Below are 55,198 nucleotides of genomic sequence, written 5' to 3'. Positions count from 1 at the left end.
GCGCCCGCTGTGCACCGACGCCCCGCCGGTAGAATCGTCGGGTGTCAGTGAACCCAGAGCTGCAGGGGCGGGAATTCCCGCCGACCGCGCCGTACCTCGTGGGACGTGAGAAGGTCCGTGAGTTCGCACGGGCCGTCTTCGCGACCTCCCCGCTCAGCTTCGACGTCGACGCCGCGCGCGCCGCGGGTCACGCGGACCTCGTGGCGCCCCCGACCTTCCCTGTGGTGGTGCAGGAGGCGACACTCGCACAGCTGCTCGCCGAGCCGGACGCGGGAATCGACTTCACGCGCGTGGTGCACGGCGATCAGCGGTTCACTTTCAGTCGCCCCGTGGTCGCCGGCGACGAGCTCACGGCGACGCTGCGCGTCACCTCCGTGAAGTCGCTCGGCGCCCACTCGATGGTGACCGCCGAGTCGACGATCGTCGATGCAGACGGCGAGCACGTGGTGACCGCCACATCCACCCTGGTTGTTCGAGGAGACGAGTGATGGCAGCCCCGGACTTCGACAGCCTGACCGTCGGCGACGTGGTCGCCGAGCGCACGATCGAACTGAGCCGCGACTCGTTGGTCCGCTACGCGGGCGCCTCCGGCGACTTCAACCCGATCCACTACCGGGACGACGTCGCCACCTCGGTCGGTCTCCCGGGCGTGATCGCCCACGGGATGCTCACCATGGGCTTCTCGGTGCAGCCCGTCGTCGACTGGGTCGGCGATCCCTCACTCGTCGAGGACTATCAGGTGCGCTTCACCCGTCCCGTGGTCGTCGACCCGTCGACCGGGGCCACCGTGACCGTGTCGGCCAAGGTGGGCCAGCTGGACGCGGAGGCCCGCGTCGCCCGCATCGACCTCACCACGACGTTCGACGGCGCGACGGTCCTGGGCAAGGCTCAGGTCCGCGTGCGGCTGGCATGACGGTGACCACCCCGGCGCTCGCCGACCTCACCACGATCCGCGTGGGCGGAGTGCCTGACCGCCTGGTCGCCGTCGACGACCGGGATGCGCTCGTCGCCGCCGTGCTCGAGGCCCGCGACAGCGGCGAGGACCGGCTCCTGCTCGGCGGCGGTTCCAACACGGTGGCGTCCGATGACGGCTTCGAGGGCACGGTCATCCACATCCGCAGCCGGGGAGTCGACCGGCTCCCCGCACCGGAGGGCCGGGTCCGGCTACGGGTGCAGGCGGGCGAGCCGTGGGACGACCTGGTCGCCCTCACGGTGGGCAACGGCTGGTCGGGGATCGAGGCACTCTCGGGCATCCCCGGCTCGACCGGCGCAGCACCCGTACAGAACATCGGTGCGTACGGCCAGGAGATCGAGTCCGCTCTCGTCGGCGTCGAATTCCTGGACGACATCACCGGCGAGGAGGAGTACCTCTCGCGCGCGGAGCTGGGCTTGGGGTACCGCACCTCCACCCTGAAACGGGGACGGTCCGGGGTCGTGCTCTCCGTGGACCTGGAACTCACCGACGGAACTGTGCCCGGGGCACTGGGCGCGCCGTTGAGCGCCCCGGTCGCGTACGCTCAGCTCGCCGACGCCCTCGGCGTCCCCTTGGGCTCGCGCGTCCCGGTGGCTGAACTGCGTCGGGCGGTGCTCGCGCTCCGCTCGTCCAAGGGCATGGTCTTGGACCCCGCCGATCCCGACTCCGTCAGCTCCGGCTCCTTCTTCACCAACCCGATCGTCTCGGAGCAGTTCGCGCGGTCGCTGCCCGCCCAGGCTCCGCGCTGGCCCCAGGACCCGCTCGAACCCGACACCGTGTTGACCATCCCGCTGGATGGCGTCCATCCCATGGACGTGCCGCCGCTCGCCGCAGCGGAGTACACGGTGAAGCTCAGCGCTGCATGGCTCATCGAGAACGCCGGCATCCGGAGGGGCTTCGCCCTGCCCGGCTCAAGCGCAGGGATCTCCTCGAAGCACACCCTCGCGATCGTCAACCGCGGGGGAGCGACGGGTGCGGATGTCGCCCAGTTGGCGTCCTTCATCCAGGCTCGCGTCCAGGCGGAGTTCGGCGTCGTACTGCAGCCCGAGCCCGTACTGGTGGGGCTCGAACTCTGACGGTGGGTTCCCACCGACCCGGGGGCGGACGCACGAGTAACTCTGTGAGTATTCTCACGTCGTAATCCGTAGGCTGGATGCGTCGCAGCGCGCTCGCGCTCAGACGAATCGGAGGGGACGATATGGGATTCCTGGACCGCCTTCTCGGACGCGAAGAACCGCGCCCGAACGGCTCGCAGACGCAGAATGCGGCGTACCCGCCGAACGGAAGCGGTGCAGGCCCGGCGACCGGTCCGGCCGCCGGTCAGAATCGCAGCGAGGACGAGATCGCGGTGGAGCGCTACCGCTACCTGCTGAGGACTGCGCCGCCGGAGACCATCGAGCAGGTCCACGAGGAGGCTTTCGCGAAACTGACGCCGGAGCAGCGTCGCCTCGTGTTCCAGCAACTCAGCGAGAACGCGCCGGCCGGAGACCAGCCCCGAGGCGACGACCCGCGCTCGCTCGCGCAGTCCGCCACGCGCTCGGAGCTCCGCCAGCCGGGGACGCTCGAGCGCACGCTGGGCGGCGGCCGTGGCTACGGCTACGGTGGACCGGGCCTTGGCGGGATGTTCGCCAGCTCGCTCCTCGGAAGCGTCGCCGGCTACGTGATCGGTTCCGCCCTCGTCAGTGCCTTCCTGCCGTCGCCCGGGGACAACCAGGCGGACGGTGGCAACGGCGACCAGAGCAATGACCAGAGCGGCAACGACCAGAACAGCAACGATCAGAACGGAGACAGTGGTTCGGGCGACCAGGGCGGCGACGGCGGCTCTGGTGGTGACGGCGGTTCTGGCGGCGACGGCGGTTCGGGCGGCGACGGCTCGGTGGATGCGGCCGGCTGGAACGGCGGCGGTGACACCTCCGGCGGCGACGGCTGGGGCGGCGGCGACTTCGGCGGCAGTGGTGGCGACTTCGGCGGCGGTGGCGGCGACTGGGGCGGCTTCGGCGGGGGCGACTTCGGCGGGGGCGACTTCGGCGGAGGCGGCGACTTCATCTGAGTCGATGACGCGTACGCGTGCTCGCGCATGCAAAGCGGTGCTGCCTACGCCCCCGTGAGGGTGCAGTGGGGAGTCCCGCTGCGACAGAACACGTCGGCGACCGATCAACTGCGGATGGCGGCCGCGAACGGCAGCACGGCGCTCGCACCCGCGTGCAGCAGCTCCTGACCGGCGACGGTCACGGTCCAGCGGCTGTCGACGAGGTCGTCCACTAGAAGGACCGGGACACCGGTCGGCAGGTCGAGGCCATCGGCTGAGAAGCGGTCCCACACCGACGCAAGGCGGAAGGCGCTATTGCCGCCGGGTGCACCCGTCGGCGGGCCGCCCCGCCACGCCAGCGTGCCGGCGAACGGCAGACGGCCGACCCCGGCGAGCCCACGCGCCAGCGACTCCACGAACAACGGGCGTCGGCGGGAGGGCATCGCTGCGACGGCTCCGGGCCGTGCAGCCCAATCCCAATCGGCCAGGACGCGGATGCACGCGTCGAGCACAGCGGCCGGTACCGCCGCGTCCGGCGCATCGTCGGCGAGGAGTTCCCGAAGGCGGCCGCCCCAACCGAGATCGGTGAGCCGCGCGAGTGCCCGACCGGGTTGCAGCTGCTGCTCGGGACGCAGCTTGCCGCGCACGGACACCCCGAGTCGATCGGCACCCGTCGGCCACAGCTTGCGGGGTTCGATCTCCACCCCCACACGGTCGAGCATGGATCCGACCTCGCCCGCGGTGCTGTCGTCCACCTCGGCCGGGTACCAGACGCCTGCGCAGTTGTCGCACCGGCCGCAGGGTCCGGCGTCGGGGTCGTCGAGGGCTCGCTGCAGGAACTCCATGCGGCACCCACTCGTCGACTCGTACTCGAGCATCGACTCCTGCTCGGATTCACGGGCCGCGGCGATGCGCGCGTAGCGCTCCTCGTCGTACCGCCAGGGCGTACCCGTCGTGACCCACCCGCCGCTGACCCGCCGGACCGCTCCGTCGACGTCGAGCACTTTGAGAAGCAGCTCGAGTGTCGAGGCGCGCAGGTCGACCCGGCTCTCGAGCACGCGCGTCGACAGCGGCTCCGTTCCCAGCGCCTCCAGAACGGCGGCGGCCTTCTCGCGGGAGGGCATGGAAGCAGTCGCGAAGTAGCGCCAGATCGCCTGGTCCTCCGGGCCTGGAAGAAGCAGGACGTCCGCGTTGTCGGTCGCGCGGCCCGCGCGCCCGACCTGCTGGTAGTACCCGACGGGAGATGACGGCGCCCCGAGGTGGACGACGAAGCCGAGGTCGGGCTTGTCGAACCCCATCCCGAGCGCGCTGGTCGCGACCAGCACTTTGACCTCGTTCCGTTTGAGCCGTCCTTCGAGGTCTTCCCGCTCGGCCGTGTCGGTCTGGCCGGTGTAGGCGTGCGCCTCGTGTCCGGCCCGCCGGAGGACGCGGGCGGTGTCCTCCGCCGCGGAGACGGTGAGGGTGTAGACGATCCCGCTGCCGGGAAGGTCTCCGAGATGACCGGCGAGCCATGCCAGCCGGCTGGTGGCGTCCGGGAGCGGCAGTACACCGAGCCGCAACGACCGTCGCGCCAGCGGACCGCGGATAGTGAGGACCTCCGCCTCCCGGCCCGACCCGAGCTGCTCGACGACGTCTTCGACGACGCGTTCGTTCGCCGTCGCGGTGGTGGCGAGCACCGGCACGCCGTCGGGCAGGAGGGCGATCAGGTCGCGCAGCCGCCGGTAGTCGGGCCGGAAGTCGTGGCCCCAGTCGGAGATGCAGTGCGCCTCGTCGACCACGAGCAATCCGCTGCGGTCCACCAGCGCCGGCAGCTGCGTGTCGCGGAACTCGGGGTTGTTGAGCCGCTCGGGGGAGACGAGGAGGACGTCGACCGAGTCCTCCCGCAAGCGGGCGGCCACGTCGTCCCACTCGTGCCGGTTCGCGGAGTTGATGGTGACCGCCCGCACGCCGGCCCGTTCCGCCGCCGCGACCTGGTCCCGCATGAGCGCGAGCAGCGGCGACACGAGGATGGTCGGCCCCGCGCCCCTCGCTCGGAGCAGCATCGTCGCGACGAAGTAGACGGCCGACTTGCCCCACCCCGTCCGCTGCACGACGAGCGCCCGGCGGTGGTCGTCGACGAGGGCGCCGATCGCCTCGAACTGCCCATCGTGGAATTCGGCGTCCGGTCGCCCGACGAGGGCGCGGAGGCTGGTGAGGGCATCGGTCGCTGTGGTCATGAAGCCATCGTCTCAGGGACGCCTGACGCCCGCTCCGGGGGAGCGGGCATCTGGGGAGAGACGGCTTCCGGTCCGTGCTGTGGGGGGATTCGCTAGAACCGGGCGGGAATCCGGCGCCGCTGCGAGGCGCGGATGCCGCCGAGCAGGGCCGAGACCACGATGATCAGCCCCACGGCGGCAGCCCCGAGGGCCCAGGCCGAACCGGGGGTGAGCGCCGTGATCCACCCACCGACCGCGTCAGCGCGATCCGCCGACGACAAGACGTACAGGGTGCCTGCGGCGAACAGCGTGAGCAGCACGCCCCAGACGACGCCACCCCAGCGCACCGGCGCAGGGCGGCCGGAGGGCGTGACAGTAGGGGGGTAGGCGGTGGTCGGGTTCTGGTGGTCGGTCATGGTGCGGTCTCCTGCTCGAAATCGAAGGCTCAGTGCTGGAAGAGGACCGGGAGGCCCTCGGTCGTGATGCGGATCCCGGCCACGCCGTCGCCGGTCAGGATGAGCGCGGCCACCGTCAGGACGGCGAGGACGATCCCCAGGAAGATGAGGAAGCCGCTGCGGCGCCGGGCGAGCCCCGCGATGAAGACGGCCACGCCCACCACCAGGGTCGCCGCCGCAAGCCCGGCCGCTGTCGTGAAGCGGGCGACATCGGGCAGCTGGGGCCAGACGATCGCCACGAGCGAGCCCGCGACGAGCGCCAGACCGACGGTCAGCCAGCCGACGGCGGCACCGACGCGAGGGTTGGCCGCGCGGTAGGCCTCCCGCCGCGCGGCGGCCTCCGCTGTGGCCGCAGCGACCTGTGTCCGCAATTCGGCCGAGCGCTGGGCCTTCACCGCGCGCATGTCCGCAGCAAGGCGCTGCTTCCACGCCGCGTGCTCTGCCCGCCACTGCGCCTGGCGCTGCTGCCAGTCGGCGACGTCGTCCGGCGAGGCGCCGAGGGGCGGCGCGGGCGGCGCCGTCGGCTCTGCGGCGATGTCGAGCTGCACCGTGTCATCCAGGCGCTCCGCTGGAGCAGTCGTACCCTCCGCCACCGGCAGTTCCACCGTTCCATCGGCCGTCGTGGCGGATGCAGCCGTCGTGGCGGATGCAGCCATCGTCGCGGAAGCCGCCGCCGCACCCTGCGGCGCGGCCCCCGACGGCGACGCAGCAGGTGCATCAGGCCTAGCACCAGCAGCACCCGTCGCGGTGCTCGGAGCCCACGCCGCCCCCGCGGCGCGGGCGTCCGAATTCCGCACCGCGACGACGATCAACGCGACGACCGCGCCGATCACGACCAGCGTCCAGATGACGCGGCCGATCACGTCACCCCACGCCGGGAGCCCCCAGAACGGTCCGTCGGCCCACCATCCGCCGCTCGTCCACGGCAGCAGCGACAGCAGGACCATCACGCCGATCGCGACGATCGGCGGCTCGAAGTCGCCCTCGAACAGCTGCTGCAGGTGGATGCGGCCCTCCCGGTCCGGGAGCAGCGCCCAGGCCGCCGCGTACAGCAGCAGGACGGGGGCGCCGAGGATGCCGGCGACCACGATGATGCCGCGCACGATCAGCGGGTCGATGCCGAGGCGGTAGGCGATGCCGGCGGAGACGCCGCCGAGCCAGCCGTCGGCGCGCACGACGCCGAGCCCGCGCATCCAATCGAAGAACCGGGTCCCGCGACCGGAGAATCCGCTCCGCGGCCCTCCGTACGGGTTCGCGGGCGTTCCCACCGGGGGAGTCGAATCGTTCTGTGACATGCTCCCATCCTGGCGGGGGCCATGTGGGCGGGGTATCCGGTGAACCCCTGAGCGGACCCTGATCAATTCCCTCTTCGGGTGCGGGGGGCACCGGGGTCTGCTTGGATCGTGGCTATGTCGCCGACAGCACCCGCCGGTCCTCGGGCCGGAGTCCAGCGCCCGCCGCTGGCCCGTCCGCGCTCGTGCGCGGTCAGCGGGGTGAGCGTCGCGCTCGCCGATCACCTGGGCTGGCCGGTGGCCGCGGTGCGCTGGGCGTTCGTCGGCGCCACGTTCCTGGGCGGAGCCGGCATCCTGCTCTACCTCTGGCTGTGGGCACTGACGCCGCTGCGCGGCCCTGGGGACTTCGATCCGACCGACGGCGTGCGCCGCCGGGTGAACGTCCCGTGGGTGCTCGCCGGTGCGGGAGCCGCCTCCGGGATCGCCGCCGTCGTATTGGCCGCCGGCGGTGCGCTCGCACCCGCGTTCGGCGCACTCGCCGCCTGTGCGGCGCTGCTGGTGGTCGCGGTGGCCTGGGAGCAGCTCGCCGACGAGGAACCGGTCGCATTCGCACCCCTCTCGCCGACCGCCTTCCGGATCTCATGCGGCGCCTTCCTCGTCGTCGTGGCGCTGGCGATCGCCTTCACCCAGAACGTCGGCGGCTCCGGGATGCTGTGGCTGGGCATCCTCATCACGACCTTCGCCGGCGCCGCGGTACTGGTGGCGCCGTGGGGTCTGCGGCTGTGGCGGGAGCTGATCTCCGAGCGCACGGCCCGCATCAAGGAGGAGCAGCGCGCGGAGATGGCTGCGCACCTCCATGACTCCGTCCTGCAGACGCTCGCGCTCATCCAGAACCGCGCGGGCGCGTCGAGCGAGGTGGGCCGCATCGCGCGGGCGCAGGAGCGCGAGCTGCGGGACTGGCTGTACACCGACGGACGGGCCGCGAGCGCTGCTGAGGAGCGCGACCTCGCCGCGGAGCTGCGGGATGTCGCGGCAGCGCTCGAGGTGGAGCATGCCGTGCACTTCGACGTCGTCTCGGTGGGAGAACCGGTACGCCGCGCGCCCTCCGAACTCGGCGCCGCGGCCCGGGAGGCCATGCTCAACGCCGCGCGCCACGCCGGAGGCGAGGTGTCCGTGTACGTCGAGCATGCGGCGGGGCGGGTGGATGTGTTCGTGCGGGACCGCGGACCCGGCTTCGATCTGGGCGCCCTTCCCGAGGGACGCCTCGGTGTCAGAGAATCGATCATCGGCCGGATGCGCCGCGCAGGCGGGCAGGCGGCCGTCGTGGCGCGGGGGACCGGCACCGAGATCCAGCTGACCATCGACATCCCGAGCGAGACGACATGAGCGAATCCGACGACGCAGGCCGACCCGTGACGGTGGTGATCGTGGACGACCACTCGATCTTCCGCTCCGGCCTCCGCGCCGACCTGGACGAGCGGCTGCAGGTCCTCGGAGAAGCTGCAGACGTGGACGCCGCGGTCGCGATCGTGCTGCAGACGCGACCGGAGGTGGTGCTGCTGGATGTGCACCTCCCCGGCGGATCAGGCGGCGGGGGAGCGGAGGTGGTGCGACGGACCACCGCCGAGGCGCCGTCGACGCGCTTCCTGGCTCTCAGCGTCTCCGACGCGGCCGAGGACGTCGTCGGGGTGATCCGGGCCGGCGCGCGCGGCTACCTCACCAAGGGCAGTTCGGGTCAGCAGGTCAGCGATGCGGTCGTCGCCGTGGCGGGAGGAGACGCCGTGTTCTCCCCGCGGTTGGCGGGTTTCGTCCTCGACGCCTTCGGCGCCGCTTCGGGTGAACAGGCGGAGACGAGCGATGAGCTCGACCGCCTGTCGGCGCGCGAGCGGGAAGTGATGCGGCTCATCGCGCGCGGCTACGCCTATAAAGAGGTCGCCGCGGAGCTGTTCATCTCGATCAAGACCGTCGAGACGCACGTGTCGGCGGTGCTCCGCAAGCTGCAGCTGTCGTCCCGGCATGAGCTGACGGCATGGGCGCTCGAGCGCAAACTGCTGTGACCGTCCGACCGCTTTGCGGCCGACCTGGTGCGTCCCGTACACTTGACGCGGTGGTTGAATCTGCCAAGCTTTTCTGCGCCCTTTTTCCGGTGTGGCGACGGCAGCACTGCCTCGCTCCGGTCGGCATCCGCAGCACGTTCGGATGCTCGATCGGTTAGCCTAGAGGAGCCAGCGCAGGAAGTCGGTAATTCGCTTCCATAGGGCGGTAGCTCAATTGGCAGAGCAGCGGTCTCCAAAACCGCAGGTTGCAGGTTCGATTCCTGTCCGCCCTGCAAGTCGGTACCCAGGTGCCGATCCACGAAAGGTGTAACGAGGTGGCCCGAAAGGTAATCGACGAGCCGAGCGAGGAGATCGTCGCCAACGCGAAGAAGGACCGCGCCGCACGGCGCAACCCCTTCGCGCGGATCGCCCTGTTCATCCGGCAGGTCATCGGCGAACTCAAGAAGGTCGTCACGCCGACCCGCAAAGAGCTGTTCAGCTACACCGGCGTCGTACTCGTCTTCGTGGTGATCATGATGGCTCTCGTGTCACTCCTTGACTGGGTGTTCGGCATGGGTGTCGTCTGGGTGTTCGGAAACCCGAAGTAGACGACGTCGAACGGGCCGCACCGGCCTCCCCGACAAGAAATGGAATGAATTCAGTGTCTGAGACGAATCGCGACGACGTGGACTGGGCGCCCGCTGCTGAGCAGTCCTCCGAGGACGACGAGGCGCAGACCGGTAACGTCCTCGCCAGCGAGGACGAAGCATCCGACTCCGCCGAGCACGAGGCGCTGCACGTCGTCGCCGACGATGGAACCGAGATCGACCTCGACGCGGTGCTCGACGCCATGGCCGAGGCCGTCGACCCCGAGGCCGACCGTGCCGTCGACGAGGCCCTCGAGGTCGACGACGAGGACGAGGCGGAGGCCGCTCTGAAGGCGGTCGTCGACGAGGAGGAAACGTCCACCGATCCCTACGAGGAGTTCCGCGCGGAGCTGCGCTCCAAGCTGGGCAAGTGGTACGTCATCCACTCGTACGCGGGCTTCGAGCGCCGCGTGAAGTCCAACATCGAGAACCGCATGGTCTCGATGAACATGGAGGACTACATCTACGAGGTGCAGGTCCCCATGGAGGATGTCGTCGAGATCAAGAACGGCCAGCGCAAGATGGTCAACCGCGTGCGCATCCCCGGCTACGTGCTGGTGCGCATGGACCTCAACGAGGACAGCTGGTCGGTCGTCCGCCACACGCCGGGTGTCACCGGCTTCGTCGGCAACGCGCACAACCCCACGCCGCTTCGCTTCGAAGAGGCCTTCTCGATGCTGAAGAGCCTCGTGCAGGTCGAGGCCGCTCCGGCGAAGGGTGCAGCGAAGGGCCAGAAGACCGCCGCGCGCGTCATCCCGGCCGAGGTCGACTTCGAGATCGGCGAGACCATCACCATCAAGGAAGGCTCGTTCGCGGGCCTGCCCGGCTCCATCAGCGAGATCAAGCCGGAGAGCGGCAAGCTCACGGTTCTCGTCTCCCTGTTCGAGCGCGAGACCCCGGTCGAGCTCAGCTTCGACCAGGTCACGAAGCTCTAGGGAACATAAAGAGCCTCCCCACTGTTTTTCAGAACACCGGGTCTCGGAAGGGCCGAGAAACCGGGAGAGCGACGAGGGCTGCCGCCTGAGCCGCTCGAATACACAAAGAAGGAAGAGACATGGCACCGAAGAAGAAGGTCACCGGTCTGATCAAGCTTCAGATCAACGCCGGCGCCGCTAACCCGGCCCCGCCCATCGGCCCGGCCCTGGGTCAGCACGGCGTGAACATCATGGAGTTCTGCAAGGCGTACAACGCGGCGACCGAGTCGCAGCGCGGCAACGTCATCCCCGTCGAGATCACCGTCTACGAGGACCGTTCGTTCACGTTCGTCCTGAAGACCCCGCCGGCCGCCGAGCTGATCAAGAAGGCTGCAGGCGTCCCCAAGGGCTCCGGCGTGCCGCACACCAACAAGGTCGGCAAGCTGACCCAGGAGCAGGTGCGCCAGATCGCCGAGCAGAAGATGGTCGACCTCAACGCGAACGACATCGACGCTGCGTCGAAGATCATCGCCGGCACCGCCCGCTCGATGGGCATCACGGTCGAGGCGTAAGCCCGACCCCCTCAGGACATCTCGTGGAAGAGCCGGCCAGGCTCGCACCACATTCTCGTTAGGAGAAATCACATGGCACAGAAGTCAAAGGCCTACCGGGCCGCGGCCGAGAAGATCGAGGCCGGAAAGTTCTACACCCCCGAAGAGGCCGTCGCCCTGGCGAAGGAGACCGGCTCCGCGAAGTTCAACTCGACCGTCGAGGTCGCGCTGAAGCTGGGCGTCGACCCCCGCAAGGCGGACCAGATGGTCCGCGGTACCGTCATTCTTCCTCACGGTACGGGCAAGACCGCCCGCGTCATCGTCTTCGCGACCGGTCCGGCCGCTGAGGCGGCCATCGCGGCCGGAGCGGACGAGGTCGGCGGCGCCGAGCTGATCGAGAAGGTCGCCGGCGGCTACACCGATTTCGACTCGGCCGTCTCCACCCCGGAGCTCATGGGCCAGGTCGGTCGCCTCGGTAAGGTGCTCGGTCCGCGCGGTCTCATGCCGAACCCGAAGACCGGAACGGTCACCCCGGATGTGGCCAAGGCCGTCTCCGACATCAAGGGCGGAAAGATCGAGTTCCGCGTCGACAAGCACGCCAACGTGCACTTCGTCGTCGGCAAGGCCGGCTTCACCGCCGAGCAGCTGAACGACAACATCTCGACCGCTCTCGAAGAGGTCGTCCGCCTCAAGCCGTCCGCGGCGAAGGGCCGTTACATCCAGAAGGGCGCCGTGTCGACCACGTTCGGCCCGGGCATCCCGTTGGACGTCAACGCCATCTGAGTTCGTTCTGCGAACACTTCCGACGGGGTCGGAGCCGCTTGTCGGCTCCGGCCCCGTCTGTTTTCGTTCATCCGCAGCAAATTGCCCAACGAAAGGTTCTACCCCCTCTTGCGGCTGGTGAATGCCGCGGTCTAGGGTCGCCATTACCGCGCGCCGCGCGATGACTCGCAGTCGAGTCCGTTCGAGCTAAGGATGACATTCATGGCACTTCGAACCACGAGATCTCTCCACAAGAGGGCGCTCGGAATCATCGCCACCACGTCTGCCGTGGTGGCGATGTCATTGGCAGGGGCGTCGGCGGCCAACGCGGCCGACCGTGTGACCTATGCAGGCTCCGTACCATCCTGGGCGACCGCGGCGAACGACGCCGGTGCGGCCGCTGCCGACACCACCGTTCAGGGCGAGATCTATCTCCCGCTGCGCGACCAGAAGGGCGCAGAGGCGCTCGCCAAGGCGGTCTCGAACCCGCTCGACCGCGGATACCGCAAGGCCCTCGCGCCTCAGCAGTGGATCAATCGCTTCTCGCCGACGAAGGCGGATTTCCAATCGATCCTCAGCTTCCTCAAGGCAGCGGGTCTGACCATCCAGGGCGTGCCGGACAGCCGCCAGTACGTGGTCTTCCGCGGAACGGCCGAGCAGCTCGGGTCCATCTTCGGCACGTCGCTGCACGCGTACAACCACGCAGACCGCAAGCTCATCGCCCCGGCCTCCGCGCCGTCGGTGCCCGCATCCCTCGCCGGCAAGGTGTCCGCGATCAGCATCGAGCAGTCGCGTACGACGACGCGCCCCGACTCGATCAAGCAGGGCGACCTGGGACCCACCGGTGACCCGCAGGTCTCGCGCAAGCTTGCCGCCGCGGCCCCCGTCATCGACGCTCCCTGCTCGCACTACATCGGCGAGCACGTCGTGACCGTCCCGCCGGCGTACAACGGCCAGACGACGTACAGCACCAACAACTGCGGGTACACCCCGCAGCAGCTGCGCAGCGCGTACGGCCTGTCCGACCTGGGCAAGAAGGGCATCAACGGCACCGGCCAGACGGTCGCGATCATCGACGCCTACGCCAGCCCGAGCATCCTGAAGGACGTCAACAGCTACTCGCAGCAGAACGGCGAGCCGGGTCTGACGAACTCCAGCTACCAGCAGCTCGTGCCGAAGGCCAGCGAGTTCACCGACAAGGACCTGTGCCAGCAGCCGAGTGGATGGCAGGGCGAGCAGACGCTCGACGTCGAGTCGGTGCACGCCATCGCACCGGGTGCGCGCATCCTGTACGTCGGCGGCACGGACTGCGGCGGCGGCCTCGACATCGCCATGTCGAAGATCCTGGACAACAAGCTCGCGAACATCGTCAGCAACAGCTACGGCAACGTGGGCGAGGCTGTTCCGGCCGACGTCATCCAGGGTGAGGTGAACCTGCAGCTCCAGGCTGCGGGCGAGGGCATCGGCCTGTACTTCTCCAGCGGTGACAACGGTGACGAGGTGGCCAACCTCGGCTTCCCGTCGCCGGACTTCCCGGCCTCCTCCCCGTGGGTGACCTCGGTGGGCGGCACGAGCACGGCGATCGACAAGAACGGCAAGATCGCGTGGGAGACGGGCTGGGGCGACGCGTTCGACCAGATCGTGAAGAACACGGACGGCACGCTCAGCTACGCCCAGCCGCTTCCGGGTACCCGGTTCGTCGGCGGAGCGGGTGGAGGCGTCAGCGGCGTCTTCGCACAGCCGGACTACCAGCGCGGCATCGTGCCGGCGGCCCTCGCGAACGGCAAGCGGGTCTCGCCGGACGTGGCCGCCCTGGCCGACCCGTACACCGGGTTCCTGATCGGCATCCGCCCGATCGTCGACGACACCACGCTGGCCACCGGCGACTACATCAACGAGACCTACGGCGGAACGTCGCTGGCCTCGCCGATCGTCGCAGCCCAGATCGCGATCGTGCAGCAGGCGACGCACTCCACCATCGGGTTCGCGAACCCGACGCTGTACGGAGTGAAGCGCATCGTGCCGAACGCCTTCCGTGACGTGCTGCCGCAGAACCCGACCCAGGCGCTGGTGTACACGAGCAAGATCAGCGGCAACACCTACCTGGTGTCGATGGATCAGGACACCTCGCTGAAGACGGCGAAGGGTTACGACGACGTCACCGGCCTCGGCGGCGTCTCGTTCGACCTGCTCAGCTGGGTGGCGCAGGGGCGGCACTAGCCGCACCGCGTCCCGGCGACACGAACCGGCCGTCTCCCGCAGGGGAGGCGGCCGGTCCGCTGTGTGCGGCCCGGCCGGGGCGGGCTGGCTAGGCTGGGAGGGTGACCGTCACCATCCGCACAGCCGTCCCGGACGATGCCGCAGCACTCGCCGCCGTCGCCGCGGCGACCTTCCCGCTCGCCTGTCCGCCGCACACGACCGACGAGGCGAAAGCCGCGTTCATCGCGTCCGTGCTCTCGGAGGAGCGCTTCGCCGAGTACCTGACCGACGACTCCCGACGGCTGCTCATCGCAGAGGACGCTGACGGGTTCGCCGTGGGCTACACGATGGTCAACCTGGGCGAGCCCGCCGACGGCGATGTGAGCGGCAGCATCCGCATCCGTCCCACGGCCGAGCTCAGCAAGTGCTACGTGCTGCCGGGCCATCACGGAGAGGGAGTCGCGGGCCGGCTCCTGACGGAGAGCCTGCGGGTGGGAACCGACGCCGGAGCCGAGGGGATGTGGCTCGGCGTCAACGAGGAGAACGCCCGCGCTCAGCGCTTCTACGGCAAGCACGGCTTCGAGCGGGTCGGGACGAAGCATTTCCTCGTCGGTGACCGCTACGAGGACGACTGGGTGATGGAGCGGGCGCTGACGGTCCGTTAGGGCCGCTAGGTCCGCCGGATCCGCCGGTCGCTCAGCCTTCGGCGACCTTGATCACGAGCTTGCCGCGCGTGTGACCGCTCTCGATGGCACGGTGCGCGTCCGCGATCTCGTCGAGCGCGAAGATCTGGTCGACGTGCACGCGGACGTTGCCGGACTCCAGCAGCCGGGCGATGACGGCGAGCGTGCTGCCGTCGGGCGCGACCTTGTAGTCGGTGCCGCGGACGCCCGCGGCCGCGACCTCCTCCGCGAAGGTGGGCCAGCTTCCGGTCGGAACGTTGACGATCAGGCCGCCGGGGCGCAGCACGGAGAGCGACCGGGTGCCGGTGTCGTCGTGCACGTTGCCGACCAGGTCGATCACCACGTCGGCGTCGTGGACGACGTCCTCGAACCGCGTCGTCGTGTGGTCGATGACCTCCGCGGCTCCGAGCGAGCGGAGCCACGACGCTTTCCCTCCCGACGCCGTCGCGATCACGTGGGCGCCGAAGTACGACGCGAACTGCACCGCGAAGTGCCCGACGCCTCCGCTGCCCGCGTGGATGAGCATCCGCTGGCCGTCGTGGGCCTTCGCCACCTCCACCACCATGCCCCACGCCGTCAGCGCGGCGAGGGGGACACCGGCCGCCTCGATGTGGCTGAGGGTCGACGGCTTCCGCACCAGGCTGAGCGACGGCACCGAGACGTACTCGGCATAGCTGCCCCCGAGGCGCGGGACCATCACCATCCCGAACACCTCGTCCCCGGGCCGGATGGGATGCGCGCTGAACGGCGACTCCACGACGACGCCGCTGAAGTCGTGCCCGAGCACCGCAGGGAAGTCGTGCACAGCGCCGAAGACGCCGCGCCCCGCCCGGGTCTTCGCATCGATCGGGTTGACGCTCGACGCGACGACCTTCACCAGGAACTCCGCGTTGACGCGGTCGGGATACGCGGTCTCCCCGATCCGGAGGGCGTCCGGCCCTCCGGCGGCATCCAGAAGCGCGGCCCGCATCGTCTTCGGCATCGATCGTCCCCTCGTCGGTGGGCCGGCACCGGCAGCGCGGCCGATCTTCAGTCAATCCTGCCCGCGATTCCGCGGTGTTACGGCAGCGTCACCGCATGTGAACAGTCTGTTTCGGATACCCCCAGGTCGTTCTCAGTAGGGGGTCGGATAGGATGCTTCGACCTGCGCCCGGCCCGAGGCGTGGTGACTGTACGACGGCGAGCTGACCGAGGAGCGACAGGTGCGACGACTGCTGCGGATCGCCCGCGATCCGTTCGGCGTCCCGCTGGTCGCCCGAGGCTGGCAGCGTGCCGTGCCCATCCTGCTCGCGATCGGGACGATCTGCGTGCTCGGCGGCTTGACCGTCATCTGGGCGGCACGGCTCACCGTGCCGTACCCGGTGTACGTGAGCGAGCTCGGTGCGCGCGGCGCCCCCACGGCGGGTCCGTTCGCCGTCGCACTGCTGCTGATCGCGGCGGGCGGGTTCGCCATCGCCCTGGCCAGCGGGCATGTGAGGTCCTCGGTCCCCGTGCTCGGCCGGTGGGCCCCCGCCCTCACCCTGGGCTTCGCAGCGCTGTGCTTCGTGCTCGCGTCGCAGGTGACGTGCACGGCGTACTGTCCGGTTCCGCTCGTCGACCCGAAGTCGACCATCCAGGATCTGGTGCACACCGTCTCCGCGGTGCTCGGCTTCGCCGCGGCGTGCGTCGCGATGCTTCAGGTGGGGTTCAGCCGCGGGCTTCCGCGCCTGTCACGGCTCTCCCGGCTCAGCTGCGGCGCGGTCGCGGTCATCACGATCATCGGCGGCCTGCTGGCGATCGTCCGCGTCAGGGCCGACGTCGGCGCGTGGCTGGAACTGATCGGAACGACAGTCGCCGTCGCGTGGATCGCGGTCTACGCGGTGGCGCTGACGCGCATCCCGGTGGCGATGGCCGACAGCGGGATGAGCGCGGGCGCGGCCTCCGCAGGTACGGATGCGGGAGCAGGTGCGGGTGTCGGTGCCGCTTTGGGCATCATCGCCGTCGGCGAGCCGGATGCCGGCGCGACCCCTGCCGAAGTGGCCTGACGCAGCAGCTCGATCAGATCGGCGGCGAGAGAGACCAGCTTCGCGATCTCGGCGTCGTCGCGATCCACCCAGCGGCACTCGGGCTCGTCGCGCAGCGGGACGAAACCGTCGTGCTGCTCCCACACGAACAGGGTGCGCTCGGCGCCGAGCACGTACTGCTGCCACCAGATCTGGCGGAGGTAGGGGCGCGGGATGCTGCGGAACGGCTTGTTCGTGGTCTTGATCTCGGCCAGCTCGATGCGGCCGCCCGAGCGGGCGATCAGGCCGTCCGGTGTGGCGAGGTGCCGACGGTCGCGCTCGGCGTGGAAAAGGTAGTCGGAAGGTTCGATTCCGTGCGTCGCGGCCACCCAGGCGGCGATCTCCGGTTCGCGGGAGCGGCCGTGCTGGGTGTAGCTGTTGCCGGTGAAACCGGTGCCGTGGAGCTTGTCGTAGACGGCGGCGCGAAGCGAACGCGAACTCGTGAGCTTCGCGACGTCGGTCGCGGTGATCCCCCGGCTGCGGGCACGCAGCCAGCCGACACGGTCGCTCGACCGCGCGACGACACGTGCAAGGTGCCCGGTCTGCCCGGGAACCGCCGGCACGACGGGAACGGGCGCCGGGCGGGCCGGGCTCAGATCCGCGAGGACGCCCGGCCGGTACAGGTCGGCGTTGCGGTACGGAGCGGAGTCGAGCACCTCTCCATTGTGCCGCGTCCCGCCGACCGTCGCTGTCACTCCACGCGGGTCGCGCCGACTTGCCTGCGGGCTTCGTCGAGGGTCGCCAGCGTGTCGACGGCCTCCGCGAGGGAGTGCAGCGGGGACTCCGTCCGTCCTTCGGCGATGTAGCGCGCCACCGCGGCGGCTTCGTAGGCCATCCCGTCCCGGTGCGGCCGTCCGTACGGGTCGCGCCACTCGGCGGCGAGCGTCCCGTCGGCGCGGAACACGCGGAGGCCGCTCGGTCCCCAGAACGGACTGTCGGTCTCGACCCGGCCCTCGCTGCCGCTGATGGTGGCGAGGGAGGGGGTAGTCGCACGCAGGGTGGTGCTGAGCAGCGCCTGGGCCCCGTCCGCCGAGGAGAGGACGAGCGACACCTGGTCGTCGACGCCGGTGGGCGCGAGAGTCCCCGCCGCGATGATCCCCGCGGGGGCGCCGAGCGCGAACGACGCCCAGGAGACGGTGTAGACGCCCAGGTCGAGCAGAGCGCCGCCGGCGAGATCCGGATTCCAGAGCCGGCTCGCCGGGTCGTACTCCACGCGGCCGCCGAAGTCGGCCGTGACCACGCGGACGTCGCCGAGGGCACCCTGTTCGAGGAGCTGACGCACGATGTCCGTCTGGGGGAGGTAGCGCGTCCACATCGCCTCCATCGCGAACACGCCGGCTTCGCGCGCGGCCGCGACGATCCGGCGCGCCTCGGAGGCCGTCACCGCCATCGGCTTCTCGACGAGGACGTGCTTGCCCGCAGCGATCGCGAGCAACGCATGCTCGAGGTGCTCGCTGTGCGGGGTCGCGACGTAGACGACATCCACCTCGGGATCGGAGACCAGCGCCTCGTACGAGCCGTGCGAGCGCTCGACCCCGTGTGCGGATGCGAACGCAGCGGCCCGCTCGGCCGATCGGGATCCCGCCGCCACCACGCGCTGGCGCGTGTGCCGGTGCAGCGCGTCGGTGAAGTCCGCAGCGATCCCGCCGGGGCCGAGCACGCCCCAGCGCAGCGGTGGCGCATCCGCTGGGTCCGGATGCCGGGGCTCGGGCAGAGTGCTCAGGGCGTCGGTCATGGCGTCGATCTCCTCGTGACGGGTGGCGGTGGCGGCGGGACGCGCCGGCTCAGACGGGCTGCGGGTTCGAGACGTCCGGGGCCTGACGGACTCCCGCGACAGGCGCAGCCCACTGCACGCCGTTCGCGAGGACGCGCCGGACCTGGGGATGGAAGTACACCGGATACTCCTGGTCGCCCGGGCTGAAGTAGAAGATCTTGCCGCGTCCGCGCGTGAAGGTGACACCCGAACGGAACACCTCTCCGCCGGTGAACGAGCTGATGAAGACCAGGTCGTCCGGCGTCGGGATGTCGAAGAACTCCCCGTACATCTCCTGCGCATCGATCACGATCGGCTGGTCGACGCCCGCGGCGATGGGATGGGTGGGGTTGACGTTCCAGACCAGCTCGCGCTCGCCGCCCTCCGGGTTGCGCCAGCGGAGCGAGCACGTCGTCCCGAGCATCCGGATGAAGATCTTCGAGAAGTGACCGGAGTGGAGGACGATCAGCCCCATCCCGCCGAGGACGTGCTGGCGCACGCGTTCCACGACCTCGTCCGAGACGCGCTCGTGGGCGATGTGACCCCACCAGAGGAGCACGTCGGTCTCGGCGAGGGCCTGCTCGCTGAGGCCGTGCTCGGGATCGTCGAGGGTCGCGGTGCGGACGGCGACGTCGTCGCCGAGAAGCTCGCTCAAGCCCTCGGCGATCGCGCCGTGGATCCCGTGCGGGTAGATCGCGGCGATCTCGGGTTGGGTCGCCTCGTGGACGCCCTCGTTCCAGACGGTGACGCGCAGTGCCATGGTCAGGCTCCCTTCGTTGCGTCGGCGGTGATGCCGGAGGCGGCGGTGCCGGAGGTGTCCAGGCGCACCTCTGCGCCAAGACGGGCGGACTCGTACGCCGCATCGATCACGCGGGCGCGGTCGAGCGCGAGCGAGCCGTCCCAGTTCGACCAGTCGGCCGGGTCGGCGACATGCTCGAGGAAGGTCTCCACCACGGCGAGGTGGCCGCGACCGGGGTCGGCGGTGACCGAGATGTCCTCGCTCTGCTCGCCGTCGCCGGTGAAGATCGTGAGCTCGCCCGAGGGTGCGTAGTCGACGACCCGGAGGTCGGCGCCGCCCTCCGTGCCGTAGAGAGTGATGCCGAACTCGTCGCCGGCGGGGCGGTAGGCCGCCCAGCTCGTCTCGATGACGATGGACCCGCCGCCTTCCAGGCGGAGCAGGAGGCTCGCCAGGTCTTCGACCTCGTACGCGGACCCCACGTGTTGCTTGGAGGCGGTGGCGCCGCCCCGTCCGCGCGCACCGAGTTCCGAGTGGGTGACGGCCGACACGGCGATCACGCGCGGTTCGCCGAACAGGTGCAGCGCGTAGTCGAGCACGTGCACGCCGATGTCGATGAGCGGGCCGCCACCCGCCATCTCGCGGTTGGTGAACCAGCTTCCGAGCGCGGGGATGCCGGCACGCCGCAGCCAGGTCGCGCGGGCGTGGTACGGCCGCCCGATCTGGCCGCCGTCGATCGCCGCCTTCAGCGCTTCGATGTCGCCGCGGCGCCGGTGGTTGAACGCCACCTCCAGCACACGGCCGGCGCGGTGCGCCGCATCCACCATCGTCTGCGCCTCCGCGGCGGTGCGGGCGATCGGCTTCTCGCTGAGCACGTGGATGCCGGCGTCGAGCGCCCCCACGGCGATCGGCGCATGCAGGAACGTGGGGACGGCGACGCTCACGACGTCGAGGTCGCCCTCGGCCACCAGGTCCTGCCAATCCCGGTGGAGGCGCTTCAGGCCGTATTTCTCGCCGAGTTCGGCGCGCGGGCCGTCCTCCATGCCCGCGATGGCGACGAGCTCGACACCGGGGAGGGCGTCGTAGGCCGCCATGTGCTGCTGGCCGGCCCAGCCGAGGCCGACGACTCCGGCGCGGAGGGGACGGCCGAGGGATTCGCTCTGCGTGCTCATGGCACTCCTTTCAGGAGGTTCGAATCGATTCGATGGACGGTGATCGGTGCCGCTGCCGACTCGTCAGCGGAACAGAGTACGCGGGGTGCCCCCGTCGGGGTCGAGTGCGCGCTGGACGACCATGATCGCGGCGCCCATGGCCCCGCCGGTCTCACCGGCGCGCGACTGGGTGATGGTCAGGTGCTGCGTCGCCAGCGGCGTCGACCGCTGGTAGACGACCTCGCGCATCCCGGCGAGGAGCTGCTCGCCGACGCGGGAGAGGCTGCCGCCGACGACGATCATGGACGGGTTGAGGAGGTTGACGCAGGTGGCGACGACCGCCCCGAGATCGCGCCCGGCCTGCCGGATGGCGTTGTGGACGACAGGGTTGCCTGTGCGGGCGAGCGCCACCACATCGTCACTGGTCTCGGCGGGAAGCCCCGCCTCTGTGAGCGCCCGTGCGATGGCGGGGCCGCTCACCAGCGACTCGAGGTCCGCATCCTGCTCGCCGTGGCTCGGGGTGTCGCTGCCGAACGGGACACGGACGTGCCCCAGGTCGCCGGCGGAGCCGAGCGCTCCGCGCTGCAGCCGGCCGCCGCTGATGATGCCCGCACCCACGCCGGTGGCGACCTTGATGAAGAGCAGGTCGGTCTCGTCCGGCCACATCCGCGACTGCTCGCCGAGGGCGAGGAGGTTGACGTCGTTGTCGACCAGCACGGGGACGTCGAACACCCGGCGGATGTACGCCGGGATGTCGAAGCGGTCCCAGCCGGGCATGATCGGCGGGTTCACCGGGAGGCCGGTCGAGTGCTCGACCGGGCCGGGCACGCCGACGCCGACCCCGATGAGCTCCTCCGGCTGCCGGCCGCTCGCGATGTAGAGCTCCGACGCCGTCTCGAGGGCCCAGTCGAGAATGGGCAGCGGTCCGTCCGCGATGCGGAGCCGACGGGACTCGCTCGAGGTGATGTTGCCGGCGAGGTCGGTCAGTGCGACGACCCCGTGAGTGGCGCCGAGGTCGATGGCGATGATCACGCGGGACTCCGGGTTGAAGCGGATGCGCGAGGGCGGACGACCGCCCGATGAGACGTCGTCGCCGGCCGGGGTGACGAGTCCTGCGGCGGTGAGCGTGTCGATGCGGGTGGCGATGGTGGAGCGCGCCATCCCGGTCAGCTCCGCCAGCTGGGCGCGCGTGCGGGGGATGCCGTCGCGCAGGATAGCCAGCAGTTCAGCGGCGTCTGCGGCGACGAGCACCGAATCTCGCGCGCTGTCGGTCATAGAGGGTATTGAACCACAGTGCCGGTGCGCGGCTCAAAGTATTGCGGTCATCGGTCGACTTTTGATTGACAGGCGGCAGAAGTGCCGTTTGAATAGAGCTACGCCATCCGGCGCGTCTGATTCCCCAACACTCGACGAGGAGAACTGTGTCGACGTCAAAAGTCTCCGTGCAGCTGTACACGGTCCGCGAACTCCTGACCGAAGACACGGTCGGCACCCTCCAGCGGATCGCGGACATCGGGTTCACCCAGGTCGAGCCGTTCGCGTTCCTCTCCTTCGGTGACGCGCTGCGCGACGGTCTGCGCGAAGCAGGGCTGTCCGCGCCCACCACCCACCAGAGCTTCATCGGGGGAGACCTCGACGAGGTCTTCGGCGCAGCGAAGGAGCTGGGCATCCAGACGGTCATCGACCCGTTCGTCGCCCCCGAGCGCTGGCAGACGGCCGACGACGTGGCCCAGATCGCCGAGCAGCTCAACGCAGCCGCCGAGGTCGCCGCGCGCCACGGCGTGCGCGTCGGCTACCACAACCACGCGCACGAGCTCGAGAGCACCGTCGAGGGCACGACCGCGCTCGAATTCTTCGCGGGCAGGCTCGCGCCCGAGGTCGTGCTCGAGGTCGACACCTACTGGGTGGCGGTCGGCGGCCACGACCCGGTGCAGCTTCTCCCGAAGCTCGGCGACCGCGTCGTCGCGCTCCACATCAAGGACGGCCCCGGCACCACGGAGACGAAGGATCAGGTCGCCGTCGGCCAGGGCTCGCTTCCCATCGAGCAGATCATCGCCGCAGCGCCCGACGCGCTTCGCGTCATCGAGCTCGACGACTCGCGAGGCGACCGCTTCCAGGCCGTCGCCGACAGCTTCGCCTTCCTCACCTCGAAGGGTCTCGCATGAGCGGGGGTCGTGTCGGAGTCGGCGTCATCGGTGCCGGTGTCATCAGCAACCAGTACCTCGAGAACCTCACGGCGTTCCCCGACCTCGACGTCCGCTTCGTGGCCGACATCGATCTGGAGCGCGCTCAGGCGCAGGCCGAGAAGTTCGGCGTCGCCGGGTCCGGGTCGGTCGAAGACCTCCTGGCCGATGACGACATCGAGATCGTCGTGAACCTGACCATCCCGAAGGTGCACGTGGAGGTGGCGCTGCAGGCGCTCGCCGCGGGCAAGAACGTGTGGAGCGAGAAGCCCTTCTCGCTCGACCGCGCCAGCGGGCGCGAGCTGCTCGAAGCCGCGCACGCCCGCGGGCTCCGCGTCGCCACGGCGCCGGACACCTTCCTCGGCTCCGGCATCCAGTCGGCTCGGCGCCTCATCGAGAACGGCGACATCGGCGCGCCGCTGACGGCGCTCACCCTCATGCAGAGCCCCGGCCCGGAGTCGTGGCACCCCAACCCCGATTTCCTGTTCCAGGAGGGCGCCGGGCCGCTGTTCGACATCGGCCCGTACTACCTGACCGCGCTCGTGCAGATCTTCGGACCGGTCGCGCGCGTCAGCGCCAGCGCCTCCAAGGCGCGGGAGACCCGTGTGATCGGGTCCGGTCCTCGTGCCGGCGAGGAGTTCGCCGTCACCGTCCCGACCCACGTCAGTGCGCTGTACGAGTTCGAGAGCGGCCAGACCGCGCAGTCGGTCTTCAGCTTCGACTCCAAGCTCGGCCGCACGCAGTTCGAGGTCGCGGGCGTCGAGGGCACCCTGGTGGTGCCCGACCCGAACACCTTCGAGGGCGAGCTGCTCGTGCACGGGGCGGACGGCATCGAGACCTTCCCGTCGACCGGGACCACCGACGGACGCGGCATCGGCGTGGTCGAACTGGCGCGTGCGATCCGCGCAGGTGTGCCCGAGCGGGCGTCCGGCGAGCAGGCCTATCACGTGCTCGACATCATGGTCTCGACGATCGAGGCCGGGCAGTCGCGGACGCCGGTCGACGTCCAGAGCACCGTCGAGGTCGCTCCGGCGCTGCCGGAGGACTGGAACCCCCGCGCAGCAACGCTGGCGTGAGGGCGGACGAGATGACGGACGAGAACACCGCCGCGACCAGCGGAGGCCTCACGCGGCGCGAGGGGAGCGCCGCCGGAGCGAAGCTCCGCGTCGCGATCGTCGGCGGGGGATTCATGGCGGAGGTGCACTCGCGCGCCGCCCGTGCTGCTCGCGCCGAGCTGGCGGGGATCGTCTCATCGACGCCCGAGCGCTCTGCGGAGGCCGCCGAGCGACTGGGCATCGGGCATGCCTACGGTTCCCTGGACGAGCTGCTCGCGGACGACGCCATCGATGTGGTCCACGTGACCACTCCGAACGCCCTGCATGCCGAGCAGGCCGCTGCCGTGCTGGCCGCCGGCAAGGACGTGGTGTGCGAGAAGCCGCTCGCGACAACGGTGGCCGACGCCGAGCGGCTCGTCGCCGCGGCGGAGGGGCGCACAGCGACCGTGCCGTTCGTGTACCGCTTCCACCCCATGGTGAGGGAGGCGCGGGCGCGCTTCGCGTCCGGCGAAGCAGGCCGCGTGTTGAGCATCAACGCGTCCTACCTCCAGGACTGGCTGCTCGGCTCCGACGACGACAACTGGAGGGTCGACTCCGCCCAGGGCGGTCGATCGCGTGCGTTCGCCGACATCGGATCGCACCTCGTCGACCTGGTCGAGTTCGTCAGCGGCGACCGTGTCAGCCGAGTGTCGGCCACCAAGCGGACGGTCTTCGCCGAGCGTGCCTCGCACGCGGGCATCACGACCGAAGACGCGGTCGCCGTGGTCATCGAGACGCGCTCGGGAGCACTCGGCACCATGCTGGTATCGCAGGTCGCGCCCGGTCGCAAGAACCGGCTGTGGCTCGAGATCGCGGGCAGCGCGGAGAGTGTCGCCTTCGATCAGGAGCAGCCGGAGACGCTGTGGGTCGGGCGGCGCAAAGGAAGCCTGCTGATCCCGCGCGACGCCGACCAGCTGAGTGACGACGCCGCGCGCCTGTGCGTCGTGCCCTCCGGACACGCGCAGGGCTACCAGGACGCGTTCAACGCGTTCGTCGCCGACAGCTACGCGGCGGTCGCCGGGGAGAGCCCCGACGGTCTGCCGCGGTTCACGGACGGCCTGCGCGCCGTGCGGATCACCGACGCCGTGATCGACTCGGCCGAGTCGGGCACCTGGATCGAGATAGGAACGAACGAATGACGGATGTCAGCGCGGCCGGGGCCGCCGAGTCGGGTCGCACGCACCCGGTCACCCTCTTCACCGGCCAGTGGGCCGACCTGACGCTGGAAGAAGTCGCGAAGTACGCGAGCGAGTGGGGCTACGACGGTCTTGAGATCGCCTGCTCCGGCGAGCACCTCGACGTCTGGCGTGCCGCGGAGGATGACGCGTACCTGCAGGGGCGCCTCGACATCCTCGACAAGTACGGCCTGAAGGTCTGGGCCATCTCGAACCACCTCAAGGGCCAGGCCGTCTGCGACGACCCGATCGACTTCCGTCACCAGGCCATCGTCGGCTCCAAGGTGTGGGGCGACGGCGACCCGGAGAGCGTCCGGCAGCGCGCCGCGGAAGAGCTCAAGCTCACCGCCAAGGTGGCCCGGCGCCTCGGCGTCGACACCGTGGTCGGCTTCACCGGCTCGAGCATCTGGCCGTACGTCGCCCAATTCCCGCCGGTGCCGGCCGAGGTGTTCGACCGCGGCTACCAGGACTTCGCCGACCGCTGGAACCCGATCCTCGACGTCTTCGACGGCGAGGGAGTGCGGTTCGCCCACGAAGTCCATCCGTCCGAGATCGCGTACGACTACTGGACGAGCGTCCGCACCCTCGAGGCCATCGACCACCGCGAGGCCTTCGGCTTCAACTGGGACCCGTCGCACATGATGTGGCAGGACATCGACCCGGTCGGCTTCATCGTCGACTTCCAGGACCGCATCTACCACGTCGACTGCAAGGACACGCGGCTGCGTCCCAAGAACGGCCGCGCCGGAGTGCTCGGATCGCACCTGCCCTGGGGCGACCCGCGCCGCGGCTGGGACTTCGTCTCCACCGGGCACGGGGACGTCCCGTGGGAGGACGCCTTCCGGGCGCTCGAGTCGATCGGCTACTCCGGTCCGATCTCGATCGAATGGGAAGACGCGGGCATGGACCGCCTGCACGGCGCCAAGGAGGCGGTGGGCTACATCCGCTCGCTCCTCTGGAAGCAGCCGACCGCATCCTTCGACGCCGCCTTCAGCAACCAGGACTGAACCGGCCGGCGTCACCTGGGCTCACGCCACGTCGAGAACCCAGGTGACGCCGAAACGGTCGGTCAGCATCCCGAAGCCCGCAGACCAGGCGGATGCGGCCAGCGGTTCGACGATGGTTGCGCCGTCGGCGAGCCGCTCCCAGTACCCGGAGACCTCGTCGAGAGACGAGCCGCGAACGCTCACGAAGTACTCCTGATCGGTGATCGTCGTGCCGTTCTCCCTGCGCGTGAAGAGCTCGCGCGGCTGCTGTGCGCTCGTTTCGCCCGGGACGTCGTAGGCCATGATGCGGAAGCCGTCCGCGGAAATCACCTGACCGAACATGACTCCTCGCGCACCCGGAAGGTCCGCAGGCATCCCGAAGTCGCCGTAGGTGGCGATGGTGAGCTCCCCGCCGAACACCTCGGCGTAGAAGCCCAGGGCGTCTCGCGCCCCGCCGTCCCGGAAGTTCAGGTGGGATGTGGTGGTGATGCTCATGATCTGTGCCTCGCTCTCGTCACCGGGACCTTCCCGGCTCCGCCAGGCTGACAGGAGTAGAGGACAACTACGGTCCTCTACCTGCGAGAGACTGCATCCATGACCGGGAACTCGTCGAGGATGCTCGCCATGCTGTCGCTGCTGCAGGTGCGCCGCGACTGGTCCGGCTCCGCGCTGGCGGAGCGGCTGAACGTCACCACCCGCACCGTGAGACGGGACGTCGACCGGCTTCGCGAACTCGGCTACCGCATCGACGCCGTCAAAGGGCCGGACGGCGGCTACCGGCTCGCCGCCGGCTCCGAGCTGCCGCCGTTGCTGTTCGACGAGGAGCAGGCGGTCGCCGTGTCGGTCGCGCTGCAATACGCGGGCGCCTCCGGTGCCGGTATCGACGAGGCCGCGGCCCGGGCGCTCGCGACCGTGCGGCAGGTGATGCCGTCGCGCCTGCGGCACCGCGTCGACGGCATCCGCTTCGAGCGAGGAGCCGTGGACTCGCCCACGGACGCGGCAGTGCTGGAGGCCGTCAGCGATGCCGTGCACCGGAGGATGGTGCTCCGGTTCGACTACGCAGGATCCGACGGCCCGCCCCGTCGCGCCGAACCGCACGGCGTGGTCGTGCGGGACGCGCGCTGGTACCTCGTCGCGTGGGACCTCGACCGCGACGCCTGGCGGATCTTCCGGCTCGACCGGCTGACACCGCGGACGCCATCCGGTCCGCGATTCGAACGACGGACCATGCCGTCGGGAAGTGCTGCCTCGTTCGTCGGCGCGCGCTTCAAGGGCTCGGAAGATGAGGACCGCTTGCCCTGCATCGGCGAGGTCGTCATCCACCTCCCGGTGCACGCGGTGACGCCGTGGATCGCAGAGGGTGAGATCGAGGAACTCGACGACGACCGCACGCGGATCGTGACGCGCTCATGGTCGTGGATGGGCCTGCTGGCGTCGCTCGCCCGCTTCGATGCACCGTTCGACATCGTCGGCCCAGCGCCGCTGGCCGAGACGGCGGCCGCCCTGGCCGACCGCCTGCAGGCGGCTCAGCGCACGTCGCCCGAGCCGGCACCCTCAGCGCCGGCGCCCTCAGCGCCAGCAACCTCAGCGCCGGCACCCTCAGCGCCGGCACCTTCGGCGCCCGCCCCGCGCGCGATCGGCGCGTGAGAGCGGCGGTCGAGCGCCCAGGCCCGCACGCCTGCGACGAGCGACGCGACGATCACGACACCGGCGACGATATACGCGACCGGTCGCACGCTCGGGTTGACCGCCGCGAAGTACCCGATGACGGTGATCAGCACGCCCCAGCTGAGCGCTCCGACGATGTTGGCGCTCAGGAATCGCCAGTACCGCATCGCGCTGATGCCGGCGATCGGCGGGATGAAGACGCGCCCCCACGGGATGTACCGGCTGATCACCACGGACCACCAGCCGAACAGCTCGTAGAAGCGCTCCGCCCTGCGCACGCCCGCCTGCACCCAGCGGCCCCCGCGCTTCGTCAGGTACGGACGCCCGACCCGTCGCCCGAGCCAGAAGCCCACCTGGTCGCCCAGCACCGCTGCGACGCCCACGCCGATGGCGAGCACCCAGATCGAGAGCTCCGGATGGGTTCCCGTGAGGATCCCGGCCGCGAACAGCAGGGAGTCGCCGGTGATGAACGGGATGAACACGCCGACGAACAGTCCGGTGCCGGCGAACACGAGTCCCCAGACCACCAGGTAGAAGACGAGTGGCCCCACGTCGCCGAGGACGTTCGCGAGATCGTGGGCCATGCGTCGAGCGTATCGGGCACGCTTCAGCGGAAGGCGACCTCGGCGGCGTCCACGACCTCCGCGGTGCGGCCGGGTGCGCGGTGGTTCGACCAGTACAGGTTCGTGTGCGCGATCACCAGGTCGGGCGGGGGAGCACCCCACTCGGTGAGATCCTCGGTGGTGTGCGCGTCGCCGACCAGGGTCACGTCGTATCCCCGCACCACGCCGCCGTGGATGGTCGAACGGATGCACTCGTCCGTCTGCGAGCCCGTCACCACGATGCGGCCGACACCGGCGTCGGCGAGCACCGACTCGAGGGTCGAGTCCTCGAACGCATCGGCGTAGCTCTTCGGCACGAGCGCCTCCGTGTCGGATCGCGTGAGCTCGGGCACGTACTCCCACTCCTCGCTGCCCGGGGTCAGGTTCTCGTCGGAGTGCTGGATCCAGACCACCGGAACGTCCTCGTCACGGGCCCGGTCCACCAGGGACCGGATGGCCGCCACGACCTCGTCCCGGCGATGAGCACCGCCGATGACACCGTTCTGAACATCGATCACGAGCAGTGCGGTCCCGGCGCGTCCCTCGAGCGTCGTCATGAGCATCCCCCTCGCGCGGCGATGCTACCCGCAGGAGGCGGTTCCGTGTCAGCCCCCGCGGCTAGGCTCGCCTGGTGACGAGCATCGAGGACGCGATCAAAGGCGAAGACTGGTACGGGCGCGACCTCGACGGGGTCGAGTACACCGGCGTCGTGTTCGACGACGTCGACATGACTGAGCTGCGCAGTTCCGGGGCGACGTTCACCGAGTGCGTGTTTCGCAAGGTGCGCTTCAACGTGAGCGAGCACACCGACTCGGCCTTCGTGAACTGCCGGTTCGAGTCGTGCAACTTCTTCGACGCCACCTTCCGCCGCTGCAAGCTGACCGGCAGCAGCTTCCACGCCTGCGAGTTCGCACTCCTCACCGTGGAGGGCGGCAACTGGTCGTTCGCCGGGCTCAGCCGCGCCGAACTCCGCGGCACGACCTTCGAGGGCGTCCGGCTGCGGGAGGCCGACCTGTCCGAGGCGCGCTGCCAGGAGGCCCGGTTCGAAGGATGCGACCTCAGCGCCGCGCTGCTCGAGGGCGCCGACCTGAGCGCCGCGAGCATCGCGGGCAGCGACCTGACCGGCGTCGACCCCTCCGGTGTCGTCCTGCGCGGGACCGTCATCGACGAGCGTCAGGCGGTCGTGCTGGCCGAGGCGCTCGGGATGGTCGTCGTCCCGCTGCCCTGAGCGACCGGCCACGGGGCCGGCGCTTACGCCACCTCGTTCACCCGGCCGTGCTTGATGTGCAGCCGGCGCTGGGCGCGCTTGGCGACGGCGGTGTCGTGGGTGACGATGATCACGGTGAGTCCGCGGTCCCGCCACAGCCCTTCGAGCAGGTCCATGATCTCGTCGCGGGTCTCCTCGTCCAGGTTGCCCGTGGGCTCGTCGGCGAGGAGCACCTCGGGATCCTTGACCAGCGCCCGGGCGATGGCGACGCGCTGCTGCTGACCGCCGGAGAGCTCCGACGGCAGGTGGTTGCCGCGATCGGCGAGTCCTACGGAGGCCAGCGCCTCGGCGGCCCGCCTCCTGCGCTCCGCTCCGCTGACTCCGAGCGGTGCCAGTGCGGTCTCGACGTTCTCCTGCGCGGTGAGCGTCGGGATGAGGTTGAAGCCCTGGAAGACGAAGCCGATCTCTTCCGCGCGGATCCTCGCCAGCTTCCCGTCGCGCTGTTTCGAGAGGCTGTCCGAGCCGAGCTGCACCGAGCCGGAGGTGGGCCGGTCGAGCGCTCCCAGCATCTGCAGCAGGGTCGACTTGCCGCCTCCGGTCGGCCCCTGGATGGCGACCAGCTGTCCGTCGGGGATCTCCAGGGTGACGTCGTCCAGCGCGACCACCTGGCGCTTCGACTGGCTGTACTTCTTGGTGACATCGGTGAGGGTGTACACGGTGACTCCTTGGGTGTGGGGCCGATGGCGGCCCGGGTCGGTGCGACGGATTCAGGCGACGGAGCGCAGGGCGGCCGCCGGGCGGAGGCGGGATGCGCGCCACCCGCCGATCGCGCCGGCCAGGAGTCCGCCGAGCACGGCCAGGGCGACCGCGCCGACGATGATCCACAGGGTCACCGGTGCGTGCAGGGTGATGTCCGCTGTGGTGGTGGCCGCCTGCCTCGCGGCTCCGAACGCCCCGCCTCCGGCGAAGCCGGTGCCGGAGCCCGGGGCGTTCGCCGCGGAGCCGGCACCGGCCCCGCGGCCGGCGGCATTGCTGAAGCCATGGCTGATGCTGCCGGTCAGTGTCGGCGAGATCACGTTGACGACCAGGACTCCGAGGAGACCGATCGCGACGCCGATCACGCCGCCGATGACGCCCTGCACCACGGACTCGCCGGCGACCTGACCGACGATCCGGCGGTTCGACCAGCCGATCGCCTTGAGGGTGCCGAACTCGCGGGTGCGCCGGGTGACGCCGGAGATGGTGAAGAGGATGGCGATGAGGAACGCGGCCGCGAGGACGATCACCGACAGCCAGGTCCCGAGATTCGCGATGAGCTCGCCCGCGCTCCCGAGGGAGCCGGAGACGGTGGAGGCGAGGTCCGCCTGCGTGCTGACCGTTGCGCCCGACACCGCCTTGGTGAGGTCCGTCTTGAGCTGATCGATGTCACCCGACGACGCCGCCTTCACGTAGACCGACGAGATCTTCGCGGTCTGTCCGGAGAGCGTCTGGGCGACATCCAGGGGGATGTAGGCATTCGCTGCTGTGGTCGCGTCGGAGCCGGTGGCCGCGACGATCCCGATCACCGCGAAGTCGGTGCCGCCGATGGTGATGGTGTCGCCGACCGCTTTGCTCGCGGTCTTGGCGTAGCTGGCGTCCAGCACCACGACATCCTTGCCCTGGTCCGCCGCGGTGAAGCTGCGACCACCGGTCAGGGTGACGGAGGCCAGAGGCCCTACCGACTTGCCGGCCGGATCGAGGCCGAGCACGGAGAAGGAGTCGACCGTGAACGAGCTGCCGCCCGCTCCGTCCGAACCACCGGTCGGCGGAGCGGTCGGCTGCGCCGCCTGCCCGCCCTGGCGCTCCTGCCGCAGCTGCTGGAAGTTCGGCAGCGTTCCGCTGAAGCTCGTATTGGTGAGGGACAGCACCGCGGCGGCCGACGCCACGTTGTGCACGGACTTCACCGTGGTGAGGGTCGAAGCGTCCATGACTGTGGCGCCACGGGTGGGCTCGAGGCGGGAGGTGTTCACCTGCCGTGCAGTGCCGGTGTCGGTGCCCGATCCGGCACCGAAGTCGAAGCGCGGGCGACCGCCCGCGTCCTGCTGCGCGTTTGCCCCCTGGGCGGTGGCGGGCTGGCTGACCGTGATGTCGGTGCCCACTCCGTACACGGACTGGAGCACGCTCTCCTGGGCCTGCCGTACGCCGGCGGACACGGCGTTCACGATGATGACCAACGCGATCGCCAGGGCCATGCCGATGGCGATGATGATCGTCTGCTTGCGGCGGTTGAGCAGCTCGCGCCGCAGATAGGTTCCGAACATGGGCTTCCAAACTGTGCTGTCGGATGGGCTTCTTGCCGGACATTAAGGACCGCTCTTTTCGGCGCGCTGTGGCGAACCTATGCATCAGCCGCGGACGCCGCCTCGAGGGTGAGCGAGCCGCTCAGGGAGTTCATAGGTTGCGCAAGGTCCGCATCCATGCGGCTCCTCATAATGGGAAAGGTGACCATGAACGCTCGCGCCGCCGGTGCCCCCTCCAGCCAGTCCCGCTCGCTTCTGCGCCGCGCGGACGGCAGCTCCATCCGCGTGCTCGTCGTCGACGACGAAGCGACGCTGACGGATCTGCTCGCGATGGCTCTGCACTATGAGGACTGGGACGTCAAGACGGCCTCCACCGGCCAGCAGGCGCTGCAGCTCTCGCGCGAGTTCAAGCCCGACGTCGTGGTGCTCGACATCATGCTCCCGGACATCGACGGGCTGCAGGTGCTCAACCGCATGCGCGCCGACGGCAACGAGGCGCCCGTGCTGTTCCTCACCGCCAAGGACTCGCTGGACGACCGGATCGCCGGTCTCACCGCGGGTGGGGACGACTACGTCACCAAGCCCTTCAGCCTGGAGGAACTGGTCGCCCGGCTCCGCGGCCTGCTGCGCCGGTCACGCGCGGCGGTCGCCGACCACGAGGACCCGGTGCTCATCGTCGGCGATCTCGTCCTCGACGAGGACAGCTACGAGGTGCACCGCGACGGTGAGCCCATCCAGCTGACCGCAACGGAGTTCGAACTCCTGCGCTTCCTGATGCGCAACCCGCGCCGGGTGCTCAGCAAGGCGCAGATCCTGGACCGCGTGTGGAGCTACGACTTCGGCGGCTCGTCGAGTGTCGTCGAGCTCTACATCTCGTACCTGCGCAAGAAGATCGACGCCGGCCGTACGCCGATGATCCACACCGTCCGCGGCGCCGGGTACATGGTGAAGGCCGCGCAATGACCACCGCCCGCGCAGCGGGCAGCCGGTTCCCTCGTCTTCGTCCGTTCCGGTCCTGGACGCTGCGCAGCCGCGTGGTGCTGGTCGTCGTAGCGATGCTCGCCGTGCTCGGCGCCGTCATCGGGACGGTCAGCGTCTTCGCGCTGCAGAACTACCTGATGCAGCGACTGGATGGGCAGCTCACGTCGGCGCTCGACCGGGGGCAGCGTGCCGCCGACCGGATCTACGGCGACCAGCCGACCGGTCCCGACGTCATCGGCATCGTCCAGACGCCCGGCCAGCAGACCGGCACCTTCGGCGTGATCCGCAGCGGCGACATGCTGCTCTACCCGGTGATCCTCTCGGAACGTCCGCAGGGGAGTTCGCCCGACCAGCCGGTCGCGCCGCAGCGCGTCCCGATCGCGACGACGGCGTTGATCACCCTCCCCTCCGACGGGCATCCGCGAACCATCAACCTCGGACCCTCGCTCGGCGACTACCGCGTCGCTGCCGTGGAGCTCACGAACGGCGACAGCGTCATCATCGGCCTGCCTCTCAGCGACGTGAACGCGACGGTCGCCCGGCTCACGCTGGTCATCGCGCTGGTGACCCTCGCGGGCCTCGTCTTCGCATTCCTGCTGGCGAACGTGGTCGTCCGGCTGGCGATGCGGCCGCTCGAGCGGGTGACGGGCACGGCCGAGCAGGTGTCGTCGCTGCCCCTCGACCGTGGCGACGTCGCCCTGTCCGTCCGCGTGCCCGAAGCCGACACGGATCAGCACACCGAGGTCGGGAAGGTGGGTGCAGCCCTCAACCGGATGCTCGGGCACGTCGCCTCCGCTCTGACCGCACGACAGGCGAGTGAGCAGAAGGTCCGCCAGTTCGTCGCCGACGCCAGCCATGAGCTGCGGACGCCGCTCGCCTCGATCCGCGGCTACGCGGAACTGACGCGTCGCGCGCCGCACGAGCTGCCTCCCGACGTCACGCACTCGCTGGGCCGCATCGAGTCCGAGGCGACACGCATGACCTCCCTGGTGGAGGACCTCCTCCTGCTGGCCCGGCTCGATGAGGGACGCGAGCTCGATCACGACCCGGTCGACCTCTCCCTGCTGCTGGTGGATGCGCTCAGCGACGCGCACGCGGCCGGCCCGGACCACGAGTGGACGCTCGACCTCCCCGACGAACCCGTCGAGGTGCTCGGCGACGCCCCGCGCATCCACCAGGTGCTGATGAACCTGCTCGCCAATGCCCGCGTCCACACGCCTCCGGGCACGACGGTCACGGCCGGGCTCCGCGTGGATGCGCTGGCCCAGCGCGCGATCGTCACGGTCGCCGACGACGGCCCCGGGATCCCGGAGGAGCTCCGGGCCACGCTGTTCGAGCGATTCGCCCGCGGCGACAGCTCGCGCAACCGCGCCACCGGCTCCACCGGGCTCGGGCTGGCCATCGTGCAGGCCGTCGTGCAGGCGCACGGCGGCGAGGTCTCGGTCGTCAGCGAACCGGGAAGCACCGCGTTCACGGTGTCCCTCCCGCTGGTCCCCGCGGAGGCCGTCGCCGAGTCCGATTTGCACGCGGCGCCTCGCATCCCGTAACCTGTACGGAGCCAAAGACCGCTGGTCGTCGTGCATGCACGACCGAAGATCCACTCAGGTGGGCGCCCGCGCAGGTGTATGAAGCAAGTTCCAGCCTCTGTTCCACAGTTTCTGGGTCGCCAGCTCCGTGCCTCTGCGCCGGAGCTTTTTTCTTTCTCCAGCGGGTTTCGGCGGGCACACCGCTCCCGCGGTGTGCGACGAAGAAGATTGAGGAGTAGGCCATGGCGAACAAGGAAGCCACGGTTGCCGAGCTCGAGAACCTGTTCGAGAACTCTGCTGCCGTTCTGCTGACCGAGTACCGCGGTCTCACTGTCGCTCAGCTCAAGCAGCTGCGCACGTCGATCAGTGAGCACGCGACCTACGCCGTGGTGAAGAACACGCTGACCAAGATCGCGGCCAACAACGCCGGCATCTCGTCTTTCGACGAGGAGCTCGCTGGGCCGTCCGCGATCGCCTTCGTGCACGGTGACCCTGTCGCCGTCGCGAAGTCGCTGCGTGACTTCGCCAAGGCAAACCCTCTGCTGGTGGTCAAGGGCGGTTACTTCGACGGTAACCCGCTGACCGCAGAAGAGGTAGGCAAGCTCGCCGACCTCGAGTCCCGTGAGGTACTGCTGGCCAAGCTGGCCGGCGCCTTCAAGGCCTCGCTGTTCGGAGCCGCATATCTGTTCAACGCACCGCTGTCGCAGGCCGTTCGCACGGTCGACGCGCTGCGTGAGAAGCAGGAGTCCGCTGCCTGAGTCCTCACGGACCAGATCAGCGGTGAGTAACCACACACACTAAGGAGAGAACAATGGCAAAGCTTACGACTGATGAGCTGCTCGACGCGTTCAAGGAGCTCACGCTCATCGAGCTCAGCGAGTTCGTGAAGAAGTTCGAGGAGACCTTCGAGGTCACCGCCGCCGCCCCCGTCGCCGTGGCCGCCCCGGCCGCCGGTGGTGCGGGTGCCGCTGCCGAAGAGGTCGAGGAGAAGGACTCCTTCGACGTCGTCCTCGAGGCCGCCGGTGACAAGAAGATCCAGGTCATCAAGGAGGTGCGCGCCCTCACCAGCCTCGGCCTCGGTGAGGCGAAGGCACTCGTCGACGGTGCCCCGAGCACCGTCATCGAGGGCGCCAACAAGGAGACCGCCGACAAGGCGAAGGCCCAGCTCGAAGAGGCTGGCGCCACCGTCACCCTCAAGTAATTCGCGCCCCTCGGGGCTCTTCTTACTGACAGGCTGACAGGCCACTGTGTTGTAACTAACACAGGCGCGACGCGGACTCCTCCCATAGAGAGTGTCCGCGTTGCGGAGGGCGTCGCCCCCGCAACGGGGCGACGCCCTCCGTGCGTTAAGCGACGTGCGGACGCGGATGCTCACCATCCATCGCGTCCGATCGCGCCTGCCAGCGTGCATCGGTGTGCAAGGACGCACAACCGGAAGAAGAACCACGATGAGTACAAGCTCTTGGCGTGCATACGCCTCCGCGCTGCGCGGCTTCGGCCACGCACTGCTCCACGGGGAGGACCGCGACAGCGGCTGCCACCCACCGGATCTGTGCCGCAGGACCCTCCTCTACGACAGGTACCTGCGGTAAGACCCTCCCAGAAGCGCCCCCGGCCCACACGGCCGGGGGCGCTTCGTCGTCAGGCGATCCCGAGCGCCTCGGCGACGCGGAGTCCGGCGAGACGCCCCGGGTCGGCCAGGACGTCGAGGCGGAGGATGCGGTCGCCCTCGATCTCGAACGCCATCACGGATACGACCCGGCCGGACAGGACGGCGGCGACGCCCGGTCGTCCGCCGAGGAGGACGGGGGTGGAGTGCGCGGCGAGCCGTGCGGACAGGACCGCCTGCTCGGCGATCTGCTGCCGGCCTGCCAGCCGTTGCTGTGTCGCGCCGTAGTCGGCGCGCAGGGTGGCGTTCTCATCGAGGAGCGCCAGGAGGCGCGTGACGTCGCCCTGCTGCGCGGCCTGGAGCCACGCATCCACCAGCGGGCGCGCTCGATGGGCGTCGGGTCGCCTCGGGTCGGTCGAACCGTGCAGGCGTCGCCGGGCGCGCGACGCCAGTTGCCGCGCCGCCTCGGGCGAACGCCCGAGAGCCTCGGCCACCTCGTCGAACGGCCGTCCGAAGACGTCGTGCAGCACGAAAGCGATCCGTTCCGCCGGGCGGAGCTCGTCCAGCACGAGGAGCAGGGCGGCGGCGACGCGCTCACCCTGCTCCGCCTCGGCGGCGGGATCCCCCAGGACGGACCGCGGCTCAGCCGGCCAGGGCCTCACCTCCCACGAGCGCTCGCGCAGACGGCGCGGGGTGCGCAGCTGGTCGAGGCAGATCCGCGACAGCACGGTCGTCAGCCAGGCGTCGACGTTCTCGATCGTTGCGACATCGGCGCTCCTCAGGCGCAGCCAGGTCTCCTGCACCGCGTCCTCGGCGTCCACCGAACTGGACAGCAGGCGGGTCGCGATCGCCGTGAGGCGGGGACGCGCCGCCTGGAAGCGCTCGGCGAGCAGATCTGCGTCGGTCATGTCACATCCTCCGTCTCCCGGTCGTCACCCTATCGACGAGCCGGAACCGGCGCGTGTGACACAGATGACGGGAGGACGACGGTGAACGAGACCATCGTGGTGACAGGAGGGACAGGACGAATCGGGCGCAGCGTCGTCCCGCGGCTGGTGGCGGCCGGACACGACGTGCGCGTGCTGAGCCGTCATCCACTGCCTGCGTCAGGGGATGCCCGGGTCCGGCAGGTGGTGGGAGACACCGTGAAGGGCGTCGGGCTGGATGCGGCCTTCGCGGATGCGGGCACTGTCCTGCACCTCGCCGGGGGCGCGCGCGGCGACGACCGTGCGGCCGACACGGTCGCGGAGGCGGCGCGGCGCGCGGGGACCGCTCACCTCATCCTGATCTCGGTGGTGGGCGCCGGTCGGATGCCGATCGGCTACTTCCGGGCGAAGGCGACCGCGGAACGCGCCGTCGAGGCCTCGGGTGTGCCGTGGAGCATCCTGGCGGTGTCCCAGCTGCACGAATTCGTGCTGCCGCTGGTGCGCGGCCTGTCCCGGCTGCCGCTGACGCCCGCGCCGGGAGGCCTGCGCTTCGAACCGGTGCACCGCGAGGAGGTCGCGGAGCGACTCGCGTCCCTCGCCCTTTCGGAACCCGCCGGCAGGGTCCCTGACCTCGCGGGACCGGAGGTGCTGGACCTCGTCGAGCTCGTCCGCCGCTACAGCGGCCGCCGCCGTCCGACGCTGCCGGTGCGGCTCCCCGGGGCCGTGGGCCGCGCGTACCGGGCGGGGGACAACCTCGCCGACGCGTCGGCTCAGCGCGGGGTGCGCACCTGGGACGAGTTCCTCCGCGAGAGCGCGGACGGACCCGTCGTGCCCGGTGGTTCGTCCGCCCTACGATGAGTCGGGTGAGCGAGCATCCCGACGTCATTGCCACCCGCGCCGCCTATGACACGGTGGCCGATGACTACGCCGACCTGCTGCGCGACGACCTCGCCGAGAGCGAGTTCGATCGCGCCATGCTCGATGTCTTCGCCGAGCAGATCCGCCGGGCCGGCGGGGGAGCGGTCGGCGACCTCGGGTGCGGTCCCGGCCGGATCGCCGGGTATCTGGCGGACCGCGGGCTCGACGTCGTCGGGATCGACCTCTCGCCCCGGATGGTGGAGGCCGCCCGCCGCGACCATCCGGCGGTGCGCTTCGAGGTCGCGTCGATGGCAGCGCTGCCGTTCGGGGATGCCGGGCTCGCCGGTGCCCTCGCCTGGTACTCGGTCATCCACACGCCCGAGGAGCGGCAGGACGAGCTGTACGCCGAGTTCGCCCGGGTCGTGCGGCCGGACGGGAGGCTGCTGCTCGCGTTCCAGGTCGGGGACGACGTGGTGCACCTGACCCATGCGTACGGGCACGACCTCGACCTGCACACGCGGCGGCAGCAGCCGGACCGGGTGCGCGAGCGCCTGGTCGGGGCCGGTTTCGAGCGGCTGGCCGAGCTCGTCCGGCAGCCGGTTCCTCCGGAGAAGTCGCCCCAGGCGTACGTCCTCGCCCGTCGCGTTTGATAAACATAGGCAAGCTATATATAATGGAGTCCATGCCCGAGACTCCCGAACTTCGTCAGATCCTCGGCGACCTCGTAGTCGCCGCACACCGCCTCACCCGCCTCGCCGCGCGCGTGACGGGAAGCACGGAGTCGCCGGCCACCTGGCGCACCCTGAGTGTTCTGCAGACCGCCGGCGCCATGCGCCTGGGCGAACTCGCCGCGCAGAGCCGGGTGTCGCAGCCGACGATGACCAAACTCGTGCGCAACCTCGTCGAGGCCGAGTGGGTCAAGCGCATCGCCGACACCGACGACGCCCGCGCGTGGCAGATCGCGATCACCCGCAAGGGCGATGCGGCGCTCCAGGCCTGGCGCGACGAGCTGTCGACCGCTCTGGTCCCCATGTTCGCCGACCTCTCCGATGACGAGCTCGCCGCGATGCGCGCGACCGTCGAGATCATCGGATCGCGCGTCGACCTCTCCACCGCGGCCTCCGCCGCGCTCGCCGGAAGCCGCTGAGCGGCGTCCCCGGCACATCCACCGCTTCCTTCACCACCGATCGCTCGAGGAGCCGTCACCCCGTCATGTCCCACGAACGCCCGACCAGCATCCTGAAACAGCCGACCGCCGTCTGGGCCGTCGCCTTCGCCTCCGTCATCGCCTTCATGGGCATCGGCCTCGTCGACCCCATCCTCCCGGCGATCGCGAAGAGCCTCGAAGCGACCCCGACGCAGACCGAGATGCTCTTCACGAGCTATCTGCTCATCACAGGCGCCGCCATGTTCTTCACCAGCTGGATCTCCAGCCGCATCGGCGCGAAGAAGACGCTGCTCATCGGGCTCGCGCTCATCGTCGTGTTCGCGCTGGCGGCCGGCCTCTCGCAGAACGTGGAGTCGATCATCGGGTTCCGTGCGGGCTGGGGTCTCGGCAACGCGCTGTTCATCTCCACGGCGCTCGCGACCATCGTCGGTGCCGCATCCGGCGGGACCTCCGCCGCGATCATCCTCTACGAGGCCGCGCTCGGCCTGGGCATCGCGATCGGCCCACTGCTCGGCGGCCTCCTCGGCAGCTGGAGCTGGCGTGGACCGTTCTTCGGAACCGCGACGCTGATGGCCGTCGGCTTCGTCGCCATCGTCGCCCTGCTCCGCAAGAACCCGGAGAAGCCGACCCCGACCCGCCTCTCCGCGCCGTTCCGCGCGCTCGGGAAGCCGGCGCTCGGTTTCCTGGCGGCCGCCGCCCTGTTCTACAACATCGGCTTCTTCGTGCTGCTGGCCTACACGCCGTTCGCCCTGGTGCCGCTGGGCGTCGAGGATGCGATCACCCTCGGCCTGATCTTCTTCGGCTGGGGTCTCGCGCTGGCCGTGACCTCGGTATGGGTCGCGCCGCTGCTGACGTCGGTCCTCCCGCGGACCCGCGTGCTGTGGCTGGTCATGCCGCTGCTCGCCCTCGACCTGCTCGCGGCGGGGCTGTTCGTCCGGTCGCTCGCCGCCCTCATCGTGTGCGTGATCGTCGGCGGACTGCTGCTCGGCATCCTGAACACCGTCCTCACCGAGTGCGTGATGGAGGCGACGGATCTTCCGCGGTCGGTCGCGTCGAGCGCCTACTCGGGCGTGCGCTTCCTCGGCGGTGCGGTCGCGCCGCCTGCAGCCACCCTGCTCGCCGCAACGGTCGGACCGGCGATGCCGTTCTACGGCGGCGCGATCTCGGTCCTCGTCGCCACCGCTCTCATCATGATCGGCCACAAGCACCTGCGGCGAGTGGATGGGGCCGTCGAATCGCCTCAGCAGGAGGCGGAGGTCCTCGCCCTCGCGGACGCCGACTGACCGGGGAACGTTCCCACGGATTCAAGAAGCCGCCCTGTCAGAGACAGGGCGGCTTCTTCCGTCTGTGTGGGCCCCGATAGCCCGACGGGCAATCCCATCAGCTTGTCGTGCCTACCCGAAAGGCGCGGTCAGCCGGATGATCGCAGAACTCATTGTCTCAGAAGCCGAGAACAATTGCTCCCATCATCCGAGCGGAGGTGCCGTGGACGACCGTACGACCAGGCTGACGGGGGAGCGAACCGAATTCATGCGCGGTTCCGAGCCCGCGAGTTCGTCGAGCAGGATGCGCGCGGCGGTCGCCCCCTGCTCGAACGGATCCTGCGCCATCGTTGTCAGGCCGAAGCCCGCCGCGTAGTCGTGATCGTCGATCCCGATGACCGAGAGGTCGACGGGCACGCGCAGCCCGTGGTCGCCCGCCGCCAGGATCGCACCGAACGCCATCTCGTCGGATCCGGCGAAGACCGCGGTCGGACGCGGCCCCGGGCGGTCGAGCAGCCGGTTCATCGCCGCACGGCTCTCGGGCAGCGTGAACCCGCCAGGGATGACCCACTCCGGCCGGACGGGCAGACCGGCGTCGCGCATCGCATCCCGGAAACCGTGCAGCCGGCCGATGGGCACCTGGCTGTTCAAGCCCTCCTCGTCCTCACCGCCGATGTGCGCGATGTCGGTGTGGCCGAGGGAGATGAGGTGCGAGGTCGCGGTGTACGCGGTCGAGGTCTCGTCGATGCCCACGCTGCGCAAGCCCTTCACGGGGCCGCCGACCACGATGGTCGGGTGCCCGAGGGTCGCGAGCTGCTCGCGCTCCTCCCGGGTGAAGTCCAGGCAGAGAGCCAGCAGTGCGTCGGTGCGCTTGCGCAGGATGCTGCGGTGGAACACCCGCTCGCGATCGCCGCGGTGGCCGCCCAGATTGAACAGGATCATGTCGTAACTGGCGCCGCGCAGTTCCGCATCCACCCCCTCGAGCACCTGGGTGTAGAACCAGCGGCTGACCGACGGGACGACGACGCCCATCGCGAGCGTGCGACCGCTCGCCAGCCCCGATGCGCTCGACGACGCGACGTAGCCGAGCTCGTCGGCGGCCTGCCGCACGGCGGCGCGGGTCTTGTCCGAGACGTTGGGGAGCCCGCGGAGCGCACGCGACACCGTTGCCGTCGAGACCCCCGTCGCGCGCGCGACCTCCTCGATCCCTGCCATACCGGTGCCCGGTTCAGGAATCCTGGTGCTCGAGCCGCGCCTCCTCGGCCTCCTGCCGCCGCGCGATGATGCGACGGCGCAGCTGCAGGAGGCCGATGAAGGCGAGGACGAGTACCAGAAGGGTGAGCGCCCAGCCGAGCGCCGGTTCCCCGGTCAGCTCGCAGTAGAGGGTGATCCCGAGGAAAGCGACGCCGAAGAACCCGACGAAGCCGAGGCCAACGTCGACGACCTCACGGGAGTCGCTCCAGCGCATCCGCTCAGCCCTTCACTCCGCCGGCGGTCAGGCCTGCGACGATGCGGCGCTGGAAGATCAGCACCAGGATGATCAGCGGCACGGTGACGATCGTTCCGGCCGCCATGATCGCGGTGTACGGCTCCTGGTGCGGCTGGCTGCCGGTGAAGGAGGCGATGGCCACCGTGACGGGCTGCGTCCGGTCGCTGGACAGCTGGCTGGAGATCAGGAACTCGTTCCAGGACGAGATGAACGCCAGGATCGCGGTCGTGAACACGGCCGGGGCTGCCAGGGGGAGGATCACCTTGCGGAACGCCTGCGCCTGGGTGCAGCCGTCGATCCGCGCCGCCTCCTCGAGGTCCCACGGCATCTCACGGAAGAACGAGTTCAGCGTGTAGACCGTGAGCGGGAGGGCGAACGAGATCTCCGGGATGATCAGCGCCTGGTAGGTGCCCATCCACCCGATGTTCGTGAACAGCTGGAACAGCGGGGTGATGAGCGCGACGCCCGGGAACATCGACGCCGCCAGGATGATGCCCAGCACGATGCCCTTGAACTTGAAGTCCAAGCGGGCGAGCGCGTACGAGGCGAAGATGCCGACCACGAGCGAGATCGCCGTGACGCAGACGCCGATGAACAGCGAGTTCAACAGCGCGCCCGGCAGGTTGTTGCCGAGCTTCGTCGAGAGCGCCGTGATGTAGTTGTCCCAGGTGAAGTGCGTGATCCACGGCGTGTTGTCGTTCGTGTAGCCGACGTCGCGGAACGACGTGACGACCATCCAGTAGAACGGCAGCAGACACCAGATCACGATCACGATCGCCTGGATGCCCGTGCGGGCGCTCTGGTTGCGGCGACGGCGACCGGTGCGGTTCTTGGTCTGGGTTCGGGGAAGAGCGCCCGCCTCGGCGGTCGCTGCGGCCTGTCCGGCGACAGCAGTCATCACTTCGCCCCCTTCTGCTGGGTCTCCTGCGTTCGGACCACGTTCGTCCCGAGCAATCGGACGAAGATGAACGCGATCAGGAAGATGATGATGAACGTGATGGTGGAGAGGGCTGCGGCGCTGTTGAACCCTTGCCTGATCTGATCGACGACGAGGATGGACAACGTCGTCGTCGCATGGCCTGTGCCACCACCGCCTCCGGTGAGGATCTGCGGCAGGTCGTAGATGCGGAGGGCGTCGAGCACGCGGAACAGGACCGCGACCATCAGCGCCGGCTTCAGCAGCGGCATGGTCACGCGCCAGAAGCGCTGCAGGGTGCTTGCTCCGTCGACCTTCGCCGCCTCGTAGACGTCCTCCGGGATGACCTGGAGGCCGGCGAGGATGAGCAGCGCCATGAACGGGGTCGTCTTCCAGGTGTCGGCGATGATGACCGCGAACCGGGAGGCCCATTCGTCACTGGTCCACAGGATGTGGGCCCCGATGACGGCGTTGGCGACGCCCGCGACCGAGAAGATGAAGAACCACAGCTTCGCGGTGACGGCGGTGGGGATGGCCCACGGGATCAGGATGGCCGCGCGGACGAAGCCGCGGCCGCGGAAGGCGCGGTTCATGATCAGCGCGAACCAGAGGCCCAGGATGGTCTCGAGGATCACGGTCGTCACGGTGAAGAAGAAGGTGACGAAGACGGCGCTCCAGAAGGTGGAGCCGAGGTTGCCCGGCGGGCAGGTGATGGTGGTCCCGTTCGGGCCCTGGCACTGCTGGAACAGCCAGTGCGCGTAGTTCTGGAAGCCGGCGAAGCCGCCCTGGACGAACAGTCCGGTGGCGGGGTCGAGCCCGGCGTCCTTCTGGAACGACATCACGATCGCGCTGACCACGGGGTAGCCGATGACGATGGCCAGGAGGATCAGCGTGGGGACGATGAGGTAGAAGGCCCAGCGGCTCTGCTGGCGGCGGTTGTGCTTCACGCCGGCGCGGGGGCCTTGCCCGTTGCGGCCGGTCTGGGTGGATGAGGGGGCGACGACGTTCGACGTTGACATGTGTGCCTCCGCTAGGAGTCTGGGTGGGTGTGGAGCCGGGCGGCGGGAGAGTTCCCGCCGCCCGGCGACCGATTCAGTCCGGAATCAACCGGCGCTGGCGGTCTGGATGGCGGACGCCATGTCCTTCAGTGCCTGGTCGACCGACTTGTCACCCTTCAGGGCGGCGTAGGCGTTGTCCTGAACGGCCTTGGTGATGGCCGGGTAGAACGGCGACACCGGACGCGGCACCGCGTTGGCGATCGACGTCTTCAGGGTCGACAGGTACGGGAGCTGGCTGTTCAGCGAAGCGTCGTCGTACAGGGAGGCCACGACGGGTGCCAGCGAGCCCTGGGTCACGAAGAACTTCTGGGTCTCTTCGCTCTGCAGGAACTTGAGGAACTCGAACGCGGTCGCCTTGTGCTTGGAGTAGACGCTGATCGCGGCGTTGTGACCACCCAGGCTGGAGACGCCCGGCTTGTCGGCCGAGACGCCCGGCAGCGGCGCGATCCCGAAGGTGTCCTTCACCGTCGAGGAGCCGTCCGTCTTGGCGAGGTTGTACACGTACGGCCAGTTGCGCAGGAACATGAGCTTGCCGGCCTCGAACGCCTGGCGGCCCTGCTCCTCCTGGTAGGTGATGGCTTCCTTGGGGATCTGCCCGTTCTTGAAGCCGTCCACCAGGCGGGTCAGGCCGGCCTTCGCCTCGGGGCTGTCGACGGTGACCTTCTTGCCGTCCTCACCGACGATCGTTCCACCGTTGGTGTTGATCGCCTCGGCGGCGTTCACCGTGAGGCCCTCGTACTGCGCGAACTGTCCGGCGTAGCAGCCGATGCCCTTCGCCTTGGCGATGTCGCAGTCCTTGAGCATGTCGTCCCACGTCTTCGGCGGGGTCGGGACCAGGTCCTTGCGGTAGTACAGGATGCCACCGTCGGAGGTCTGCGGCGCCGCGTACTGCGTGCCGTTGTAGGTTCCGGCCTTGACCGTCGGCGCCAGGAGGGACGAGTTGTCCATCTTGAACTTGCCGGTCAGCGGCTGGAGCCAGCCCTTCGCTGCGAACTCACCGGTCCAGACGACGTCGACGTCGACGACGTCGTAGTTGGCGTCCTTGGCCTGGAAGTGCTGGACGAGATCGTCGTGCTGCTGGTCGGCCTGGTCGGTCTGCTCCTTGAAGGTGACCTTCTCGTCCGGGTGGGCCTTGTTCCACTTGTCGACCAGAGGCCGGACGACGTTCGAATTGTCCTTGCCCTGTACGTAGGTGATGGGGCCCTTGCTGTCGGTTCCGGCGTTGGCGTCGCCGCCACCGCTTCCCGATCCGCCGCCACCGGTGCATCCCGCCAGGGCGAGGCCTGCGATGGCCACCCCGGCGATCACGGAGAGACGTGCTGCTTTCATTTCACTCCTCGTTGAGCTCTTGGTGCGGGCGCAGATGTGCGCCCGCGGATCACCGTACCCCCGCGCTCGCTTCGTCTGCAAGCGTTTACGTCAAGCGCTTGCATCACGGTTGCGTCACGTCGGTCCACCCCCGCGCGAGGGTTAGCATCACCCTGCTGCGGGCTTCGGGCTCGCGAGGAGCCGCTGCATCTCGGAGAGAACCAGCTGGGCGGCGCTCCGCTGCCAGTACGGTGCCAGGTGACCCGTCGCGTCGTAGATCGGCTGGCTGTCGCGCACGCGCGGGCAGTTCGCCGTCTCGTCGTGATGGCAGAGGTAGCCGCCGTAATCGATGAGCGTGGCGCCGGAGTTGCGCTCCGCGGCTTCCTTGAGCAGGCGGTTCATCGTGATGGAATGCGTGTGGAACGGTTCCCCGTTGAGCACCACCGTGTTCGTGACGAAAACGGGTATCCCCGCGCTCGTGAAGATGGAGATGGCCTCGTCGAGGTGTGCGCTGTAGCGGGCGTCGAACACAGGGTCGCCGACATAGACCCACCTGCCGTCGATCTTCGCCTTCCGCTGGTCGTAGTTTCCGTGGTGAGCACGACGGCGTCGGGACGGTCCTTCTCGACGGCGCTCGCCCACTCCGCCCGCCAGGCAAGGCACTGCGCGGGAGGGGGAACGACCGACGCGTCGTCGTTCATGTATGCCTGAGGGTCGGCGATGCCGCATCCACCCCGCCCGTAGTTCTCGACTGTGGCGCCGAACTCCGGATCGGTCATGCCTTGGGCCAGGGCAGCCGCCCAGGAATCGCCGGCCACAAGGACCTTCCTTCCCGGCTCGATTGCCGCGAGTCGTGGATCGGTGCTCCCCTGAGCACGAGGTGCGCCGGATGACGGAGCCCACGCCCCTCCGGGTAGGGAAGCGAGCGCGACAACAGCGGCGATGGCGGCTGCGAGCCCGATCCACAACCCCGGTCCGGCGTTCTTCATCCGTCGGATCGGGTTCTCGATCAGCGCGTACGACAGCATCGTGAGCAGCACCATCGCGACGGCTCGCGCAGCCGCCAGATCCCAGTCGGTCCAGCCGGTGTAGGTCTCGCTGACGATGACGATCACCGGCCAATGCCAGAGGTAGAGCGCGTAGCTGCGGCGTCCGATGAAGACGAGCGGCCCCCAACTGAGCACCGAGGCGAACAGCCGTGCGGAGGGAGCTGCGATGGAAGCGACGAGGACGATCTCGAGCACGATCGCAAGGGCGAGCGGTCCGCCGAAGATTCGTCGATCGAGGGGGAGTGTCGCCCACAGCCACGCGAGAGCGACGGCCGAGGCGAGAGCCATCCACGGCGCGAGCCGCCTCAGCGCGCGCGAGAAGGCGCGAGGGAGGGGCGAGGGACCGCCCCCGGCGCCGAAAGCGGCGATCATGGCTCCGCCGACCAGCGCGACCATTCGCACATCGGTGCCCTGGTACAGCCGGTCGAACGACCAGAACTGTTGCGCGGCGACGCCGTACACGAGTCCTGCGCCGACTCCAGCCGTCGTCACGGCGAGGACGAGCCAGCGCTTGGGCAGCAGGAGCAGGAGGGCCGGCCACAGGAGGTAGAACTGCTCCTCGATCGCGAGTGACCACAGATGGTTGAGCGGAGACGACTCTCGCGAGGCGTCCGCATAGCCGAAATCGCCGGCGATATTGAACCAGTTGGTGCCGTAGACGAGCGAGCTGAGCGACTGGCCGTCCGTGACGCGCTCCAGCCCGGCCGGAGCGACGACGGCGATCCACACTTCGACCGCGATGAGCACGAGGAGGACCGCGGGTAGGAGCCGCTTGATCCGTGAGAACCAGAAGCGGCCAAGGCGGAAGGTCCCCGCTTCCCGCTGGGTGAGGATGGCGCGGGTGATGACGTACCCCGAGATCACGAAGAACAGGTCGACGCCGAGGAATCCGCCAGGAAGCGCGTTCAGGTGGAACGCGACGACCCCGAGAACCGCGACCGCGCGCAGGCCGTCGATCGCTTGGATATGACCCGCCGGCATCCGACGCCGCCGAGGAGCTGAACAGGACTGCGCCTCCATCGTGGCGAGGGACATGGCAACTCCTGGGTGTCGTCGGCGTGCCGCATGTGCGTCACAGAGTGGACGACGACGCGTCACTACAAACGTGACGTTATTCAAATCCTTCTCTCAGAACCGAAGGAGTGGCTTCTCGGCCGCGCCTCCGGCCGCCGCCTGCAGCGGGTTACGCTGATCCCATGAGCGTGATGGGCCAGATTGCCGGCGGGGGCGGACGCGGCGGCGGTGGCGGCCGGGGACGCGTGAGCGGCGGGGATGCGGAGGCGCAGCGGGCCCTGAACGCGAGCGCGCCGAAGATCCCGCACCTGTTCCGCCGCATCGTGGAGCTGTTCGCGCCGCACAAGATGGCGATCATCGTCACGATGGTGCTGGTGCTCGCGGGTGCGGCGCTCACCGTCATTCCCCCGCTGCTCACCGAGCGCGCCTTCGACCAGGGGCTGTTCCCGCCGAGCGGCAAGCCGAACCTGCCGGTGCTCGTCGAGATCGTCGTCGTCATGCTGATCGTCTTCGTCTCCTCCGCGCTTCTCGGGGTGTGGCAGACGTACCTCACCGCATCCGTCGGCAACAAGGTCATGGGCGCGCTGCGCGTCCGGCTGTTCTCGCACCTGCAGTCCATGGAGCTGAGCTTCTTCACGCACACCAAGACCGGCATCATCCAGTCGCGGCTGCAGAACGACGTCGGTGGCGTCGCCAATGTTCTGACCAACACGATGTCGAGCATCCTCGGCAACACGGTCACCGTGATCGCGGCGCTGGTCGCCATGCTGCTCCTGAACTGGCAGCTGACGATCGTCGCCGTCGTGCTGATGCCCATCCTCGTCATCGCGCAGCGCCGGGTCGGCCAGGTGCGCGCGCGCATCGCGACGAAGACGCAGGAGTCGCTGTCGGACATGACGGCGATCACCCAGGAGACGCTGAGCGTGTCCGGCATCCTGCTCTCGAAGAGCTTCAATCGGCAGGGCGCCGAGGTGGAGCGCTACTCGGACGAGAACAGCAACCAGATCCGCCTGCAGGTGTCGCAGGCGATGAGCGGCCAGTGGTTCTTCGCCATGGTCAACGTCTTCCTGTCGTCCATCCCGGCGATCGTGTACCTGGTGTCCGGCTGGCTGATCCTCGGCGGGGCGAACGACATCTCCGCCGGAACGATCGTCGCGTTCACGACCGTGCAGGCGCGGTTGCTGTTCCCGCTGCTCGCGCTCATGCGGGTGTCGCTCGACCTGCAGACCTCGAGCGCACTGTTCGCCCGGATCTTCGAGTACCTCGACCTCAAGCCCGCGATCGCGGACCGGCCGGAGGCCGTTCCGGTCGACCCCGCCCGCGACCTCGGCCGCATCGAGTTCGACCACGTCGAGTTCCGCTACCCGGACGCCCGCGACGGCGAGCGCAACACGCTCGACGACGTGTCGTTCGTCATCGAGCCCGGGGAGTTCGCCGCGTTCGTCGGGCCGAGCGGCGCGGGCAAGACGACGGTGTCGTACCTGATCCCGCGGTTCTACGACGCGACCGGCGGGCGCATCCTCTTCGGGGACACCGACCTCCGCGAACTGCAGCAGGAGTCGCTGGTCTCGCACATCGGGGTGGTGAGCCAGGAGACCTACCTGTTCCACGCGACCATCGCCGAGAACCTGCGGTACGCGCGTCCCGACGCCACGCAGGAGGAGCTGGAGGATGCGGCCAAGCGGGCGAACATCCACGCGACGATCGCCGGGTTCCCCGACGGCTACGACACGATCGTGGGGGAGCGGGGATACCGCCTGTCCGGGGGCGAGAAGCAGCGCATCGCCATCGCCCGCGTGCTGCTGAAGGACCCGGAGGTGCTCATCCTCGACGAGGCGACGAGCGCCCTCGACACCATCTCGGAGCGTGTCGTGCAGCAGGCGCTGGACACCGCCTCCAGCGGCCGCACCACCATCGCGATCGCTCATCGGCTCTCCACCATCGTCTCCGCCGACGTCATCTTCGTCATCGATCACGGACAGGTCGTCGAGCGGGGGACGCACCGGGAACTGCTGGATCAGGGCGGCGTGTACTCGCGGCTGTACCGCGAGCAGACCGAGGGCGCTCTCCTCGAGGAGTAGCCGCCGCCCCGCACCTCGACGAAAGGACCCTGCGTGCCCACGATCACCGAACTGCTCTCCGCCAACCTCCGCGACGTCTTCGGCAACCGGGATGCGACCTCCCGCCGCGAGGCGATCGAGCGCGTGTACGCGCCGGACGTCGTCTTCACCGACCCCGAAGGTGCAGTGACCGGGTGGGATGCGCTCGAGGCCAAGGCCGCGGGCCTGCTCGACAGTGCGCCCGAGACGTTCGCCTTCGCCGACGCCGGCCCGGTCTACCTCGGTGCCACGAGCGGCGCCCTCGCTTGGACGTTCGGCCCTGAGGGCGCCCCGGTCGCCCGCGGCGTCGACGTGATCGAGGTACGGGACGGCCGCATCGTCTCGCTGCTCACGCTGCTGGCCGCCTAGCCATACCCGGCGAAGCGGAGGAGAGTTAGACTGACCTAAATTTTCTGTTGCGGGAGGCGGGATGAGCGTCGGGGTCGACGAGCGAACGTCCCGCGCCGCGCCTGCGCGGCTGCTGCTCCTGCTGGGGCCGGCGTTCGTGGCCGCGATCGCGTACGTCGACCCGGGGAACGTCGCGGCGAACCTGACCGCGGGTGCGCGCTACGGGTACCTGCTGGTGTGGGTGCTGGTCGCTGCGAACGCCATCGCCGTGTTCGTCCAGTACCAGTCGGCCAAGCTGGGCATCGTCACGGGCCGCAGCCTCCCGGAGCTGCTCGGCGAGCGACTGGGGACGGGGACCCGCCGCGCCTACTGGGTGCAGGCCGAGCTGGTCGCGGCGGCGACCGACATCGCCGAGGTCATCGGCGGGGCCATCGCGCTGAACCTGCTGTTCGGGCTTCCGCTGCCGCTCGGCGGCCTCATCGTCGGAGTGGTCGCCATCGGCATCCTGGCGATCCAGTCGCGCCGTGGGCAGCGTCCCTTCGAGGCGATCGTGCTCGGCCTGCTGGGCGTGATCGCGGTCGGCTTCCTGGCCGGGCTGTTCGTCAGCCCGGTCGACTGGGGCGAGGCGGCGGCCGGGCTCGTCCCGCGCTTCGACGGGGCTCCGACGGTGCTGCTGGCGGCCAGCATGCTCGGCGCGACCGTGATGCCCCACGCGATCTACCTGCACTCGGCGCTCGCGCGGGACCGCCACGGTCCGCCCGGAGACGCGCGGCGCACGCGGACCCTGCTGCGGGCGACCCGGCTGGATGTGGTGCTCGCGCTCGTCCTCGCCGGCGCCGTCAACATCGCGATGCTGCTCGTCGCCGCGTCCTCGCTCCGCGGCGTCGCCGGGACGGACACCATCGAGGGCGCGCACGCGGCGATCTCGGCGGCGCTCGGCCCGGCGATCGGCGTTGTGTTCGCGATCGGGCTGCTCGCCTCGGGACTCGCCTCCACCTCGGTGGGCAGCTACGCCGGGGCGACCATCATGGGCGGGCTGCTGCGCCTGCGTGTGCCGCTGCTGACCCGGCGGGTGGTGACGCTCATCCCGGCGGTGATCGTGCTCGCCCTCGGCGTCGACCCGACCTGGGCGCTGGTGCTGTCGCAGGTGTTCCTGAGCCTCGGCATCCCGTTCGCCATGATCCCGCTGCTGCGGTTGACCGGCTCGCGCGCGGTGATGGGCGACTCCGTCGACCGGGTGTGGGTGCGCATCGTGGGCGCGACCGTCGCCGGGCTCGTGGTGCTGCTGAACCTGGCGCTGGTGGTGCTCACCGTGCTGCGCGCCTGACTACGGCCGCGCGGTCACCCAGACGGCGGAGGCGGCCGTCGCACCGAGCACCACGGGAACGCCGTCGAGGTGGACGGTGACGTCGCCCGCGAAGGCGCGGTGCTCCTCCACCGTGAGCGGGGTGTCGAGCCCGATGCCGCGCTCGCCGAGGTAGCGCAGCACGGCCGGGTCGGCGTCCGAGATGCGGACCACCGCCAGCGGAGTGCCCGCCTGCGCGTCCAGCAGCGGGACGGCATCCACCCGCCGCGGCGTGCCGTCGGCCGTCGGGATGGGGTCGCCGTGCGGATCGCGCGCCGGGAACCCGAGGCGGCGGTCCATCCGTTCGACCAGCTCGTCCGAGACGGCGTGCTCGAGCACCTCCGCCTCGTCGTGCACCTCGTCCCAGCGGTAGCCGAGCTCCTCGACGAGGAACGTCTCGATCAGCCGGTGGCGGCGCACCATCGCGACGGCGTGACGCCTTCCCGCCTCGGTGAGCTCCACGCCGCCGTACCGCTCGTGGGCCACGAGGCCCTGCTCGGAGAGGCGGCGGAGGCCGTCGGAGACCGTGGCCGCGCGCACGCCCATCCGCTCGGACAGCTGCTTGACCGTGACCGCCTCGTCCGACCATTCGGTCGCCGACCAGATGATCTTCAGGTAGTCCTGCGCGACGGGCGACAGGTCGGATACGGGCATGAGGCGAGTCTAGGCGGGCGTCACACGGTCGTCCCGGCGGACTCCCGCTGTTAAGGTGGGTCGGGTGAAGTACGCAGAGACCATCATCGACTTGGTCGGCGACACCCCGCTCGTGAAGCTCAACAGGCTGACCGACGGGATCGCGGCGACGGTGCTCGTCAAACTCGAGTACCTGAACCCCGGAGGTTCGTCGAAGGACCGCATCGCATCCCGCATCATCGACGCTGCGGAGCAGGAAGGGCTTCTGAAGCCCGGCGGCACCATCGTGGAACCGACGAGCGGCAACACCGGAGTCGGGCTCGCCCTGGTCGCGCAGCAGCGCGGGTATCGGTGCGTGTTCGTGCTCCCCGACAAGGTGGGCGAGGACAAGATCAACGTCCTCACCGCCTACGGCGCGGAGGTGGTGGTGACGCCGACGTCCGTGCCGCCGGAGCATCCCGACTCCTATTACTCGGTGTCGGACCGCCTGGCCGCCGAGATCCCGGGCGCGTTCAAGCCCAATCAGTACTTCAATCCGAACGGGCCGCGCAGTCACTACGAGACCACGGGTCCCGAGATCTGGCGCGACACCGACGGGCGCATCACGCACCTCGTCGCGGGCGTGGGCACCGGCGGGACCATCACCGGAACCGGTCGGTACCTCAAGGAGATCTCCGACGGAGCGGTGCGCATCGTCGGCGCCGACCCGGAGGGCTCCGTCTACTCGGGCGGGACCGGCCGGCCGTACCTCGTCGAGGGCGTCGGCGAGGACTTCTGGCCCGGCGCGTACGACCCGACGGTCGTCGACGAAGTGATCGCGGTGACCGACGCGGACGCCTTCCGGATGACCCGACGGCTCGCCCGCGAAGAGGGCATCCTCGTCGGCGGTTCCAGCGGCATGGCCGTCGTCGCGGCGCTCGAGGCGGCGAAGGATCTCGGTCCCGACGACATCGTGGTGGTGATCCTCCCGGATGGAGGCCGCGGCTACCTGGCCAAGATCTTCAACGACCGCTGGATGCAGTCCTACGGCTTCAGCGAGGTTCCCGACGAGTCCACGGTGCACGACGTCGTCAAGACGAAGAGCGGGTCGCTGCCCGACCTGGTGCACACGCATCCGTCCGAGACGGTGCGCGACGCGATCCAGACCATGAACACCTACGGCGTCTCGCAGTTGGTCGTCCTCACGGCCGAGCCGCCCGTCGTCATGGGCGAGGTCGCCGGAGCGCTCGACGAGCGGTCGCTGGTGGATGCGGTGTTCAGCGGGCATGCGGAGATGAGCGACTCGGTGGGCCAGCACCTGGGCGAGCCGCTCGAACTCATCGGCGTCAACGAGCCGGTGACCGCCGCTCGCGCCGCGCTCGCGACGACCAACGCCCTGCTGGTGACCGACGGCGGCAAGCCCGTCGCGGTGCTCACCCGGCAGGACCTGCTCAACTACTTCAGCGACTGACGCCGCCCGCGGCCACACAGGAGACACGACAATGACACACGGTTTCGCCACGCGCGCCATCCACGAGGGTCAGGAGTTCGACCCCACCACCGGCGCCATCATCCCGCCGATCTACCAGACCTCGACCTTCGTGCAGGACGGCATCGGGGGCCTGCGCAACGGCTACGAGTACGGCCGCGCCGGCAACCCCACGCGGACCTCGCTCGAGACGCTGCTCGCCTCGCTCGAGGGCGGGGTGCGCGCGCTGTCGTTCGCCTCTGGGCTCGCCGCTGAGGATGCGCTCCTGCGGGCCGCCCTGCGCCCGGGCGACCACATCGTGCTCGGCAACGACGCCTACGGCGGCACGCACCGGCTGATCGACCGCATCCACTCCGAGTGGGGCATCCGCAACACCACCGTCGACCTCGCCGACCTGGACGCCGTCCGCACGGCGCTCGGCGCCGACGGCACGCGGATGCTGTGGATCGAGACGCCCAGCAACCCGCTGATGAAGATCAGCGACATCGCCGCCCTGGTGGAGCTCGGGCACGCGGTCGGAGCGGTCGTGGTGGTGGACAACACCTTCGCCTCGCCTGCGCTGCAGCAGCCGCTGTCGTTCGGCGCGGACGTCGTCGTCCACTCGACCACCAAGTACCTCGGCGGTCACTCCGACGTCATCGGCGGAGCGCTGATCTTCGCCGACGAGGAGCTCGCGCAGAAGGCGCAGTTCATCCAGTTCGCGGCCGGCGCGGTGTCGTCGCCGATGGATGCCTGGCTGACGGTGCGCGGCATCAAGACCCTGCAGGTGCGCGTCCGGCAGCACAGCGCGAACGCCCAGGCGATCGCGGAGGCGCTCGTCGGCCACGACGGCGTGGAGACCGTCTACTACCCGGGTCTTCCCGACCACCCCGGCCACGAGCTGGCCGCGCGCCAGATGAGCGGCTTCGGCGGGATGCTGTCGGTGGCGCTCGCGGGCGGAGCCGCTGCCGCCCGTCGCTTCGCCGAGTCCACCCGGGTGTTCCAGCTCGCGGAGTCGCTCGGCGGCGTCGAGTCGCTCATTGGCTACCCGTCGGAGATGACGCACGCGTCCGTCCGGGGCACAGCGCTCGAGGTGCCCGACAACATCGTGCGCCTGTCGGTCGGCATCGAAGACGTCGACGACCTGCTCGCGGATGTGGAGCAGGCGCTCGGCCGGTAGTCGGCGCTAGCCTCGGGCGCATGGATCAACGCATCAGTCTCGTGACGCTCGGGGTCGCCGACCTGGGGCGCTCGCGCGCCTTCTACGAGGAAGGGCTCGGCTGGCGCCCCGCCGACGCCCCGGAGGGCGTCGTCTTCTATCAGCTGCCCGGGATGGCGTTCGCGCTGTTCAGCCGGGATGACCTGGCCGAGGATGCGCGGCATCCGGTCGACGGCACGTTCAGCGGGATCACGCTCGCGTGCAACCAGCGCTCCGAGGCCGAGGTCGACCGCGTGCTCGCGGAGGCCGAAGCGGCCGGTGCGCGCATCCTGAAGCCGGCCGAGCGCGTGTTCTGGGGCGGTTACTCGGGGTACTTCGCGGACCCCGACGGTCACGTCTGGGAGGTCGCGTTCAATCCCGGGTGGGCGCTCGCGGAGGACGGGACGCTCACAGTGGCGTGAGCGTCGGCGCCTGCTACTCGCCGAACGGGAAGACGCGCGTGGTGCGTTCGAAGAACCGCGGCGGCGTCGTGCTCGCGTGGATGACGCCCGCGCGGTGGAGCGACCGCAGGTCGGCGAACAGCCCCGGGAGGCGCAGGTCGTTCAGCTCGTCGACCGTGATCCCCGGATGAGCGGCGATGGTCCGCAGCAGGGAGGCCCGGCCCTTGATGTCGCTGCGCTCGCTCAGCAGGGATGCCTCGAAGGGGATCCGCGTCGTGGTGTCCCACATGGTCAGTCGACTCCTCGTGCGCCGGACAGGAGCGCAATGATGATTGCTTGCGCTCCAGAACAGTTATAGGACACCGATTGTCGCTTTCCAAATGAAATACGACGTTTCACGCCGGTGATGCGGATCGCTGCAGCACCCGATCCGCATGGCATCGATGTCACACCACGCACGGCAGATTCACGGCCGTTCGGGTATTGTCCGCCCGTCGCCCCTCACCGATAGTTGAGGGGTGAGGACTTTCGGGGTGGAGGAGGAGCTCCTCCTGGTCGACGCGCGCGGGGTGGCGTCGCCGGTGGCTCCGCTCGTGCTGGCGGATGCGCCGCCCGTCGTGGACGGGCCGTCGGTCAGCGCCGAGATCCAGCAGGAGATGATCGAGACGCAGACGCGTCCGCAGACCGAGACGAGCGAGCTGCTTCTCGACATCATCGCCGGCCGCGAGCTCGCCGACGGTCTGGCCCAGCTGCACGGTGCACGCGCCATCGCGGTCGCCATGTCGCCGATGCGCCTGCGGCCGCACGTCACCGACGACCCGCGCTACGCGAAGATGATCGAACGCTACGGTCTGACCGCGCGGGGCACCCTGGTGTGCGGCTACCACGTGCATGTCGGCATTCACTCGCGCGAGGAAGGCGTCGCGGTTCTCGACCGCATCCGCACCTGGCTGCCGACGCTGCTCGCGCTGAGCGCTAACTCGCCGTTCTTCGGAGGGGCCGACACCGGAC

56 protein-coding genes, 1 tRNA gene and 2 pseudogenes (1 of these 59 only partly in view) are annotated in these 55,198 nt (G+C 69.7%); 35 read left to right on the top strand and 24 right to left on the bottom strand.

Going from position 1 to position 55,198, the window contains the following annotated elements; translation table 11 throughout:
- Positions 1-41 precede the first annotated feature (41 nt).
- The 4 genes from QRN40_RS03545 (at position 42) to QRN40_RS03530 (ending at position 3,023) form a co-directional block, all read left to right on the top strand.
- The gene (locus QRN40_RS03545) at positions 42-488 is read left to right on the top strand and encodes a MaoC family dehydratase N-terminal domain-containing protein (RefSeq protein ID WP_285114099.1); all 447 of its coding nucleotides are present in this window, start codon (positions 42-44) and stop codon (positions 486-488) included.
- Positions 488-913: a MaoC family dehydratase gene (locus QRN40_RS03540; protein ID WP_285114098.1), complete on the top strand. Its 426-nt coding sequence runs from the start codon at positions 488-490 to the stop codon at positions 911-913. The genes QRN40_RS03545 and QRN40_RS03540 overlap by 1 nt, the downstream gene beginning before the upstream one ends.
- Positions 910-2,049, top strand: a complete 1,140-nt coding sequence (locus QRN40_RS03535) for a UDP-N-acetylmuramate dehydrogenase (RefSeq protein WP_285114097.1) — start codon at positions 910-912, stop codon at positions 2,047-2,049. The genes QRN40_RS03540 and QRN40_RS03535 overlap by 4 nt, the downstream gene beginning before the upstream one ends.
- Before the next feature lie 122 nt (positions 2,050-2,171).
- Positions 2,172-3,023 (top strand): hypothetical protein, encoded by an 852-nt coding sequence (locus QRN40_RS03530; protein WP_285114096.1) that lies wholly within the window; start codon positions 2,172-2,174, stop codon positions 3,021-3,023.
- Positions 3,024-3,127: 104 nt separating this feature from the next.
- On the opposite strand, the gene QRN40_RS03525 is transcribed toward QRN40_RS03530, so the two are convergent.
- From QRN40_RS03525 to QRN40_RS03515, 3 genes are all read right to left on the bottom strand, one after another.
- Positions 3,128-5,218 (bottom strand): RecQ family ATP-dependent DNA helicase, encoded by a 2,091-nt coding sequence (locus QRN40_RS03525; RefSeq protein WP_285114095.1) that lies wholly within the window; start codon positions 5,216-5,218, stop codon positions 3,128-3,130.
- A gap of 92 nt (positions 5,219-5,310) precedes the next feature.
- Positions 5,311-5,613: a hypothetical protein gene (locus tag QRN40_RS03520; RefSeq protein ID WP_285114094.1), complete on the bottom strand. Its 303-nt coding sequence runs from the start codon at positions 5,611-5,613 to the stop codon at positions 5,311-5,313.
- A 29-nt stretch (positions 5,614-5,642) separates the two neighbouring features.
- Positions 5,643-6,947, bottom strand: a complete 1,305-nt coding sequence (locus QRN40_RS03515; RefSeq protein ID WP_285114093.1) for a PspC domain-containing protein — start codon at positions 6,945-6,947, stop codon at positions 5,643-5,645.
- Positions 6,948-7,061: 114 nt separating this feature from the next.
- On the opposite strand from QRN40_RS03515, the gene QRN40_RS03510 reads away from it, so the two are divergent.
- From QRN40_RS03510 to QRN40_RS03470, 9 genes are all read left to right on the top strand, one after another.
- Positions 7,062-8,270 carry an ATP-binding protein gene (locus tag QRN40_RS03510; RefSeq protein WP_285114092.1) on the top strand — a complete coding sequence of 403 codons (1,209 nt, stop codon included), beginning with the start codon at positions 7,062-7,064 and terminating at the stop codon, positions 8,268-8,270.
- Complete coding sequence (locus tag QRN40_RS03505; protein ID WP_285114091.1) at positions 8,267-8,941, top strand: LuxR C-terminal-related transcriptional regulator; 675 nt, start codon at positions 8,267-8,269, stop codon at positions 8,939-8,941. The genes QRN40_RS03510 and QRN40_RS03505 overlap by 4 nt, the downstream gene beginning before the upstream one ends.
- Positions 8,942-9,140: 199 nt before the next feature.
- Positions 9,141-9,213: transfer RNA gene (locus QRN40_RS03500), tRNA-Trp, on the top strand.
- Between the two features lie 42 nt (positions 9,214-9,255).
- Positions 9,256-9,528, top strand: a complete 273-nt coding sequence (gene secE / locus QRN40_RS03495; protein WP_018189749.1) for a preprotein translocase subunit SecE — start codon at positions 9,256-9,258, stop codon at positions 9,526-9,528.
- A gap of 53 nt (positions 9,529-9,581) precedes the next feature.
- On the top strand, positions 9,582-10,502 hold the full coding sequence (nusG, locus tag QRN40_RS03490) for a transcription termination/antitermination protein NusG (protein ID WP_285114090.1): 921 nt from the start codon (positions 9,582-9,584) through the stop codon (positions 10,500-10,502).
- 119 nt (positions 10,503-10,621) lie between these two features.
- Positions 10,622-11,053: a 50S ribosomal protein L11 gene (gene rplK / locus QRN40_RS03485; RefSeq protein WP_285114089.1), complete on the top strand. Its 432-nt coding sequence runs from the start codon at positions 10,622-10,624 to the stop codon at positions 11,051-11,053.
- Positions 11,054-11,125: 72 nt separating this feature from the next.
- A complete protein-coding gene (gene rplA / locus QRN40_RS03480; RefSeq protein ID WP_285114088.1) occupies positions 11,126-11,815 on the top strand; it encodes a 50S ribosomal protein L1 in 690 nt (229 codons plus the stop codon).
- Positions 11,816-12,016: 201 nt separating this feature from the next.
- Positions 12,017-14,014, top strand: coding sequence for a S53 family peptidase (locus QRN40_RS03475; protein WP_285114087.1), 1,998 nt, complete (start codon positions 12,017-12,019; stop codon positions 14,012-14,014).
- 101 nt (positions 14,015-14,115) lie between these two features.
- The gene (locus QRN40_RS03470; RefSeq protein WP_285114086.1) at positions 14,116-14,658 is read left to right on the top strand and encodes a GNAT family N-acetyltransferase; all 543 of its coding nucleotides are present in this window, start codon (positions 14,116-14,118) and stop codon (positions 14,656-14,658) included.
- A 31-nt stretch (positions 14,659-14,689) separates the two neighbouring features.
- Here QRN40_RS03470 and QRN40_RS03465 read toward each other — a convergent pair whose 3' ends face one another.
- Positions 14,690-15,658, bottom strand: coding sequence for an NADP-dependent oxidoreductase (locus tag QRN40_RS03465; RefSeq protein WP_285114085.1), 969 nt, complete (start codon positions 15,656-15,658; stop codon positions 14,690-14,692).
- 220 nt (positions 15,659-15,878) lie between these two features.
- Here QRN40_RS03465 and QRN40_RS03460 point away from each other — a divergent pair.
- Positions 15,879-16,478 (top strand): annotated as a pseudogene (locus tag QRN40_RS03460) (DUF998 domain-containing protein); the annotation flags it as partial.
- 50 nt (positions 16,479-16,528) lie between these two features.
- On the opposite strand, the gene QRN40_RS03455 reads toward QRN40_RS03460, so the two are convergent.
- The 5 genes from QRN40_RS03455 to QRN40_RS03435 form a co-directional block, all read right to left on the bottom strand.
- The gene (locus QRN40_RS03455; RefSeq protein ID WP_285114084.1) at positions 16,529-17,413 is read right to left on the bottom strand and encodes a YqaJ viral recombinase family protein; all 885 of its coding nucleotides are present in this window, start codon (positions 17,411-17,413) and stop codon (positions 16,529-16,531) included.
- A complete protein-coding gene (locus tag QRN40_RS03450; protein ID WP_285114083.1) occupies positions 17,410-18,453 on the bottom strand; it encodes a Gfo/Idh/MocA family protein in 1,044 nt (347 codons plus the stop codon). The genes QRN40_RS03455 and QRN40_RS03450 overlap by 4 nt, the downstream gene beginning before the upstream one ends.
- A 49-nt stretch (positions 18,454-18,502) precedes the next feature.
- Positions 18,503-19,231 carry a ThuA domain-containing protein gene (locus QRN40_RS03445; RefSeq protein WP_502878893.1) on the bottom strand — a complete coding sequence of 243 codons (729 nt, stop codon included), beginning with the start codon at positions 19,229-19,231 and terminating at the stop codon, positions 18,503-18,505.
- A 2-nt stretch (positions 19,232-19,233) separates the two neighbouring features.
- Positions 19,234-20,379, bottom strand: coding sequence for a Gfo/Idh/MocA family protein (locus QRN40_RS03440; RefSeq protein WP_285114081.1), 1,146 nt, complete (start codon positions 20,377-20,379; stop codon positions 19,234-19,236).
- 63 nt (positions 20,380-20,442) lie between these two features.
- The gene (locus QRN40_RS03435; protein ID WP_285114079.1) at positions 20,443-21,633 is read right to left on the bottom strand and encodes an ROK family transcriptional regulator; all 1,191 of its coding nucleotides are present in this window, start codon (positions 21,631-21,633) and stop codon (positions 20,443-20,445) included.
- A gap of 167 nt (positions 21,634-21,800) precedes the next feature.
- Between QRN40_RS03435 and QRN40_RS03430 the strand changes: the two genes are divergently transcribed.
- The 4 genes from QRN40_RS03430 to QRN40_RS03415 are packed head-to-tail and all read left to right on the top strand — an operon-like array spanning position 21,801 to position 25,817.
- The gene (locus QRN40_RS03430) at positions 21,801-22,523 is read left to right on the top strand and encodes a sugar phosphate isomerase/epimerase family protein (RefSeq protein ID WP_285117433.1); all 723 of its coding nucleotides are present in this window, start codon (positions 21,801-21,803) and stop codon (positions 22,521-22,523) included.
- The gene (locus tag QRN40_RS03425) at positions 22,520-23,617 is read left to right on the top strand and encodes a Gfo/Idh/MocA family protein (protein WP_285114078.1); all 1,098 of its coding nucleotides are present in this window, start codon (positions 22,520-22,522) and stop codon (positions 23,615-23,617) included. Before QRN40_RS03430 ends, QRN40_RS03425 begins: the two co-directional genes overlap by 4 nt.
- Positions 23,618-23,628: 11 nt before the next feature.
- Positions 23,629-24,774 carry a Gfo/Idh/MocA family protein gene (locus tag QRN40_RS03420; protein ID WP_285114077.1) on the top strand — a complete coding sequence of 382 codons (1,146 nt, stop codon included), beginning with the start codon at positions 23,629-23,631 and terminating at the stop codon, positions 24,772-24,774.
- Positions 24,771-25,817, top strand: coding sequence for a sugar phosphate isomerase/epimerase family protein (locus QRN40_RS03415; protein ID WP_285114076.1), 1,047 nt, complete (start codon positions 24,771-24,773; stop codon positions 25,815-25,817). Before QRN40_RS03420 ends, QRN40_RS03415 begins: the two co-directional genes overlap by 4 nt.
- Positions 25,818-25,838: 21 nt before the next feature.
- On the opposite strand, the gene QRN40_RS03410 is transcribed toward QRN40_RS03415, so the two are convergent.
- Positions 25,839-26,291 (bottom strand): VOC family protein, encoded by a 453-nt coding sequence (locus QRN40_RS03410; protein WP_285114075.1) that lies wholly within the window; start codon positions 26,289-26,291, stop codon positions 25,839-25,841.
- Between the two features lie 99 nt (positions 26,292-26,390).
- On the opposite strand from QRN40_RS03410, the gene QRN40_RS03405 reads away from it, so the two are divergent.
- Positions 26,391-27,443, top strand: a complete 1,053-nt coding sequence (locus QRN40_RS03405; RefSeq protein WP_285114074.1) for a helix-turn-helix transcriptional regulator — start codon at positions 26,391-26,393, stop codon at positions 27,441-27,443.
- A gap of 122 nt (positions 27,444-27,565) precedes the next feature.
- Here the strand turns inward: QRN40_RS03405 and QRN40_RS03400 are convergent.
- Both QRN40_RS03400 and QRN40_RS03395 read right to left on the bottom strand, forming a co-directional pair.
- Positions 27,566-28,048, bottom strand: a pseudogene (locus QRN40_RS03400) (DedA family protein); the annotation flags it as partial.
- 23 nt (positions 28,049-28,071) lie between these two features.
- The gene (locus QRN40_RS03395; RefSeq protein ID WP_285114073.1) at positions 28,072-28,623 is read right to left on the bottom strand and encodes an isochorismatase family protein; all 552 of its coding nucleotides are present in this window, start codon (positions 28,621-28,623) and stop codon (positions 28,072-28,074) included.
- 74 nt (positions 28,624-28,697) lie between these two features.
- On the opposite strand from QRN40_RS03395, the gene QRN40_RS03390 reads away from it, so the two are divergent.
- Entirely contained in the window at positions 28,698-29,294 is a 597-nt protein-coding gene (locus QRN40_RS03390) for a pentapeptide repeat-containing protein (RefSeq protein ID WP_285114072.1), read from the top strand.
- Between the two features lie 23 nt (positions 29,295-29,317).
- On the opposite strand, the gene QRN40_RS03385 is transcribed toward QRN40_RS03390, so the two are convergent.
- A complete protein-coding gene (locus tag QRN40_RS03385) occupies positions 29,318-29,989 on the bottom strand; it encodes an ABC transporter ATP-binding protein (RefSeq protein WP_285114071.1) in 672 nt (223 codons plus the stop codon).
- Positions 29,990-30,040: 51 nt separating this feature from the next.
- The gene (locus QRN40_RS03380; protein WP_285114070.1) at positions 30,041-31,573 is read right to left on the bottom strand and encodes an ABC transporter permease; all 1,533 of its coding nucleotides are present in this window, start codon (positions 31,571-31,573) and stop codon (positions 30,041-30,043) included.
- A 186-nt stretch (positions 31,574-31,759) separates the two neighbouring features.
- Between QRN40_RS03380 and QRN40_RS03375 the strand changes: the two genes are divergently transcribed.
- The 4 genes from QRN40_RS03375 (at position 31,760) to rplL (ending at position 35,260) form a co-directional block, all read left to right on the top strand.
- Positions 31,760-32,515: a response regulator transcription factor gene (locus tag QRN40_RS03375; RefSeq protein ID WP_285117432.1), complete on the top strand. Its 756-nt coding sequence runs from the start codon at positions 31,760-31,762 to the stop codon at positions 32,513-32,515.
- Complete coding sequence (locus QRN40_RS03370; protein WP_285114069.1) at positions 32,512-34,080, top strand: sensor histidine kinase; 1,569 nt, start codon at positions 32,512-32,514, stop codon at positions 34,078-34,080. Before QRN40_RS03375 ends, QRN40_RS03370 begins: the two co-directional genes overlap by 4 nt.
- Positions 34,081-34,301: 221 nt before the next feature.
- Positions 34,302-34,817, top strand: a complete 516-nt coding sequence (rplJ, locus tag QRN40_RS03365) for a 50S ribosomal protein L10 (RefSeq protein ID WP_285114068.1) — start codon at positions 34,302-34,304, stop codon at positions 34,815-34,817.
- Positions 34,818-34,870: 53 nt separating this feature from the next.
- Positions 34,871-35,260 (top strand): 50S ribosomal protein L7/L12, encoded by a 390-nt coding sequence (gene rplL / locus QRN40_RS03360; protein ID WP_285114067.1) that lies wholly within the window; start codon positions 34,871-34,873, stop codon positions 35,258-35,260.
- A gap of 440 nt (positions 35,261-35,700) precedes the next feature.
- On the opposite strand, the gene QRN40_RS03355 is transcribed toward rplL, so the two are convergent.
- A complete protein-coding gene (locus QRN40_RS03355) occupies positions 35,701-36,576 on the bottom strand; it encodes a sigma-70 family RNA polymerase sigma factor (RefSeq protein ID WP_285114066.1) in 876 nt (291 codons plus the stop codon).
- 81 nt (positions 36,577-36,657) lie between these two features.
- On the opposite strand from QRN40_RS03355, the gene QRN40_RS03350 reads away from it, so the two are divergent.
- The 4 genes from QRN40_RS03350 (at position 36,658) to QRN40_RS03335 (ending at position 39,903) form a co-directional block, all read left to right on the top strand.
- Entirely contained in the window at positions 36,658-37,452 is a 795-nt protein-coding gene (locus QRN40_RS03350) for an SDR family oxidoreductase (RefSeq protein ID WP_285114065.1), read from the top strand.
- A complete protein-coding gene (locus QRN40_RS03345) occupies positions 37,449-38,102 on the top strand; it encodes a class I SAM-dependent DNA methyltransferase (protein ID WP_502878892.1) in 654 nt (217 codons plus the stop codon). The genes QRN40_RS03350 and QRN40_RS03345 overlap by 4 nt, the downstream gene beginning before the upstream one ends.
- 32 nt (positions 38,103-38,134) lie before the next feature.
- Complete coding sequence (locus QRN40_RS03340; protein ID WP_285114062.1) at positions 38,135-38,599, top strand: MarR family winged helix-turn-helix transcriptional regulator; 465 nt, start codon at positions 38,135-38,137, stop codon at positions 38,597-38,599.
- A gap of 65 nt (positions 38,600-38,664) precedes the next feature.
- On the top strand, positions 38,665-39,903 hold the full coding sequence (locus tag QRN40_RS03335; protein ID WP_285114061.1) for an MFS transporter: 1,239 nt from the start codon (positions 38,665-38,667) through the stop codon (positions 39,901-39,903).
- Between the two features lie 183 nt (positions 39,904-40,086).
- Here QRN40_RS03335 and QRN40_RS03330 read toward each other — a convergent pair whose 3' ends face one another.
- From QRN40_RS03330 to QRN40_RS03300, 7 genes are all read right to left on the bottom strand, one after another.
- Positions 40,087-41,097: a LacI family DNA-binding transcriptional regulator gene (locus tag QRN40_RS03330; protein WP_285114060.1), complete on the bottom strand. Its 1,011-nt coding sequence runs from the start codon at positions 41,095-41,097 to the stop codon at positions 40,087-40,089.
- A gap of 13 nt (positions 41,098-41,110) precedes the next feature.
- Positions 41,111-41,350, bottom strand: coding sequence for a hypothetical protein (locus QRN40_RS03325; protein WP_285114059.1), 240 nt, complete (start codon positions 41,348-41,350; stop codon positions 41,111-41,113).
- A gap of 4 nt (positions 41,351-41,354) precedes the next feature.
- Complete coding sequence (locus tag QRN40_RS03320) at positions 41,355-42,269, bottom strand: carbohydrate ABC transporter permease (RefSeq protein ID WP_285114058.1); 915 nt, start codon at positions 42,267-42,269, stop codon at positions 41,355-41,357.
- The gene (locus QRN40_RS03315) at positions 42,269-43,306 is read right to left on the bottom strand and encodes a carbohydrate ABC transporter permease (protein WP_285114057.1); all 1,038 of its coding nucleotides are present in this window, start codon (positions 43,304-43,306) and stop codon (positions 42,269-42,271) included. Before QRN40_RS03315 ends, QRN40_RS03320 begins: the two co-directional genes overlap by 1 nt.
- 84 nt (positions 43,307-43,390) lie before the next feature.
- Entirely contained in the window at positions 43,391-44,674 is a 1,284-nt protein-coding gene (locus QRN40_RS03310; RefSeq protein ID WP_285114056.1) for an ABC transporter substrate-binding protein, read from the bottom strand.
- A gap of 147 nt (positions 44,675-44,821) precedes the next feature.
- On the bottom strand, positions 44,822-45,055 hold the full coding sequence (locus QRN40_RS03305; RefSeq protein WP_285114055.1) for a hypothetical protein: 234 nt from the start codon (positions 45,053-45,055) through the stop codon (positions 44,822-44,824).
- Positions 45,052-46,737, bottom strand: coding sequence for an acyltransferase family protein (locus QRN40_RS03300; RefSeq protein WP_285114054.1), 1,686 nt, complete (start codon positions 46,735-46,737; stop codon positions 45,052-45,054). Before QRN40_RS03300 ends, QRN40_RS03305 begins: the two co-directional genes overlap by 4 nt.
- A gap of 170 nt (positions 46,738-46,907) precedes the next feature.
- On the opposite strand from QRN40_RS03300, the gene QRN40_RS03295 reads away from it, so the two are divergent.
- The 3 genes from QRN40_RS03295 (at position 46,908) to QRN40_RS03285 (ending at position 50,490) form a co-directional block, all read left to right on the top strand.
- A complete protein-coding gene (locus QRN40_RS03295) occupies positions 46,908-48,797 on the top strand; it encodes an ABC transporter ATP-binding protein (RefSeq protein ID WP_285117431.1) in 1,890 nt (629 codons plus the stop codon).
- 33 nt (positions 48,798-48,830) lie between these two features.
- A complete protein-coding gene (locus QRN40_RS03290; protein WP_285114053.1) occupies positions 48,831-49,184 on the top strand; it encodes a nuclear transport factor 2 family protein in 354 nt (117 codons plus the stop codon).
- A gap of 61 nt (positions 49,185-49,245) precedes the next feature.
- Complete coding sequence (locus QRN40_RS03285) at positions 49,246-50,490, top strand: Nramp family divalent metal transporter (protein ID WP_285114052.1); 1,245 nt, start codon at positions 49,246-49,248, stop codon at positions 50,488-50,490.
- Here QRN40_RS03285 and QRN40_RS03280 read toward each other — a convergent pair whose 3' ends face one another.
- Positions 50,491-51,162 carry a metal-dependent transcriptional regulator gene (locus QRN40_RS03280; RefSeq protein WP_285114051.1) on the bottom strand — a complete coding sequence of 224 codons (672 nt, stop codon included), beginning with the start codon at positions 51,160-51,162 and terminating at the stop codon, positions 50,491-50,493.
- Between the two features lie 64 nt (positions 51,163-51,226).
- Between QRN40_RS03280 and QRN40_RS03275 the strand changes: the two genes are divergently transcribed.
- The 3 genes from QRN40_RS03275 to QRN40_RS03265 are packed head-to-tail and all read left to right on the top strand — an operon-like array spanning position 51,227 to position 54,208.
- Complete coding sequence (locus tag QRN40_RS03275; RefSeq protein ID WP_285114050.1) at positions 51,227-52,591, top strand: cystathionine beta-synthase; 1,365 nt, start codon at positions 51,227-51,229, stop codon at positions 52,589-52,591.
- A gap of 31 nt (positions 52,592-52,622) precedes the next feature.
- Entirely contained in the window at positions 52,623-53,768 is a 1,146-nt protein-coding gene (locus QRN40_RS03270; RefSeq protein WP_285114049.1) for a cystathionine gamma-synthase, read from the top strand.
- A 20-nt stretch (positions 53,769-53,788) separates the two neighbouring features.
- The gene (locus tag QRN40_RS03265; RefSeq protein WP_285114048.1) at positions 53,789-54,208 is read left to right on the top strand and encodes a VOC family protein; all 420 of its coding nucleotides are present in this window, start codon (positions 53,789-53,791) and stop codon (positions 54,206-54,208) included.
- A gap of 13 nt (positions 54,209-54,221) precedes the next feature.
- On the opposite strand, the gene QRN40_RS03260 is transcribed toward QRN40_RS03265, so the two are convergent.
- Positions 54,222-54,476, bottom strand: coding sequence for a hypothetical protein (locus QRN40_RS03260; protein WP_285114047.1), 255 nt, complete (start codon positions 54,474-54,476; stop codon positions 54,222-54,224).
- Between the two features lie 229 nt (positions 54,477-54,705).
- On the opposite strand from QRN40_RS03260, the gene QRN40_RS03255 reads away from it, so the two are divergent.
- A protein-coding gene (locus QRN40_RS03255) for a carboxylate-amine ligase (RefSeq protein ID WP_285114046.1) crosses the window boundary here: on the top strand, positions 54,706-55,198 show its beginning. It continues 620 nt past the right edge of the window; 493 of the gene's 1,113 nt are visible here — the first part of the coding sequence; it begins with the start codon at positions 54,706-54,708; the stop codon falls past the right edge of the window.

Source organism: Leifsonia sp. fls2-241-R2A-40a (assembly GCF_030209575.1).
Classification (GTDB): domain Bacteria; phylum Actinomycetota; class Actinomycetes; order Actinomycetales; family Microbacteriaceae; genus Leifsonia.
The sequence above is the reverse complement of the archived record's forward strand: the minus strand, read 5'-3'. Positions and strand labels throughout refer to the sequence as shown.

Coding starts and splice junctions, on each gene's coding strand:
- QRN40_RS03540 (WP_285114098.1), top strand. CDS start 488: ATGGCAGCCCCGGACTTCGACAGCCTGACCGTCGGCGACGTGGTCGCC.
- QRN40_RS03535 (WP_285114097.1), top strand. CDS start 910: ATGACGGTGACCACCCCGGCGCTCGCCGACCTCACCACGATCCGCGTG.
- QRN40_RS03530 (WP_285114096.1), top strand. CDS start 2,172: ATGGGATTCCTGGACCGCCTTCTCGGACGCGAAGAACCGCGCCCGAAC.
- QRN40_RS03525 (WP_285114095.1), bottom strand. CDS start 5,218: ATGACCACAGCGACCGATGCCCTCACCAGCCTCCGCGCCCTCGTCGGG.
- QRN40_RS03520 (WP_285114094.1), bottom strand. CDS start 5,613: ATGACCGACCACCAGAACCCGACCACCGCCTACCCCCCTACTGTCACG.
- QRN40_RS03515 (WP_285114093.1), bottom strand. CDS start 6,947: ATGTCACAGAACGATTCGACTCCCCCGGTGGGAACGCCCGCGAACCCG.
- QRN40_RS03510 (WP_285114092.1), top strand. CDS start 7,062: ATGTCGCCGACAGCACCCGCCGGTCCTCGGGCCGGAGTCCAGCGCCCG.
- QRN40_RS03505 (WP_285114091.1), top strand. CDS start 8,267: ATGAGCGAATCCGACGACGCAGGCCGACCCGTGACGGTGGTGATCGTG.
- rplK (WP_285114089.1), top strand. CDS start 10,622: ATGGCACCGAAGAAGAAGGTCACCGGTCTGATCAAGCTTCAGATCAAC.
- rplA (WP_285114088.1), top strand. CDS start 11,126: ATGGCACAGAAGTCAAAGGCCTACCGGGCCGCGGCCGAGAAGATCGAG.
- QRN40_RS03475 (WP_285114087.1), top strand. CDS start 12,017: ATGGCACTTCGAACCACGAGATCTCTCCACAAGAGGGCGCTCGGAATC.
- QRN40_RS03465 (WP_285114085.1), bottom strand. CDS start 15,658: ATGCCGAAGACGATGCGGGCCGCGCTTCTGGATGCCGCCGGAGGGCCG.
- QRN40_RS03450 (WP_285114083.1), bottom strand. CDS start 18,453: ATGACCGACGCCCTGAGCACTCTGCCCGAGCCCCGGCATCCGGACCCA.
- QRN40_RS03445 (WP_502878893.1), bottom strand. CDS start 19,231: ATGGCACTGCGCGTCACCGTCTGGAACGAGGGCGTCCACGAGGCGACC.
- QRN40_RS03440 (WP_285114081.1), bottom strand. CDS start 20,379: ATGAGCACGCAGAGCGAATCCCTCGGCCGTCCCCTCCGCGCCGGAGTC.
- QRN40_RS03435 (WP_285114079.1), bottom strand. CDS start 21,633: ATGACCGACAGCGCGCGAGATTCGGTGCTCGTCGCCGCAGACGCCGCT.
- QRN40_RS03425 (WP_285114078.1), top strand. CDS start 22,520: ATGAGCGGGGGTCGTGTCGGAGTCGGCGTCATCGGTGCCGGTGTCATC.
- QRN40_RS03420 (WP_285114077.1), top strand. CDS start 23,629: ATGACGGACGAGAACACCGCCGCGACCAGCGGAGGCCTCACGCGGCGC.
- QRN40_RS03415 (WP_285114076.1), top strand. CDS start 24,771: ATGACGGATGTCAGCGCGGCCGGGGCCGCCGAGTCGGGTCGCACGCAC.
- QRN40_RS03410 (WP_285114075.1), bottom strand. CDS start 26,291: ATGAGCATCACCACCACATCCCACCTGAACTTCCGGGACGGCGGGGCG.
- QRN40_RS03405 (WP_285114074.1), top strand. CDS start 26,391: ATGACCGGGAACTCGTCGAGGATGCTCGCCATGCTGTCGCTGCTGCAG.
- QRN40_RS03395 (WP_285114073.1), bottom strand. CDS start 28,623: ATGACGACGCTCGAGGGACGCGCCGGGACCGCACTGCTCGTGATCGAT.
- QRN40_RS03380 (WP_285114070.1), bottom strand. CDS start 31,573: ATGTTCGGAACCTATCTGCGGCGCGAGCTGCTCAACCGCCGCAAGCAG.
- QRN40_RS03375 (WP_285117432.1), top strand. CDS start 31,760: ATGAACGCTCGCGCCGCCGGTGCCCCCTCCAGCCAGTCCCGCTCGCTT.
- QRN40_RS03370 (WP_285114069.1), top strand. CDS start 32,512: ATGACCACCGCCCGCGCAGCGGGCAGCCGGTTCCCTCGTCTTCGTCCG.
- rplJ (WP_285114068.1), top strand. CDS start 34,302: ATGGCGAACAAGGAAGCCACGGTTGCCGAGCTCGAGAACCTGTTCGAG.
- rplL (WP_285114067.1), top strand. CDS start 34,871: ATGGCAAAGCTTACGACTGATGAGCTGCTCGACGCGTTCAAGGAGCTC.
- QRN40_RS03355 (WP_285114066.1), bottom strand. CDS start 36,576: ATGACCGACGCAGATCTGCTCGCCGAGCGCTTCCAGGCGGCGCGTCCC.
- QRN40_RS03345 (WP_502878892.1), top strand. CDS start 37,449: ATGAGTCGGGTGAGCGAGCATCCCGACGTCATTGCCACCCGCGCCGCC.
- QRN40_RS03340 (WP_285114062.1), top strand. CDS start 38,135: ATGCCCGAGACTCCCGAACTTCGTCAGATCCTCGGCGACCTCGTAGTC.
- QRN40_RS03335 (WP_285114061.1), top strand. CDS start 38,665: ATGTCCCACGAACGCCCGACCAGCATCCTGAAACAGCCGACCGCCGTC.
- QRN40_RS03330 (WP_285114060.1), bottom strand. CDS start 41,097: ATGGCAGGGATCGAGGAGGTCGCGCGCGCGACGGGGGTCTCGACGGCA.
- QRN40_RS03325 (WP_285114059.1), bottom strand. CDS start 41,350: ATGCGCTGGAGCGACTCCCGTGAGGTCGTCGACGTTGGCCTCGGCTTC.
- QRN40_RS03320 (WP_285114058.1), bottom strand. CDS start 42,269: ATGACTGCTGTCGCCGGACAGGCCGCAGCGACCGCCGAGGCGGGCGCT.
- QRN40_RS03315 (WP_285114057.1), bottom strand. CDS start 43,306: ATGTCAACGTCGAACGTCGTCGCCCCCTCATCCACCCAGACCGGCCGC.
- QRN40_RS03310 (WP_285114056.1), bottom strand. CDS start 44,674: ATGAAAGCAGCACGTCTCTCCGTGATCGCCGGGGTGGCCATCGCAGGC.
- QRN40_RS03305 (WP_285114055.1), bottom strand. CDS start 45,055: ATGAACCGCCTGCTCAAGGAAGCCGCGGAGCGCAACTCCGGCGCCACG.
- QRN40_RS03300 (WP_285114054.1), bottom strand. CDS start 46,737: ATGTCCCTCGCCACGATGGAGGCGCAGTCCTGTTCAGCTCCTCGGCGG.
- QRN40_RS03295 (WP_285117431.1), top strand. CDS start 46,908: ATGGGCCAGATTGCCGGCGGGGGCGGACGCGGCGGCGGTGGCGGCCGG.
- QRN40_RS03285 (WP_285114052.1), top strand. CDS start 49,246: ATGAGCGTCGGGGTCGACGAGCGAACGTCCCGCGCCGCGCCTGCGCGG.
- QRN40_RS03280 (WP_285114051.1), bottom strand. CDS start 51,162: ATGCCCGTATCCGACCTGTCGCCCGTCGCGCAGGACTACCTGAAGATC.
- QRN40_RS03270 (WP_285114049.1), top strand. CDS start 52,623: ATGACACACGGTTTCGCCACGCGCGCCATCCACGAGGGTCAGGAGTTC.
- QRN40_RS03265 (WP_285114048.1), top strand. CDS start 53,789: ATGGATCAACGCATCAGTCTCGTGACGCTCGGGGTCGCCGACCTGGGG.
- QRN40_RS03260 (WP_285114047.1), bottom strand. CDS start 54,476: ATGTGGGACACCACGACGCGGATCCCCTTCGAGGCATCCCTGCTGAGC.